Annotated in this window: 52 protein-coding genes (2 of these 52 running past the window's edge); 27 read left to right on the forward strand and 25 right to left on the reverse strand. The window is 71.7% G+C overall.

The features are described 5' to 3' along the window. Together AB0O48_RS20590 and AB0O48_RS20595 are read left to right on the forward strand one after the other, a co-directional pair. On the forward strand, nucleotides 1-250 hold the end of the coding sequence (locus AB0O48_RS20590) for a transglutaminaseTgpA domain-containing protein (protein ID WP_365067574.1). It extends 2,081 nt beyond the left edge of the window; the window shows 250 of its 2,331 coding nt (coding positions 2,082-2,331); its start codon lies off the left edge, out of view; its stop codon occupies nucleotides 248-250. A 116-nt stretch (nucleotides 251-366) separates the two neighbouring features. Next, on the forward strand, nucleotides 367-1,170 hold the full coding sequence (locus AB0O48_RS20595; RefSeq protein ID WP_357248420.1) for a class I SAM-dependent methyltransferase: 804 nt from the start codon (nucleotides 367-369) through the stop codon (nucleotides 1,168-1,170). On the opposite strand, the gene AB0O48_RS20600 is transcribed toward AB0O48_RS20595, so the two are convergent. After that, nucleotides 1,167-1,958 (reverse strand): SDR family oxidoreductase, encoded by a 792-nt coding sequence (locus AB0O48_RS20600; protein ID WP_357572249.1) that lies wholly within the window; start codon nucleotides 1,956-1,958, stop codon nucleotides 1,167-1,169. The two genes, AB0O48_RS20595 and AB0O48_RS20600, sit on opposite strands and share 4 nt — an antisense overlap. Then, entirely contained in the window at nucleotides 1,955-2,938 is a 984-nt protein-coding gene (locus AB0O48_RS20605; RefSeq protein WP_365067693.1) for an LLM class F420-dependent oxidoreductase, read from the reverse strand. Before AB0O48_RS20605 ends, AB0O48_RS20600 begins: the two co-directional genes overlap by 4 nt. A gap of 153 nt (nucleotides 2,939-3,091) precedes the next feature. Here AB0O48_RS20605 and AB0O48_RS20610 point away from each other — a divergent pair, with 153 nt between their 5' ends. Together AB0O48_RS20610 and AB0O48_RS20615 are read left to right on the forward strand one after the other, a co-directional pair. After that, the gene (locus tag AB0O48_RS20610) at nucleotides 3,092-4,306 is read left to right on the forward strand and encodes a low temperature requirement protein A (RefSeq protein WP_357248426.1); all 1,215 of its coding nucleotides are present in this window, start codon (nucleotides 3,092-3,094) and stop codon (nucleotides 4,304-4,306) included. 40 nt (nucleotides 4,307-4,346) lie between these two features. Continuing rightward, nucleotides 4,347-5,210, forward strand: a complete 864-nt coding sequence (locus AB0O48_RS20615) for a DUF1028 domain-containing protein (RefSeq protein WP_357572247.1) — start codon at nucleotides 4,347-4,349, stop codon at nucleotides 5,208-5,210. A gap of 89 nt (nucleotides 5,211-5,299) precedes the next feature. Here the strand turns inward: AB0O48_RS20615 and AB0O48_RS20620 are convergent, their stop codons facing one another. Together AB0O48_RS20620 and AB0O48_RS20625 are read right to left on the reverse strand one after the other, a co-directional pair. Continuing rightward, nucleotides 5,300-5,968, reverse strand: coding sequence for a maleylpyruvate isomerase N-terminal domain-containing protein (locus AB0O48_RS20620; RefSeq protein WP_357572246.1), 669 nt, complete (start codon nucleotides 5,966-5,968; stop codon nucleotides 5,300-5,302). An 8-nt stretch (nucleotides 5,969-5,976) separates the two neighbouring features. Then, on the reverse strand, nucleotides 5,977-6,864 hold the full coding sequence (locus AB0O48_RS20625; RefSeq protein ID WP_357572245.1) for a phosphatase PAP2 family protein: 888 nt from the start codon (nucleotides 6,862-6,864) through the stop codon (nucleotides 5,977-5,979). 82 nt (nucleotides 6,865-6,946) lie between these two features. On the opposite strand from AB0O48_RS20625, the gene AB0O48_RS20630 reads away from it, so the two are divergent. Then, a complete protein-coding gene (locus AB0O48_RS20630; RefSeq protein WP_365067581.1) occupies nucleotides 6,947-7,669 on the forward strand; it encodes a DUF3159 domain-containing protein in 723 nt (240 codons plus the stop codon). A gap of 315 nt (nucleotides 7,670-7,984) precedes the next feature. On the opposite strand, the gene AB0O48_RS20635 is transcribed toward AB0O48_RS20630, so the two are convergent. Then, complete coding sequence (locus AB0O48_RS20635) at nucleotides 7,985-10,891, reverse strand: glycoside hydrolase family 48 protein (RefSeq protein ID WP_357248439.1); 2,907 nt, start codon at nucleotides 10,889-10,891, stop codon at nucleotides 7,985-7,987. 842 nt (nucleotides 10,892-11,733) lie between these two features. Here AB0O48_RS20635 and AB0O48_RS20640 point away from each other — a divergent pair. Next, nucleotides 11,734-13,077: a GH1 family beta-glucosidase gene (locus tag AB0O48_RS20640; protein ID WP_365067585.1), complete on the forward strand. Its 1,344-nt coding sequence runs from the start codon at nucleotides 11,734-11,736 to the stop codon at nucleotides 13,075-13,077. An 80-nt stretch (nucleotides 13,078-13,157) separates the two neighbouring features. Here AB0O48_RS20640 and AB0O48_RS20645 read toward each other — a convergent pair whose 3' ends face one another. The 3 genes from AB0O48_RS20645 to AB0O48_RS20655 form a co-directional block, all read right to left on the reverse strand. After that, a complete protein-coding gene (locus AB0O48_RS20645) occupies nucleotides 13,158-13,571 on the reverse strand; it encodes a roadblock/LC7 domain-containing protein (RefSeq protein WP_357248782.1) in 414 nt (137 codons plus the stop codon). Between the two features lie 5 nt (nucleotides 13,572-13,576). After that, nucleotides 13,577-16,114 (reverse strand): nitrate- and nitrite sensing domain-containing protein, encoded by a 2,538-nt coding sequence (locus AB0O48_RS20650; protein ID WP_365067588.1) that lies wholly within the window; start codon nucleotides 16,112-16,114, stop codon nucleotides 13,577-13,579. 99 nt (nucleotides 16,115-16,213) lie between these two features. After that, complete coding sequence (locus AB0O48_RS20655; RefSeq protein WP_357248448.1) at nucleotides 16,214-17,626, reverse strand: FGGY family carbohydrate kinase; 1,413 nt, start codon at nucleotides 17,624-17,626, stop codon at nucleotides 16,214-16,216. A 209-nt stretch (nucleotides 17,627-17,835) separates the two neighbouring features. On the opposite strand from AB0O48_RS20655, the gene AB0O48_RS20660 reads away from it, so the two are divergent. Beyond that, entirely contained in the window at nucleotides 17,836-19,755 is a 1,920-nt protein-coding gene (locus AB0O48_RS20660; protein WP_365067591.1) for an anthranilate synthase family protein, read from the forward strand. Between the two features lie 87 nt (nucleotides 19,756-19,842). On the opposite strand, the gene wrbA is transcribed toward AB0O48_RS20660, so the two are convergent. From wrbA to AB0O48_RS20680, 4 genes are all read right to left on the reverse strand, one after another. Beyond that, nucleotides 19,843-20,460 carry an NAD(P)H:quinone oxidoreductase gene (wrbA, locus tag AB0O48_RS20665; RefSeq protein WP_357248453.1) on the reverse strand — a complete coding sequence of 206 codons (618 nt, stop codon included), beginning with the start codon at nucleotides 20,458-20,460 and terminating at the stop codon, nucleotides 19,843-19,845. Nucleotides 20,461-20,742: 282 nt separating this feature from the next. Continuing rightward, nucleotides 20,743-21,111 (reverse strand): DUF3037 domain-containing protein, encoded by a 369-nt coding sequence (locus AB0O48_RS20670; protein WP_357248456.1) that lies wholly within the window; start codon nucleotides 21,109-21,111, stop codon nucleotides 20,743-20,745. Beyond that, on the reverse strand, nucleotides 21,108-21,866 hold the full coding sequence (locus AB0O48_RS20675) for a HipA family kinase (RefSeq protein WP_357248459.1): 759 nt from the start codon (nucleotides 21,864-21,866) through the stop codon (nucleotides 21,108-21,110). The genes AB0O48_RS20670 and AB0O48_RS20675 overlap by 4 nt, the downstream gene beginning before the upstream one ends. 63 nt (nucleotides 21,867-21,929) lie before the next feature. After that, a complete protein-coding gene (locus AB0O48_RS20680; protein ID WP_365067596.1) occupies nucleotides 21,930-22,322 on the reverse strand; it encodes a hypothetical protein in 393 nt (130 codons plus the stop codon). Nucleotides 22,323-22,460: 138 nt separating this feature from the next. Here AB0O48_RS20680 and AB0O48_RS20685 point away from each other — a divergent pair, with 138 nt between their 5' ends. Further along, entirely contained in the window at nucleotides 22,461-23,570 is a 1,110-nt protein-coding gene (locus AB0O48_RS20685) for a winged helix DNA-binding domain-containing protein (protein WP_365067599.1), read from the forward strand. 67 nt (nucleotides 23,571-23,637) lie between these two features. Here the strand turns inward: AB0O48_RS20685 and malQ are convergent, their stop codons facing one another. From malQ to AB0O48_RS20710, 5 genes are all read right to left on the reverse strand, one after another. Then, the gene (malQ, locus tag AB0O48_RS20690) at nucleotides 23,638-25,770 is read right to left on the reverse strand and encodes a 4-alpha-glucanotransferase (RefSeq protein WP_365067602.1); all 2,133 of its coding nucleotides are present in this window, start codon (nucleotides 25,768-25,770) and stop codon (nucleotides 23,638-23,640) included. A gap of 262 nt (nucleotides 25,771-26,032) precedes the next feature. Then, nucleotides 26,033-27,241, reverse strand: coding sequence for a sn-glycerol-3-phosphate ABC transporter ATP-binding protein UgpC (ugpC, locus tag AB0O48_RS20695; RefSeq protein WP_357248469.1), 1,209 nt, complete (start codon nucleotides 27,239-27,241; stop codon nucleotides 26,033-26,035). 10 nt (nucleotides 27,242-27,251) lie between these two features. Then, a complete protein-coding gene (locus AB0O48_RS20700; protein ID WP_357248472.1) occupies nucleotides 27,252-28,088 on the reverse strand; it encodes a carbohydrate ABC transporter permease in 837 nt (278 codons plus the stop codon). Nucleotide 28,089: 1 nt separating this feature from the next. Further along, nucleotides 28,090-29,073: a sugar ABC transporter permease gene (locus tag AB0O48_RS20705; RefSeq protein ID WP_357248474.1), complete on the reverse strand. Its 984-nt coding sequence runs from the start codon at nucleotides 29,071-29,073 to the stop codon at nucleotides 28,090-28,092. 55 nt (nucleotides 29,074-29,128) lie between these two features. Continuing rightward, a complete protein-coding gene (locus tag AB0O48_RS20710) occupies nucleotides 29,129-30,415 on the reverse strand; it encodes an ABC transporter substrate-binding protein (RefSeq protein ID WP_365067606.1) in 1,287 nt (428 codons plus the stop codon). Nucleotides 30,416-30,629: 214 nt separating this feature from the next. Between AB0O48_RS20710 and AB0O48_RS20715 the strand changes: the two genes are divergently transcribed. Continuing rightward, nucleotides 30,630-31,007, forward strand: coding sequence for a PadR family transcriptional regulator (locus AB0O48_RS20715; protein ID WP_357248480.1), 378 nt, complete (start codon nucleotides 30,630-30,632; stop codon nucleotides 31,005-31,007). Between the two features lie 3 nt (nucleotides 31,008-31,010). Beyond that, nucleotides 31,011-31,706 (forward strand): hypothetical protein, encoded by a 696-nt coding sequence (locus AB0O48_RS20720; protein ID WP_365067610.1) that lies wholly within the window; start codon nucleotides 31,011-31,013, stop codon nucleotides 31,704-31,706. Nucleotides 31,707-31,770: 64 nt separating this feature from the next. Here AB0O48_RS20720 and AB0O48_RS20725 read toward each other — a convergent pair whose 3' ends face one another. Next, nucleotides 31,771-32,025 (reverse strand): flavin reductase, encoded by a 255-nt coding sequence (locus AB0O48_RS20725; RefSeq protein ID WP_357572294.1) that lies wholly within the window; start codon nucleotides 32,023-32,025, stop codon nucleotides 31,771-31,773. A 278-nt stretch (nucleotides 32,026-32,303) separates the two neighbouring features. Between AB0O48_RS20725 and AB0O48_RS20730 the strand changes: the two genes are divergently transcribed. The 5 genes from AB0O48_RS20730 (at nucleotide 32,304) to AB0O48_RS20750 (ending at nucleotide 35,046) form a co-directional block, all read left to right on the forward strand. Then, entirely contained in the window at nucleotides 32,304-33,104 is an 801-nt protein-coding gene (locus tag AB0O48_RS20730; RefSeq protein WP_357572238.1) for a helix-turn-helix transcriptional regulator, read from the forward strand. Then, entirely contained in the window at nucleotides 33,098-33,280 is a 183-nt protein-coding gene (locus AB0O48_RS20735) for a DUF397 domain-containing protein (protein ID WP_210782013.1), read from the forward strand. The genes AB0O48_RS20730 and AB0O48_RS20735 overlap by 7 nt, the downstream gene beginning before the upstream one ends. Before the next feature lie 121 nt (nucleotides 33,281-33,401). Beyond that, the gene (locus AB0O48_RS20740; protein ID WP_365067614.1) at nucleotides 33,402-34,106 is read left to right on the forward strand and encodes a VOC family protein; all 705 of its coding nucleotides are present in this window, start codon (nucleotides 33,402-33,404) and stop codon (nucleotides 34,104-34,106) included. 185 nt (nucleotides 34,107-34,291) lie between these two features. Beyond that, the gene (locus AB0O48_RS20745) at nucleotides 34,292-34,723 is read left to right on the forward strand and encodes a hypothetical protein (protein WP_357248491.1); all 432 of its coding nucleotides are present in this window, start codon (nucleotides 34,292-34,294) and stop codon (nucleotides 34,721-34,723) included. 47 nt (nucleotides 34,724-34,770) lie between these two features. Beyond that, the gene (locus tag AB0O48_RS20750; RefSeq protein ID WP_357248494.1) at nucleotides 34,771-35,046 is read left to right on the forward strand and encodes a hypothetical protein; all 276 of its coding nucleotides are present in this window, start codon (nucleotides 34,771-34,773) and stop codon (nucleotides 35,044-35,046) included. Between the two features lie 13 nt (nucleotides 35,047-35,059). On the opposite strand, the gene AB0O48_RS20755 is transcribed toward AB0O48_RS20750, so the two are convergent. Next, on the reverse strand, nucleotides 35,060-35,845 hold the full coding sequence (locus AB0O48_RS20755) for a L,D-transpeptidase family protein (protein WP_365067618.1): 786 nt from the start codon (nucleotides 35,843-35,845) through the stop codon (nucleotides 35,060-35,062). Nucleotides 35,846-36,194: 349 nt separating this feature from the next. Further along, nucleotides 36,195-36,905, reverse strand: coding sequence for an HAD family hydrolase (locus AB0O48_RS20760; protein ID WP_365067621.1), 711 nt, complete (start codon nucleotides 36,903-36,905; stop codon nucleotides 36,195-36,197). Between the two features lie 169 nt (nucleotides 36,906-37,074). Between AB0O48_RS20760 and AB0O48_RS20765 the strand changes: the two genes are divergently transcribed. Then, complete coding sequence (locus AB0O48_RS20765) at nucleotides 37,075-37,701, forward strand: hypothetical protein (protein ID WP_357248501.1); 627 nt, start codon at nucleotides 37,075-37,077, stop codon at nucleotides 37,699-37,701. A 12-nt stretch (nucleotides 37,702-37,713) separates the two neighbouring features. Here the strand turns inward: AB0O48_RS20765 and AB0O48_RS20770 are convergent, their stop codons facing one another. Together AB0O48_RS20770 and AB0O48_RS20775 are read right to left on the reverse strand one after the other, a co-directional pair. Next, nucleotides 37,714-38,292 carry a TetR/AcrR family transcriptional regulator gene (locus AB0O48_RS20770; protein ID WP_357248504.1) on the reverse strand — a complete coding sequence of 193 codons (579 nt, stop codon included), beginning with the start codon at nucleotides 38,290-38,292 and terminating at the stop codon, nucleotides 37,714-37,716. Nucleotides 38,293-38,360: 68 nt separating this feature from the next. After that, entirely contained in the window at nucleotides 38,361-38,978 is a 618-nt protein-coding gene (locus AB0O48_RS20775; protein ID WP_365067625.1) for a WHG domain-containing protein, read from the reverse strand. 141 nt (nucleotides 38,979-39,119) lie between these two features. Here AB0O48_RS20775 and AB0O48_RS20780 point away from each other — a divergent pair, with 141 nt between their 5' ends. Beyond that, complete coding sequence (locus AB0O48_RS20780) at nucleotides 39,120-40,322, forward strand: low temperature requirement protein A (RefSeq protein ID WP_365067628.1); 1,203 nt, start codon at nucleotides 39,120-39,122, stop codon at nucleotides 40,320-40,322. A gap of 181 nt (nucleotides 40,323-40,503) precedes the next feature. Here the strand turns inward: AB0O48_RS20780 and AB0O48_RS20785 are convergent, their stop codons facing one another. Then, a complete protein-coding gene (locus AB0O48_RS20785; RefSeq protein ID WP_365067631.1) occupies nucleotides 40,504-40,950 on the reverse strand; it encodes a hypothetical protein in 447 nt (148 codons plus the stop codon). Nucleotides 40,951-41,033: 83 nt separating this feature from the next. Beyond that, nucleotides 41,034-41,837, reverse strand: a complete 804-nt coding sequence (locus tag AB0O48_RS20790) for a hypothetical protein (RefSeq protein ID WP_357248514.1) — start codon at nucleotides 41,835-41,837, stop codon at nucleotides 41,034-41,036. Between the two features lie 86 nt (nucleotides 41,838-41,923). Here AB0O48_RS20790 and AB0O48_RS20795 point away from each other — a divergent pair, with 86 nt between their 5' ends. The 3 genes from AB0O48_RS20795 to AB0O48_RS20805 all read left to right on the forward strand — a co-directional run bounded on the left by AB0O48_RS20795 (nucleotide 41,924) and on the right by AB0O48_RS20805 (nucleotide 44,256). After that, complete coding sequence (locus AB0O48_RS20795; protein WP_357572231.1) at nucleotides 41,924-42,580, forward strand: HAD family hydrolase; 657 nt, start codon at nucleotides 41,924-41,926, stop codon at nucleotides 42,578-42,580. A 149-nt stretch (nucleotides 42,581-42,729) separates the two neighbouring features. Then, a complete protein-coding gene (locus AB0O48_RS20800; RefSeq protein ID WP_357248523.1) occupies nucleotides 42,730-43,185 on the forward strand; it encodes a MerR family transcriptional regulator in 456 nt (151 codons plus the stop codon). An 18-nt stretch (nucleotides 43,186-43,203) separates the two neighbouring features. Next, the gene (locus AB0O48_RS20805) at nucleotides 43,204-44,256 is read left to right on the forward strand and encodes an NAD-dependent epimerase/dehydratase family protein (protein ID WP_357248525.1); all 1,053 of its coding nucleotides are present in this window, start codon (nucleotides 43,204-43,206) and stop codon (nucleotides 44,254-44,256) included. A gap of 120 nt (nucleotides 44,257-44,376) precedes the next feature. Here the strand turns inward: AB0O48_RS20805 and AB0O48_RS20810 are convergent, their stop codons facing one another. Beyond that, nucleotides 44,377-47,043, reverse strand: a complete 2,667-nt coding sequence (locus AB0O48_RS20810) for a glucosidase (RefSeq protein WP_357572229.1) — start codon at nucleotides 47,041-47,043, stop codon at nucleotides 44,377-44,379. Between the two features lie 81 nt (nucleotides 47,044-47,124). Between AB0O48_RS20810 and AB0O48_RS20815 the strand changes: the two genes are divergently transcribed. From AB0O48_RS20815 to AB0O48_RS20845, 7 genes are all read left to right on the forward strand, one after another. Then, the gene (locus tag AB0O48_RS20815; RefSeq protein ID WP_357248531.1) at nucleotides 47,125-49,068 is read left to right on the forward strand and encodes an amylo-alpha-1,6-glucosidase; all 1,944 of its coding nucleotides are present in this window, start codon (nucleotides 47,125-47,127) and stop codon (nucleotides 49,066-49,068) included. 137 nt (nucleotides 49,069-49,205) lie between these two features. After that, nucleotides 49,206-50,540 (forward strand): glycosyltransferase family 4 protein, encoded by a 1,335-nt coding sequence (locus AB0O48_RS20820; protein ID WP_357248534.1) that lies wholly within the window; start codon nucleotides 49,206-49,208, stop codon nucleotides 50,538-50,540. 83 nt (nucleotides 50,541-50,623) lie between these two features. Further along, nucleotides 50,624-52,384, forward strand: a complete 1,761-nt coding sequence (locus tag AB0O48_RS20825; protein ID WP_357572227.1) for a serine/threonine-protein kinase — start codon at nucleotides 50,624-50,626, stop codon at nucleotides 52,382-52,384. Nucleotides 52,385-52,503: 119 nt separating this feature from the next. Then, on the forward strand, nucleotides 52,504-54,138 hold the full coding sequence (locus tag AB0O48_RS20830; protein WP_357248540.1) for a serine/threonine-protein kinase: 1,635 nt from the start codon (nucleotides 52,504-52,506) through the stop codon (nucleotides 54,136-54,138). Between the two features lie 103 nt (nucleotides 54,139-54,241). Beyond that, the gene (locus AB0O48_RS20835; RefSeq protein WP_357248543.1) at nucleotides 54,242-55,051 is read left to right on the forward strand and encodes a metal-dependent hydrolase; all 810 of its coding nucleotides are present in this window, start codon (nucleotides 54,242-54,244) and stop codon (nucleotides 55,049-55,051) included. A 379-nt stretch (nucleotides 55,052-55,430) separates the two neighbouring features. After that, complete coding sequence (locus AB0O48_RS20840) at nucleotides 55,431-56,462, forward strand: LacI family DNA-binding transcriptional regulator (protein ID WP_357248791.1); 1,032 nt, start codon at nucleotides 55,431-55,433, stop codon at nucleotides 56,460-56,462. 77 nt (nucleotides 56,463-56,539) lie between these two features. After that, nucleotides 56,540-56,703, forward strand: partial view of an extracellular solute-binding protein gene (locus AB0O48_RS20845; RefSeq protein WP_357572226.1) — the start only. 1,141 nt of this gene lie beyond the right edge of the window; 164 of the gene's 1,305 nt are visible here — the first part of the coding sequence; it begins with the start codon at nucleotides 56,540-56,542; its stop codon lies beyond the right edge, outside the window.

A 56,703-nucleotide genomic window follows, 5' to 3' on the forward strand; every position in this document is an offset into this window, starting at 1 on the left:
AGCGGAGACGACCGCCGACAGCACGACCCCCGACGGTACGACCGACGGCCCGGCCGTCGACGATCTGGCTGCCCTGCTCAACCAGGTGGGCTTCGCCCCGGGCGCCGCGACACCCGACCAGGCCGCCCGCGCCGCCGAGGTGGCGATGGCCTATGTGCACAGCCTGCGCTCCGCGCGTCCCTGGTGGCGGCGCCTCCTCTGGTCGGTGCACCCCACTCCCCTGCGCCGCGCCCGCCGGTCCCCGCGGTGATCACGAGCTTCGCGTCGACCGCGGCCCGCTCCGGACGCGAACCTCTTGATCACCGGCGCAGCTCCGGTGGCCGAAACACGGTGGCGGTCTGGTGCCGCAGCGATGACCATCAGAGGGTGGATCAGCACACGAGCGACATCGTCGACTACTACACGGTGCGCTACCGCGAGGACCAACGTCTGTCCGCCCGGCCGCAGGCCCGACTGGAGTGGATCCGCACGAGCGAGCTGCTGCGGGCTCTCCTGCCCGGCCCGGGCGCCCGGGTGCTGGACATCGGTGGGGGCACCGGCGAGTACGCGCGGATGCTTGTGGACGCCGGCTACGAGGTCCGCCTGGTCGACCTGGTGCCGAGTCACGTGGCGCAGGCCCGCGCCGGACAGCCTCCGGTCGAGGCGGAGGTCGGCGACGCTCGTGCGCTGCCCGATGCCGACGGGAGGTACGACGCCGCGCTGCTCCTGGGTCCCCTCTACCACCTGGTGCGCCGCGTCGATCGGATCCAGGCTCTGCGGGAGGCCGTGCGGGTCACGCGTCCCGGCGGTCACGTCGTGGCCGCTGTCATCTCACGCTTCGCCGGCCCGCTGGACTTCGCCGCCACCGGGCGACTGGACGGGAGGCTGCTCGACGAGGCCGGGGCGCTGCTCACCAACGGCGTCAACGACGCACGGATCGGTTTCACCCATGCCTACTTCCATCGGGTCGAGGAACTGACCGACGAGTGTTTCGCCGCCGGGCTGACCGACGTCGTCGTACACGGGGTGGAAGGCCCGGCCTGGACCGCGGCGGAGGCGGCGGCACACGGGCCGACACCGGACGCGGTCTTCGCCGCGGCGTTGGACCTCGCCCGGCTCTACAGCAGCGAACCGGCGCTGATCGGTTCGAGTGCCCATCTCCTGGCCGCCGGACGCGTCCCGCTGCCCTAACGGGTCAGGCGGCGGACGAGTTTGCGCATGCCGGCCTGCCAACCGTCCGGGTCCTCGGCGCGGCGACGGGCGTAGTCGGCGACCTCCGGGTGCGGCAGGATCAGGAACCGTTCCTCGGCCAGCCCGGCGACGGCTGCCTCGGCGACCTGGTCCGGGGTGAGCACCGCACCGGACGCGGCGACCACCCGCGCGCCGAGATGCCCCTCGGCGAGCCCTTCGGTGAGCATCGGGGTGTCCACCCCCTGCGGGCAGAGCGCGCTGACCCGGATGCCCCGGTCCCGGTAGGTGATGGCGAGCCACTCCGCGAACCCCACCGAGGCGTGCTTCGTCGCGGTGTACGCGGCGTCGCCCACCGCGGTCAGCACGCCCGCCGCCGAGCAGGTGTGCAGCAGGTGCCCGCCACCCCGGGCGAGCATGCCGGGCAGCACCGCGCGGGACGAGTAGACGTGAGCGAGCACGTTGACCCGCCACGCCCGGTCCCAGCCGGCGTCGTCGACCTCCACTCCCCCGCCGGTGGTCACTCCCGCGTTGGCGCAGAACAGGTCGATCCGGCCGTAGCGCTCCTCGGTGTCGGCGACCAGGTCGCGTACCTGCTCCTCGTCGGTGACGTCGAGGGCGATGGCGTGCGCGACCGGGCCGATCCCCTCGGCCACCGCGTCCGCCGCTTCGGGGTCCAGGTCGGCGACCACCACGGCGGCGGCACCCTCCGCGGCGAAGCGGCGGGACAGCGCGGCCCCGATGCCGCCGGCCCCGCCGGTGACCACCACGATCCGGTCGGTGAGGTTCACGCGGACGCTCCTACGGGGTCGGCGCCCAACTGGGCGATGAGGCTGAGCAACGCGGCCGCGCCGCCGGCGGTGACCTCCGGGGTGGGCAGCAGCGCCATGATCGGCACGTCGACACCGGCGTCGGCGTAGCGGCGCACCTCGGCGCGGCACCGCTGCGGTGCGCCGTGCAGCACCAACGCGTCGACCACGTCGTCGGGCACCGCCGCGCTGGCGCCGCGTCGGTCACCGGCGGCCCAGGCCGCCCACATGGGCGCGAGCGTCTCGTCCCGGCCGAGCCAGCGGTGGAACTCGGCGTACGCGGGAACCGTGAGGTAGCTGGTGATGAGCCGGCGGCCCAGTGCTCGGGCGTACGCGGCGTCCTCGGTGGGGCAGACGAAGATCCGGGCGGCGACCTCGAAGCCGGTACGCCGTTCGCCCAGCTCGGCGAGGGCACGTGGCACGTCGTCGGCGCTGAGCCAGTTGAGGATGACACCGTCGGCCTCGGCACCGGCCAGCCGGAGCATCCCCGGGCGCAGCGCGGCCAGCAGGATCGGTGGCGGCACCGCCGGTGGTTGTTCTAGCGTGAACCGGCGGATGGTGAACGTGTCGTAGGCCTGGTCGACGGTCTGGCCGCCCAGCGCGGCGCGCAGGAAGCGCAGCATGTCGCGGGTGCGGCGGAACGGCTCGTCGAACGGCACGGCGTTCCAGTCCCGGACGAGCACGGGTGAGGACGCGCCGATGCCGAGGGTGAACCGGCCCGGCGCGGCCTCGGCCATCGCCGCCGCGCTCATCGCCAACAGGCCGGGACCCCGGGTGAAGACCGGCGCGATCGCGGTGCCCAGCCGCAGCCCCGGTTCCCAGGCCGCGGCGAGCGCCAACGGGGTGAACGCGTCGGTCCCGGCGACCTCGGACGACCAGACGTCGGTGAACCCCGCCCGCTCGAGGGCCGCGTAGGCCGCGTCGTGGTGCGCCAGCGCGATCCCGCCCAACGGCACCGTCATGCCCCATCGATTCGTCACCGATCGATCGTGCCCGTTGACGGGGGTACGGGCAAGATCCCCGGGTTGGGCAGAATCGCCGGTTTCCGGCCGAGCGTACCGGCGCGGATGCTACGACTTCGAAGTGAACCGGACCAACGGCGCAGGCCGCTGACCATGGATTCCAGGGCAGCGGGGCACCTGGAGCCGGCCAAGCGCGACCCGGGCCGGGCGACCTTCCTGGAGCTTTTCTTCGACCTGGTGTTCGTCTTCGCGCTCACCCGGATCTCCGCGCGCGCGTTCGAGGACCTGACCGACGGGCCGGCTCGGGAGCATGGCTGGGCGGCGGTCACCGGGAGCGGCAAGACGTTGCTGCTGCTGCTCGCACTCTGGTCGGTCTGGCAGGGCACCGCGTGGACGACCAGCCGCTACGACCCGTACCGGGTGCCGCTGCAGACCGTGGTGATCACCGCGTTGGTGTGCAGCATGGTGCTCGGGGTGGCGATCCCCCGGGCGTTCAGCGACACCGCGCTGATGTTCGCGGTGGCGTACGTGGTCGCGCAGGTGACCCGACCGGTGATCCTGTCGCTCGCGCTGGGCGCCCACCCGTACCGCCGGCTGAAGGTACGCATGGCTGTGGTGTTCTCCGTCAGCGGGGTGTTCTGGATAACCGGGGCGCTGCTGAGCACCAACGCGCAGGTCACGCTCTGGACGGCGGCGCTGGCCATCGAGTACCTGGCTGCCCGGTGCGGCTGGCCGGTGCCGTGGCTGGGTCGCTCGACGGTCTCCAAGTGGGAGATCGCCGGGGAACACCTGGCGGAGCGCTACCAGCAGTTCTTCCTCGTCGCGCTGGGCGAGACGATCCTGGTGGCGGGTTTCGCGTACAGCGAGGGACCGTACGAGTCGGGGCACGTGTGGGCGTTCGCGCTCGCGTTGGCCACGTCGATCATGCTGTGGCGGATCTACGTCCAGCGGGCCGGGCGGATCCTGGGCGAGGCGGTGGTGAAGGCCCGGCACCCCGCCTCCATCGGCCGGTCGGCCGCCGACACCCACCTGGTGATGGTGGTCGGTCTCGCGGCCACCGCGATCGGTTACGAGCTGATCATCCATAATCCGCTGGAACAGATCCCGGGGGCGTGGCTGGCCATGGCGCTCGGTGGGCCGGCCCTGTTCCTGGCCGGGCGGGCCCGTCTGGAGTACGAGGTGTTCGCGCGGGTGTCGCCGTCCCGGTGGATCGCCCTGCTGGTGTTGGCGGCGTCGGCGGTGCCACTGCTGTTCCTGCCCGGTGTGGCCGCCAGCGCGGTCGGGGTGTTCGTGTTGGCCGCCGTCGCGGTCGTCGACGCCCGCCGGGCGCGCGGTGCCCCACCGGAGGCCGCCACGCCGCCCTTCTGAGCCGGCACGGTACGACGACGTCCGGCGCTAGTCTCGGCGGGTGACCTTCTCGCTCGTCGCCCGCTCCGCCGACGGTCGCCGGCACGGCGTCGTCGTCGCCAGCAAGTTCCTCGCCGCCGGGGCGCTGGTGCCGGCCGCCGCCGCCGAGGTCGGCGCGCTGGCCACCCAGGCGCACGTCAACCTCGCCTACCGTCCGCAGGGCCTCACCCTGCTGCGCACGGGGGTGGCCCCGGCCGACGTGGTGGCCGGGCTGATCGCCGCGGACCCCGAGCGGGAGCACCGCCAACTCGGCGTGGTGGGCGTCGACGGAACGGGTGCCACCTGGACCGGACCGGCCTGCCACCCGTGGGCGGGCGGACGGGCCGGCGACGGCTGGGCCGCGCAGGGCAACGTGCTCACCGGCCCGGAGGTCGTCGACGCGCTGGCCGGCGCCTGGCTGACCGGGTCGGCGCTGCCGTTCGCCGAGCGGTTGGTCGCCGCGTTGCGGGCCGGCGACGAGGCCGGCGGCGACCGGCGGGGTCGGCAGAGCGCCGGCCTGCTGGTGGTCGAGCGCGGCGGCGGGTACGGCGGCACCAGCGACGTGCTCGTCGACCTCCGGGTGGACGATCACCCGGACCCGGTCGCCGAGCTGGGCCGGCTGCTCGCCGTGCACACCATGCTGTTCAGCCGGCCCGACCCGACCACCCTGCTGGACCTGAGCGGCGCGGTCGCCGACGAGGTGGCGGCGTTGCTCGCCGCGCTGGGCCATCCGGTGGCCGACGGTGGCACGGAAGCGGCGTTGGTCTCCTGGGCGGGGCTGGAGAACCTCGAGGAGCGGCTGGTGCCGGGCCGGATCGACCCGGTGGTGCTGACGCACCTGCGCGGCGTCGCCCCGCACGTCCCCGCACCCCGCGCCGCGAGCTGACCTCGACCGTCCAGCAGCGTCCGAAGCCGGCGCGCGGGGCAGCCAGCAGCGTCCGAAGCCGGCGCGCGGGGCAGCCAGCAGCGCGCGGGTCAGCGGCCGAAGGCGAGCCAGCGGAAGCCGGCGGCGTCAATCGCGGCCCGTTCCGGGACGGTCAGCGCCGCCCGTCCGGTGGTCTTACGGATCAGGGTCAGCTGGTCCCAGCGCAATCCCGCCGGTGTCGGTCGGCCCCCGGTGAGCAGGTCGGCGATCACCTCGGCCGCCGGAGGAGTGAGCCAGGGCGGCCGGCCCAGCGCGGCGGCCAGGTCCAGACCGTGCACGCCCACCTCGACGACCCGGGTCCGCAGGAACTCGGTGACGCCCATCGCGTCGCCGTGCCGGGTCCGTACGACGCGATCGGGCGGCGCGGCGGCGACCGCGGCATCGGTGGCCCGCCAAGCGCGGTCCATCGCGGTCGCCAACGTCGCGCGGTCCACCCGCGACGCGTCGCGGCGGCCTCCGGCGATCCGGTCGGCGTCGACAGACGGGGTGAACTTCGCCCTGCCGAAGTAGCCGGCGGCGTCGACCTCGGCGCGGGGCGGGGCGGGCGCGGCGAGCATGTCGGTCAGCCGACCGACTCCGGTCCGCACGTGCGCGATCAACTCCCGGACCGTCCACGGTACGCAGTTGGTGGGCCGGTCCAGGTCGGCGTCGACCAGCTCGGCGAGGATCTCGGTGAGCTGCGCGCACTCCGCGGAGAACGCCACGCGGACCCGGTCCATCGGTCCGCTCAGCCCTTGACCCTGGGCACCAGCCGGTGCACGACGGTGAGCACCAACGCCATCACCACCGCCATCGTGCCGGCGATCCCGGCGGCGCTGCCCGAATACCCGACGAACAGGGGCTGGCGGCTCAGCTCGTCCGGGCCGGTGTCGCGCAGGCCGACCAGCCAGCTGAGGGACAGCCCGCAGGCGACCAGGCCGAGCACCCCGGCCGCCCCGAGCACCAGCACGGCCGTGCGGTGCGCGTCGCCGGGAGCGACCTCGGCCTGCTCCCGCTGGGTGATCAGCAGGACCAGCCCGGCCAGCGCCGCCCAGACACCCACCACCAGGTACGCGGCGATCGCGTCGCTGGGCCGGTGCCAGCCGGCGGAGAGGGTGGCGACGCCCGCGATGGCGGCATAGGCCGCGGCGAGGAAGGCGCCGACCGCCCGCACCTTGGCCGGCAACACGAGCACGAGCGCGACCGCCACCGCCGCGGCGACCGTGGTGTGCCCGCTGGGCAGGCTGTTGCCCACCGCCGAGCGCTCCGGGTCGACGCCGTAGTCGGGCCGGTTCAGCCCGTACTTCAACAGCTGGGTCGAGACGTTCGCCCCGGCGATCAGGAGGGTCGCGGTGATCGCCAGGGCGAACCGTCCCCGGATCAGCGCGATGAACCCGATCATCGCGGTGGCGGCCACGAGGGAGACCACCGACATCGCGTTGAGGATCCGGTCGACAGGACCTTCGATGGTGTCCTGCCCGATCCGGTTGCCGGTGAGAGCGACGGTGTCGACCCACTGGCCGATCTCGGTGTGCACGGCGACCCGCCACACGGCGAGGAAGGCAGCCGTCTGGACGAGGGCCAGTACGACCAACCAGACCGCGGTCCAACCCCGTGCCGTCGCGCGCATCCGCACACCGTAGCGGCAGGTGTCGGCCAGCCGACCGGTGGCCCGCCGCCCGCCGGTGGTTAGGTTGTGCCAGAGCGAGGAGGCGGCGATGGGCGGACCAGCGGAGCACGACAGTGGCCCGGCCGCACCCGACCCGGACCAGCGGTCGGGCTCCGGTGGGCGGGCGCGGGCCGAGTCGCTCGCGGACCTGCTGGGCGGGCGTGGCGGCGCCGTCGACGCCACCCTGCCACCGCTCGCATTCGCGGCGGGTTGGTTGCTGGGCGGCGAGTCGCTGTGGGGTGGGATCGGCGCGGCGCTGGCGGTGGGCGCGGTGGTGGCCGGCGTACGGCTGCGCCGGGGTGACCGGCCGCGCTCGGTGCTGATCGGCCTGCTGGCCGTCTGCGTCGCGGCGCTGATCGCGGTGCGCACCGGCCGGGCCGAGGACTTCTTTCTCATTCAGGTGCTGTCCAACGCCGCAAGCGCTCTCGCCTGGGCGGTCAGCATCGTGGTGCGCTGGCCGCTGCTCGGTGTGTTGGTCGGCGGTGTGCTGGGCCAGCGCACCCGGTGGCGGCGCGACCGGGCGCTGCTGCGCGGCTACGGCCGGGCGAGTTGGGTGTGGACGGCGACCTACCTGGTGCGGCTGGCGGTGTTCGTGCCGCTGTATCTGGGTGGGCAGGTCCTCGCACTGGTGGTGGCCCGGGTGGCTCTGACCTGGCCGCTGGTGGCCGCGGCGCTGGCACTGAGCTGGGTGGTGCTGCGGCGGTCGTTGCCGGCCGGGCACCCCGGTCTGCGTCATCCGGTGGGTGGAGAGCCGTCGGCACCGCCGAGCTGACCAGGGGCGGGCGGGGGCGGTACGGGCAAAAAAGTGGAGAGGCCGCCACGGGGGGAGCGGCCTCTCCGGTGACGTACGTTACTCCGTTGCGGACCTCGGCGTGATCCCGTGACGGCCCGAATTTCTGGGCTTTTTCGCGGTTGGCTCCAGTCCGGGCGGTGGGGTGGGCCAGCCGATCCGCTGCGTCGGCCAGATGGCTGGCCCACCCCGGCCTGACCGTGGGTGTCAGGCCGTCCGCCGGCCGGGGTCCGTCGTTCCTCGGACCCCGGCCGAATCCCGGGGTGGGCGGTCCACGCCACCCACCCCGGGTCGTCGTCAGCCGTTCGGGAACAGGCTGCCGTAGTCGGCGTACGCCATGGCGACGTCCGCCTGTGCCCAGAACCGGTGGTAGTTGAAGCTGGGCTCCGCGCCACCGTCCAGGTACGCCTGCACCTTCGGCCAGTCCGGGTCGTTCTTGTAGAAGGACCGGAGGTCCAGGAAGCTCTTGCCGGCGGCGATGGTGTCGCCGTTCGGCATCTTCCCGGTCCAGCCCGGCGGGACGTAGACGCCCTGCCCGGTGGAGGCGTTGTAGGTGTCGTCGAAGCGCCGGTAGTCGCCACGCTTCTCCGTGGTGGAGACACCCTTGGCGTCGGCGGCGGCGGACAGCCCGTCGAGCAGCCCCTTGGCGGTCGTCTTGGCCGCCGCGTCACCCGACTTGGCCGCGTACGCGATCAGGATCCGGGCGTAGGCGGCGGCGACGCCGACGTCCTGGCCCTTGCTGATCACCTCGACGTGCAGGCCGGTGTTGGGCTGCGGGTTGGACGGGTTCCAGGTGGTCGGCTGACCGGTCCACGCCATGTCCGACGGGATCGACCAGTTGGCGCCCAGGGTGGTGTTGGCGATCGCCCACGGCACCCACTTGTCCAGCAGCGCCTTGGCCTTCGCGTTGCCGGTCTGCAGGTACAGCTCGGCGATGCGCTGCATCGACCAGGCCTGCATGCCGAACCACTGGTTGGACGGCGGGTCGTTGTAGACCGGGTCGACGTCGTAGAACATGCCGTAGAAGGTGCTGGTGCCGGCCGGCGGCTGGGCGTAACTGCCGTCCCAGCTGTTGGTGGCGCCACCGGCGATGCCGCCCTCGGCGGACTGGAGCCAGGTGTAGAACTCCAGCTGCCGTTCGAAGCTCTTGGTCCAGTCGGCGACCGCGGTCGACGACTGCGGCTTGAGCTCCGGGGTGTTGGTCAGCGCCCAGGCCGCGAACGGGTTCTGGTAGCCGAAGTGGTTGTGGCTGGAGCCGATCCGCCAGGACCAGTTCTGGCTGGTGTCGTACGCGCCGCCCCAGGCGTAGTACCAGGACAGCAGGTAGTGCGCCGAATCCCTGCCGGTGCCGGCGGGGCAGGTGCTGGCCCCGACGCAGTTGCCGATCTTCTTGAAGTACTTGTCGAACATCGCGTACCGCAGGTAGTCGCCCATCTTGGCGGCCTTGGTGATGGTGGCCGCGACGTCGGCCTGCTTGTTCTGCGCCTTGGCCCAGGTCAGCGCCCAGTACGCGGCCTGCACCGCGCGGGCGTCGGCGTCCGGGGCGTTCGTGTACTTCCACTGCTTGGCGGGGGCACCGGTGTCCTTGACGAACAGGTCGAGGTAGCCGTACTGACCGCCGTGCTTGAAGGTGTCGCAGGACGGCTGCGGGATGGTCTCCCACACCGACTCCTGGGTGCCCCGCTGGAAGGTGTTGATGTACGCCGGCTTGGTGGTGCCGTCACCGCAGCGACCGAAGCCGTAGGTGTTGTCGACGTCCATCAGCCAGTGCATGCCGTAGATGTCGCCGGTGCCGTAGGTGGACTGCAGCTCCGCACGCAGCGGGTCCTGCCCGACCGGGATGTTCGCGTTCAACGCCGACGGGTACTGGCTGGGCAGGTTGTACTCCGCGGCGTACTGCGGCGTCCCGGCGGACCCAGCAGTTGGCTGGTCTGAATGATTCGGAATTATATATTTTTCCATCACCGTCCAGGCGTTGTTGAACGGCGCCCAGTTCTGGGTGACGCGTCCGTAGTTCGCCTCCAGCCACAGCCAGAAGCTGAACGCCTCCGAGGTCGTCTCGTGCCCGTGGTCGGGCGCCTCGACGATGAGCGTCTCCACGGAGTGGTACGGCACGCCCTCGGGGCTGAAGTAGCCCGAGTTCTTGATCTTGCCGTACTGCTCGAGGAACTTCGCGATGTAGGTGTTGTCGCCGCCGGGGGTGTCGTTGTCGATCTCGGTGGCGGTGACCGCCAGCGAGGCGAGACCGGTGGCGGAGGCGGTGATGGTGGCGGCGCCGCCGAGGGTGTCGGTGTCCTCCGCCGCGGCGACCGTGACGGTGACCCCGGTGTTCCAGTTGCTCGGGGTCAGCGTGGCGGTGCTCGGCGAGACCGTGACGTCGGTGTCGCCGGTGCGGGTGAGGGTGACCGGCACGTTGGCCGTCGGCGCGGCACTGAGCTTCAGGTTGAAGGTGGAGGTGCCACCCTCGCTGACGCTCACCGCGGACGGCGTGGCGACGAGTGTCGGGCCGTTGGCGGCACCGACGGTGAACGCCTTCTCGTCGACCCCGATGCCGTTGGCGTTGTCGTACGCCTTGGCCTGGACGGTGTAGCTGCCGGCCGGCAGGTCCTCCTGCGTGTAGGCGTACGGCGCGGAGGTGTCGGTGTTGATCAGCAGGCCGTTGCGGTAGAACTCGACCTTGCTGATCGTCCCGTCCGGGTCACTGGCGGTGGCGGTCAGCGGCACGTCGGCCGGCGCGGTGAACGGCCCGGTCGGCAGGCCGAGGGAGACCGTCGGCGGCAGGTTGGCCGGGGTGCCGTTGCACGGGGTGCCGTTGAGCGTGAACGAGGTGGGCTTCGGGTTGCTGCCCGAGTGGGCGCCGTTGAAGCCGATGGTGGTGGAGGCCCCGGCGGCGAGGTTGCCGTTGTACGACTCGTTCGTCGCGGTGACCTCGCTGCCGGTCTGGCTGTATTTGGCCGACCAACCCTGGACGACCCGTTGGCCGCTGTTCGGGAAGGTCCACTTGAGCGTCCAGTTGCTGATCGGATCGCCCAGGTTCTTGATCGTCACGTTCGCGGTGAAGCCGGTGTTCCAGTCGTTGGTCGCGTAGACCACGTCGCAGGCGGGCGCGGCCTGTGCGGCGCCGGCGGGCAGGGTCACCCCGCCGGCGGCGAGCGCGGCGGCAGCGATGATCGCCACTCGACGGCGTCTTGCCAGTTGTCTCATGTGCGCGGTGTCTCCTCGGACCAGGCCGGGACGGTCCCCGGCGAAGGCGCCTGCCCGCGAGGGTGGTGGTCCGCGGGAGATTCGAGGCGCCGGGAAGGTGGTCTCCCCCGGGCCCGGCCGGGGTAGGGCGGTGCGGCCCGCACGGGAGGGGGTCCCGCCGGCTGCGATCGGGTGACCGTGACCGGGATCGTGCTGCCGGCTGCCCTCGGTGAACCCGCGCTCACGCGATGTGGCTCCTGTCGCGTTGAATCGACAGTCTGCCATGGAAGCGCTCCCACAACAAGCGCACACGCCACTCGTTCAGCCCGTTGTTTCGATCTCGTTTTGGGTCTTTCACAAAGCGGTGACGGGCGTTACAGTCGCAACATCGGTCGATGGGAGCGCTTCCATCGACAAGGTTCCAACAAGAAGATCGCTGGGGTCGTTTCTGACGGGCCCGGCGAACCAACCCGAGGGCCGACGACGGGCCAGCCCGGACGCCGTCGTCAGCCATCGTCCCGCCTTACGGAGGGAGGTGGAACCAGAGCCACTCGCGTGGCCCGGCTCCCGCGCGACACGCACGGCAGGACCCAAATTCCGCCCGTGTGTGTGCAGTTACGGTGGGGACGGGGGTTGCCCTCCCCCGTCCCCACACTAAACCCCCGTACACGATGGGAAAAGAGGCCGACGGGACAGGCGCGCCGCGCCGCCCGGCGGCCTTGTTCGCTGTCTGGGGCCTCCAACCGCCTCGACCCGCCACCGCCGGCCGCCATGACGGCCAGCTGACCGGGCCGGCCGCCCCTGGCCTATTCTGGGAGCGCTCCCGAATCTCGGCGGTGGCCCCGTATCCACGAGGAGAATCCATGTCGATACCTACCGGGCCCGCCGGCCCACTGCGCTTCCCCGACAACTTCGGTTGGGGCGCGGCCACCTCGGCGTACCAGATCGAGGGCGCCGCGAAGGAGGACGGGCGCGGAGAGTCCGTCTGGGACACCTTCAGCCGCGTCCAGGGCAGCACCCGTAACGGCGACACCGGCGACGTGGCCGCCGACCACTACCACCGGTACGCCGAGGACCTCGACCTCATGCGCGACCTCGGGCTGCGCAGCTACCGCTTCTCCATCTCCTGGCCACGGATCCAGCCCGACGGCAGCGGCCTGCCCAACCAGCGCGGGCTCGACTTCTACCGCCGGCTCATCGACGGCCTGCACGAGCGGGGCATCGCCCCGATGGCCACCCTGTTCCACTGGGACCTCCCGCAGGCACTGCAGGACGCCGGCGGCTGGGAGTCACGCGACACCGCCCACCGCTTCGCCGACTACGCCGACGTGCTCTTCCGCGCCCTGGGCGACCGGGTGCCGGCGTGGCTCACCATCAACGAGCCCAAGACCGTGGTGCAGAACGGCTACCTCACCGGTCACCACGCCCCCGGCCGACAGGACCCGGACGCCGCCTACCTGGTCGCCCACCACCTGCAACTCGCGCACGGTCTCGCCGTCGGCACGCTGCGGGCCAGCGGCAGCGACAGCCGGATCGGCCCCGCGCTCAACCTGCACCCCTGCTACCCCGCCGACGACTCCCCGCAGGCAGCCGCCGCCGCCCACCTCTACGACGGCTACGAGAACCGCCTCTACCTCGACTCCCTGCTCAAGGGCAGCTACCCGGAGGACCTGCTGGCCGACCTGGGTCCGCAGAGCCGGATGGTCCAGGGCATCCGCGACGGCGACCTGAAGATCATCTCGGCGCCGATCGACCTGCTGGCCGTTCAGTACTACACGCCGATCTACGTCACCGGCGACGGCGGCACCGTACGACGCTGGTCGACCTCGGTGGCCGAGTGGCAGCAGATCTACCCCGACGGGATGTACGACCTGCTGACCCGGGTCACCCGTGACTACGGCCCGATTCCCCTCACCATCACCGAGAACGGCCTGCCCACGGCGGACACGCTGGGGGCGGACGACACCGTCCAGGACACCGGCCGGATCAGCTTCCTGCGCGACCACCTCACCGCCGTGCACCGGGCCATCGCCGCCGGGGTGCCACTGGAGAGCTTCCACGTCTGGTCGCTGCTCGACAACTTCGAGTGGGACGCCGGATACGACCAGCGCTGGGGGCTTGTCTACGTGGACTACCCGACCCAGCGGCGGGTGCTCAAGAGCAGCGCCACCTGGTACCGCTCCGTCATCACCGACGGCGGCTTCTGAGCGGGCCGCCACCCGGAGTGCCGGGCCCGGACGGCTCGGCTCGGGTGAGCCGGTGACCGTCCGGGTCCCGGACCGGCCGCTCAGCGGGGCAGCGCCTGCTGCAACTCCGCTCGCAGCGCCGGGGTGAGCATCTCCCCCGCCTGCTTGGCCAGCCGGGCCATCTCGTAACCCACCACACCGATGTCCGCGTCCCCGGCGGCCAGGGTGGCCAGGATCGAACCGTCGCGGATCTGCATCACCAGGAAGTAGCCGCGGCCCATCTCGACCACCGTCTGCTTGACGATATCGCCGTCGAACATCTGCGCCGCGCCCGCCGTGATGCTCATCAGCCCGGAGGTCACCGCCGCGAGCTTGTCCGCGTTGTCGCGCGGCAAATGATCGGAGATCGCCACCAGCAACCCGTCCGAGGAGACCACCACCGCGTGCGCCACGCCCGGCACCCGGTCCGCGAACGCGCTCACCAGCCAACTCAGGTCACGCGCCTCCTGGCTCAACGTCGTCACTGTCGTCGTCCCCCTTCGTCGTGCGCCCCGGACGGTGGCCCGGAAATCTCGGTGGTGGCCTCGGCCTCGGCGCGCCGCACCCCGCTGTAGAGCCGGGAGAGCATGCCACCGACCGCTTCCGGGTCCAGGTCGACGCGGTTCGGCGCCGAGGTCGGTTGTGCCGTACGGGTGACCGCGCTCAACTGCGCCATCGGCACCCGCACCGGAAGTCCGCGCTCGTTCGTGCCGGCGGTCACCGGGATGGCCGGCGGCACCGCCGCGGCGGGCACCGCCGGAGCGGACGGACCCTGTCGCGACCACCAGCCCGCCCCTGCGCCGGGATCGCCGGCCGGGGTCAGCACGTCCTCGGAACGCACCGGCACCGGACGGGCCTGACGCGGCACGGCCGCCCCCGGCCGCCGGCCGGCCACCGGCAGGTCCCGGGCACCGAAGCCCACTCCCGGGGCGTCTGCCTCCCGGGCGCCCCCGGGCGGTGCCACCATCTCCCGCGCGGCGCTCGTCGCCAGCATCCGCGCCGGCGCGGGTGGATCCAGCTCCGCCGGACCCTCCGGCGCCAACAGCACCGCGGGCAGCACGAGCCGGGCGACCAGGCCGTCCTGGCCCCCGTCGAGGCGCACGCTGACGCCCAGCCGGGCGGCCAAGTGGCTGACCACGAACAGACCCATCCGCTCCACCGCCGCGACATCCGCGGCCGGAGGGCTGGCCAGCACCGCGTTCGCCTCGGCCAGCGCGGCCGGGCTCATGCCGAGACCACTGTCGACTATCTCGATCAGCGCGGTCGCGGCCTCGACCCTGGCGGTCACCACCACGAGAGTGTCCGGGCGGGAGAAGGCGGTGGCGTTCTCCAGCAACTCGGCCAACATGTGCACCAGCTCGCCGACGGCGTGCCCGACCACATACCCGTCGGACACCGACTCGATGCGGACCCGCTGGTACTGCTCGATCTCCGCGGCGGCGGCCAGCAACATCGAACCGATCCCGACCGGCCGGTTCCACCGTCGGGTCGAGTCGGTGCCGGCGAGCACCAGCAGGCTCTCGTCGTTGCGGCGCATGCGCGCGGCCAGGTGATCGAGCTTGAACAGGTTCTCCAACTGGTCCGGGTCGCTCTCCTCACGCTCCAGGTCGTCCAGCAGCTCCAGTTGGCGTTCCACGAGCACCTGGCTGCGGCGGGCCAGGTTGACGAACATCGCGTTGACGTTGCGCCGCATGAGCGCCTGCTCGACGGCGACGGTGACGGCGCTGCGGTGCACCGCCACGAACGCCTCGGCCAGCTCGCCGATCTCGTCGAGCGAGCGGACCACCGCGGGCGCGACGTCGATGGCGGGCACCCCGCCGGTGACGGTCTTGAGGCGGTCCAGCGCGTCCGGCAGCTCGACCTGCGCGATCCGGAGCGCCTGACTCCGCAACAGCCGCATCGAACGGGCCACCGACCGTCCGATGAGCAACGAGATCAGCAGGGCGACCAGCAGGACCACGACGATGCCGCCGACGACCAGCAGGGTGGTCCGAAGCTGACCGCTGCTGGCGTCGTCGGCCTGCCGCACCGCGTCGTCCAGCACCCCCGCCTCGAGCTGGCGCAACAGGTCCTGGCGCTGCTGGCTGGCCGCCCACCACTGCTCCGACGGCAGCACCTTCGGCGGCGCGTCGCTGGCCGGCAGGCTGCGTTCCTCCAGCCGTGTGGCGACCTGGAACTCCGGGGTCACCGTGGTCTCGTCGTAGCGGCGGATCTGGTCGTCGGTCGCGGCCACCCGGAACGCGCCGAGCGCGGTCAACTGTTGGCCGCGCAGGTCCGCGAGGAGCACCCGGTCCTCGGTGCCGTACCCGCCGGCGCGGGAGGCGGCGTAGAGCTGGGCGCGCAGCCGGGAGGAGAGTTCCTTGACCCGGGCCAGCTGCACGTAGCGCAGGACCGCGTTGTTCAACGCGGGCTGGTCCTGACCAGGGGTCGGCTCGGCCAGCAGGTCGAGCATCGCGCTGATCGCCCGGTGGTAGTTGCTCAGGATCGTGTCGCTGCTGAGCACCGCCGGCGGGATCGCCGGCCGGATGTCGACAACCTGGTCGTACGCCTCCATCGCCTCGGAGTAGGCGACCCGCCAGGACGCGTCGGCGTCCGCGAGCGGCTCGGCGGCCCGACGCAGGTCCACGATCGCCCGGTCGGTCACCGTCTGCAACGGCTTCAGGTTGGACGCCGCGTTGTCCCGGTCGCCGCCCCCGCGCCGCTCACCCAGCTCCCCGGCCGAGCGGTCGCGCTCCTGCTGGAGCTGGTGCACCGCGGTGGTGATCTGCCGGCCGATCCCGACCTGGCGGGAGAAGTCGTTCAACGCCGTCGTCCGCCCGACCAGCGCGCTGGTCTGCACCCCGGCGAGCACCAGGAACGCCATCGACGGCACCATCAGCACGGTCGCGAGCTTCGTGCTCATCCGCCAGTCCCGCAGCCGGAACGGTGACCGACGCCGATGCGGCACGACTCGGACGTCGAAGCGGCGTCGGCGGTGGCTCGACACCGTGCCGCTCGCCGGGTCGGAACCCACCGCCACCCTGCCTCCTCGGTCCTACCGCGTCCACCGCGGTCCGGGGAGCGCAGTCCATCCAACCAGGCTCGGGAGCGCTGTCAACGGCCCGGGCGACGCGGAGGTTCAGGAAGGATACTGCGGGTGGGAACGTCCTGCCGTGGTCGGTAAGACCAGCTCGTCCGTCCGGCCGATGTCGGCGAGCCCGATCGCGTCTCCGAACCGGCCCAGCGCCACAAGTGCCGCCCCGGTGGCACCGATCTCCGGGTTCCGCTGGTGCGACACCGGTCGCGGTGCCAGCGCGGCGGCGAAGGCCTGCCGCCACCACACCGAGGCGGCCACCGCGCCGCCGCCCAGCACCACGCCCACCGGTTTGTCGATGGTGGATTCCAGCACCGCGAGATCCTCCGCGACCAGGTCACACAGGCCCTGCATCAACCCGGCCAGGATGTCCACCGAGGTGGTGCTGAAGCTGAGGTCGCGGAGCTGCCCGCTGCCCGCCGGCAGCAGACCGGGCGGCCGGTCGCCACCGAAGCGCGGGTCGGCCGGTCGGCCACCGCCCACCGGCACCAGCGCCAGCGCCGCGTCCAGCTCAGCGCCCTGGGGCAACCGCAGCTCCCGGTTCGCCCAGGCGAACAGGTTGCCGCCGCAGGCGTACGCCGCGCCGGTGACCACGTGGTCGTGGTCGACCCGGTAGCGCCACAGACGCTCGGGGAGACGGGGCATCGGCTCGCCGGCCGGGATGCGCTGCATCAGCCGTACGGCCGCCGAGGTGCCCACGGTGACCGCGGCCCGGCTCGGGTCGACGCAGCCCGAGCCGACGTTCGACGCCCCACCGTCGCCCACCGGCGGTGACCACCGGGCCTGCGCCAGCTGCGGCCACCGGCGGGCCCTCTCGGCCCGGAGCCGGCCGTGCCAGTCCAACCCGCCGAGGACCGGCAGGTCCCCCGACCGCGCCCCGGCCAGCGTCAGCGCCTCCTCGTCCCAGCGCAGGGTGCGCAGGTCGAGCAGACCGGTCCCGGAGGCCTGGGACACCGACATGGGCGCGTCGTCGAGCAGCTCGCCCAGCACGTACTCGGGCAGGCCGACGAACCGGGCGATCGGGCTGCCGGACTGCTCGCGCAGCCAGGGCAGGCGCATCGACCAGTACGAGCGGTGCCACCAGCAGCCGGTGCGCTGATGGAAGCCGTCCGGGTCGGAAGGTCCCGCCGTACCGCCGACCGGCGCGGGCCGGGTGTCCAGCCAGGTGACCACCGGACCCATCGGGGTGCCGTCGCGGTCCAGCGGCAGCACCGAGTGCCACTGGGCGGAGACCGCCACCAGGTCCACGTCGTGCAGGTGCCCCGCGTCGGCCAACTCGTCGAGGCACTCGATCAGGCAGGCGAGGTAGCCGGGGCCGGACAGCGTGCCGGTGCCGTCGTCGCCGATGGCGAGGTCGACCTTGCGCCGGGCCAGGGCACCGGGCAGCGGACGGCTGTCGGGGTCCAGCACGAGCCCGCGTACCGAGGAGGTACCCAGGTCGAGCGCGAGAATGTTCATCGCCGGTCAAGTTACCCGGTGCCGGGCGGGCGCCGGGCGCGTAGGGTGGATCACATGCTCGCGCATCCGACCTGCTGGTGGCCCGCCGACCCGGCGGCCACCCTCCGCGCGTAGCTCCATCCACGCGGCCGCCATCGAGGCGGCCGCCGGATCTCCCCGGCCCGGATGGCCGCCTCGACCGGCGGCGCCCGGCCCCACGGAGACACTCGATGACCCACCTGACCGACCTGCTCACCGCCGTGACCAGCGGCGCCGACCCGGGACCCTTCGCGTTGCTGCGTCGCGAGGGCGCGGACGAGTTGGAGTTGTTCACCGGCCCGGTCGACACCGTCGAGCGCCTGGCCGACATCCCGCTGCCGCCGGGCACGCCCGGAGCGCGGACGCTGGCCCTGGTGCCGTACCGCCAGATCACCGAACGCGGCTTCGCCTGCGTCGACGACGGCGCTCCGCTGGAGTGCCTCCAGGTCCGCGAGCATCGGCGGATCGCGCTGGCCGACGCCCTGGCCACGCTGCCCGACGAACCGGTCCGCACCAGCGACGCCGCCTTCGACGTCACCGACGAGGAGTACGCCCGGACCGTGCAACGGGTGCTCGCCGAGGAGATCGGCCGCGGCGAGGGCGCGAACTTCGTCATCCACCGCACCCTGCACGCCACCGTGCAGGGCCGACCGCTGGTGGCCGCGCTGGCCGCGCTACGCCGGTTGCTGGTGGCCGAACGTGGCGCGTACTGGACGTTCGTCGTGCACACCGGCACCCGGACGCTTGTCGGTGCCAGCCCGGAGCGGCACGTGAGCGTCGACGACGGGCTGGTCATGATGAACCCGATCAGCGGCACCTTCCGGTCCGGCGGCGGCACCGCGGACCGGGCGGCGCTGCTGCGCTTCCTCGCCGACCCGAAGGAGGTCGAGGAGCTGTACATGGTGCTCGACGAGGAACTGAAGATGATGGCCACCGTCGCCGAGGACGGCGGCCAGGTGATCGGCCCGTACCTGAAGGAGATGTCGCACCTGGCGCACACCGAGTACCTGCTGGCCGGACGGGGTACCCGCGACGTCCGGGAGGTACTTCGGGAGACGATGTTCGCCCCGACCGTGACCGGCAGCCCGATGGAGAACGCCTGCCGGGTGATCGCCCGGCACGAGGGCCGCGGCCGGAGCTACTACGCCGGGGTGCTGGCGCTGCTCGGTCACGACGAGGCCGGTCGGCAGACGCTGGACGCACCGATCCTGATCCGTACCGCCGAGATCTCCCCCACCGGCCACCTGCGGGTGCCGGTGGGCGCCACCCTGGTCCGACACTCGACGGCGGCGGGTGAGGTGGCGGAGACGCACGCCAAGGCCGCCGGTGTGCTGGCCGCGCTCGGCCTCGGGCCGGCGGCGTCCGCCGGCGGCGGCGCGGTCGCCCGGCTGGCCGACGACCCGGAGGTACGCGACGCGCTGGCCGCGCGCAACGCGCCGCTGGCACGGTTCTGGCTGGACCAGCGGGCGCCGGACGCGTCCGGGTTGCCCGGACTGGTCGGCCGCCGAGTGTTGATCGTGGACGCCGAGGACACCTTCACCGGGATGCTGGCCCACCAACTGGGCGCGCTGGGCCTCGCGGTGAGCCTGCGGCCGTGGCACGCGGGTGGGCCCGTCGACGGCTACGACCTGGTGGTGGTCGGCCCCGGGCCGGGTGACCCGGGCAGCCTGGACGAGCCGAAGATGGTGGCGCTGCGGGAGTTGCTGACCGAGTTGCTGGCGACCGGGCGGCCCACCCTCGCGGTCTGCCTCGGCCACCAGGTGCTGGCCGGGCTGCTGGGGCTGGCTCTGCATCGCCGGGAGGCGCCCTACCAGGGGACGCAGCGGGAGGTGTCGCTGTTCGGGCGGGACCGCCGGGTGGGGTTCTACTCCACGTTCACGGCGCGCGCGGACGAGGACCGGGTGGCCAGCGCGTACGGGCCGGTGGACCTCGCCCGGGACGCGGGCGACGGCGCCGTGCACGCCCTGCGGGGGCGTGGCTTCGCCGGGGTGCAGTTCCACCCGGAGTCGGTGCTCAGCCCGGACGGGCTCGCGGTGCTCAGCGAGCTGTTGACTGATCTGCTGCCGGCACCGAGCGCCGACGAGCTGTCCGCCACGGGCGGGCGCGCATAGCCGTCCCGCCGCCGGGTAGTGCGGGATGCGACCGGTGGCGTGGACGGGCCGAGAGCCCCCGCCCGCGCCACCGGTCGCCTGCCGTCGTCAGCCGGCCATGCCCGCCTTCAGCGCGGTGCCCAGCAGCACCGCACGTCGGGCGGTCAGCGCGCAGGCCCCGAGTGCCACGGCGTCCGGGGCGATCTCCCCGTTGTTGCTCGTGTGCGAGGCACCGTACGGGTTGCCGGCGATGAACTGGCTGGTGTCGGTGTAGCCGGGGGCGACCACGACGCCACCCCAGTGGTAGAAGACGTTGAAGAGCGAGGTCAGCGTGGTCTCCTGCCCGCCGTGCGAGGTCGCCGTCGAGGTGAAGGCGGCGTAGACCTTGTTGGCCAGCGCACCCTGTGCCCACAGCGGACCGGTGGTGTCGATGAACTGCTTCAACTGGGCCGCGATCATGCCGTACCGGGTCGGAGCACCCATGATCACCACATCGGCCCAGGCCAGGTCGTCGACCATCGCCTCGGGAACGTCCTGGGTCTCCAGGTGATGCGCCTGCCAGCCGGAGTTGGAGCGGATCGCCTCGTCCGGCGCCAGCTCGCGGACCTTACGCAGGCGTACGTCGGCGCCGGCATCTCCGGCAGCCTCGCAGACAGCCTGCGCCATCTGGTACGTGATGCTGGTGGCGCTGTAGTAGATCACCGCTACCTTGGTCTGGGCAGCCATCGGATGTCCCCTTCTCGTCTCGGGTCAGCTCCCGCGACTACCCGCTGGGCGCGACCTCTAACGGCAGGGCACGCGGACCCCTGTTCCGGTCCGCCGGCTCAAGTTTTCCGCAACTTCCCGACTGTTTCGACCCCGCGCCCCGTACGGACCGCGATCCTGATGTCACCGGTGCCGGCGGGAACCAACCGCCGCCCCGCACCGAGCACCTGAACGGGGGATCGCGCTTCGCCAGCAACGGAGCTGGCGCAGCGCGATCAGGGGCCGAGCCCGGGCCGCCTCCGCTCAGTGGACCAGGGCCGCCATCAACCGTTCCAGCTCGGCCGCCGGATCGGCGGTGAGCCCGGTGTGCACCGGCCCGGTCTGGATCATCGTGCTGCGCGGAGCGGCCAGCCAGTGGAACCGCTCACCGAGCCGCATCCGGGTCGCCGGCCCGTCGCCGGAGCAGGTCCGGTCGAGGGACGAGAGCACGGCGGCCACCGCCGGCAGGTCGACGTCCGGCGCCAGCGCGCGGACCCGGTCGGCGTCCAGGTGCGTACGCGCGGCCAGGAAGTCGCGCTGTTGGCAGTAGAGCAGCACCCCGACGTTGATCTGTTCGCCGCGCTCGATGCGGGGCACCAGCCGGATCAGCGCGTACTCGAAGGGGTGCCTCATGCCGCGCTCCCCTGCGGCAGCCAGTCGGCGGTGCGGGCGACCCGGCGGGACAGATGTGCCAGGTACGCGGCGCGAGCGGCGTCGGCCGTCTCGAAGTCGGCGGCGGTCAGCCACTCCCCCGGCACCAGCGCCAGCACCTCGGTGAGCAACTCCGGGGTGACCCGGGGCGCCAACTCGGCGTCGGCGTCGGCCAGCCGGGAGGCGTACGGCGCGAGCACGTGGTCGTCGGCCCGGTAGGCACGGTGCACGGCCGCCTCGGCCCGCGGCCAGTTGTGGTGGAAGTACAGCGAGGCCCCGTGGTCGATCAGCCACAACTCCCGGTGCCAGACCAGCAGGTTGGGGTTGCGCCAACTCCGGTCGACGTTCTCCACGTAGGCGTCGAACCAGAGCACCCGGGAGGCCAGCACCGGGTCGACGGGGTGCGCCAGCGGGTCGAAGCCCAGCGCCCCGGGCAGGAAGTCCATCCCCAGGTTGGCCCCGCCGCTGTTGCGCAGCAACTCCTGCACCTCCTGGTCGGGCTCGGCTCGCCCGATGACCGGGTCGATGTCGAGCACGACCAGCGGGGGCACCCGCAGCTCCAGACGGCGGGCCAACTCGCCGCAGATCACCTCGGCGATCAGCGCCTTGGGTCCCTGACCGGCGCCGCGGAACTTCGCCACGTACGTGCCCAGGTCGTCGGCCTCCACCACGCCCGGCAGCGACCCACCCTCGCGCAGCGGGGTGACGTAGCGGATGGCGGTGACCTGGCGGAGCACGCCGCCCACCCTACTGGGACCGGCCGGGACGGGTGGCGGGCCGCCCCAGACCGGGACGCGCGGTCAGTCGATCTTGTCGCGCAGCTTGTCGACCTGGGTCTGCAGGCGGTCCACCGCGTTCTCGTTGTTGACGAAGGTGGTGATGCCCGCAGCGAGGCCCAGGCCGATCAGCACCGCCAGGATGCTGAGCACCAGACCGCCGATCGACACGCCACGGCCGGTCACCCCAGGTCGGCGTGCCATCTTGAGGCCGACGATGCCGAGGATGATCCCGATGATGCCGAGCACCAGCCCCAGCCAGGCAAGGATCGCGGTCCACACACTGAACAGGCCGGCCACCCCGAAGACCAGTGCGAAGGTGGCGGCCGCGCTGGTCTTGGCGTCGGTGGACGCCCGGCGTGCCCGGGACCCGGCCGATACGCCGGCACCCCGTGCCGGTTCGCTTGCGGCAGTCATGAGACTCCCCTTTCGTACGCGCGGCTCGCGTACTTCCGGTCGGCCGCCTTCCCTCTGGACCTGCGGTTATGCCACCCGAGGTGGTGCTGTCGGTGGGGTGGCCTACCCTGACGCGGCAACCTCCGGGGAAGGAGCCCGATGACCGGGGAGCTCACCGCATCCGAGGCGCTCGGTCTGCGGATGACAAGCCTGCTGCTGCGCCCGCATCCGAGCACCCGACCCGCTGGTGTCGCCGACGTCGTCGAGTGGTTCGGCGCGATGCAGGCACAGGACCTGGCCAGTGGGCTGTGGTCACTGGGCGCGCGGCTGGCTGGCCGGACCGTCGCGGACGTGCAGGCGGCCCTGGAGCGGCGCGAGGCGCTGCGCACCTGGCCGATGCGGGGCACCGTGCACCTCGTCCCACCCGCCGACGCCCGCTGGATGCTGGAGCTGACCGGCGTTCGTTCGCTGGCCGGCGCGGCGACCCGCCGGGCACAGCTCGGGCTCACCGAGGCCGACGCGGATCGGGCGGTGGACGTCCTCGGCACCGCGTTGACCGGCGGCGGCCGGCTCACCCGCGCACAGTGCCTGGCGACCCTGCGCGAAGCCGGCCTGGGCACCGACGGACAACGCGGCTACCACCTGCTCTGGTACGCGAGTGTGCGCGGAGTGACCTGTGTGGCACCGAACGTCGGCACCGACCAGACCTTCGCCCTGCTCGACGAGTGGGCGCCGGAGCAACGTCGGCTGGAGCGGGACGAGGCGCTGGCCCTGCTCGCCCACCGCTACGTCCGGGGGCACGGGCCGGTCACCGACCGCGAGTTCGCCGGCTGGACCGGCCTCACCCTGACCGACGCCCGGCGCGGCCTGGCCGCGGCCGGCGACCTGCTGAGCACGGTACGAATCGACGGCGCACCGATGCACATCGACGCGGCGCTGGCCGGTGCGCCGCGCACCCCGCCCGATGACGTGCTGGCGCTGCCCGGCTTCGACGAGTACCTGCTCGGCTACCGGGATCGCACGCTGATGCTCGACCCGGCGCACCAGGCGGCCGTGGTGCCGGGCAACAACGGCATCTTCCAGGCGACCGTGGTCCGCGCCGGCCGGGTGGTGGGCGTGTGGAAGCGCAAGGTGGGCCGGGCCGCCGTCACCATCACGGTCCAGCCGCTGACCCCGATGGCGGCCGACGAGCAGGCAGGCGTCGAGCAGGCACTACAGCGGTACGCCGACTACCTCGGGCTGCCGCCCCGCTTCGACTGGCCGACCTGAGCACTGCTCACCCCGTTCTGTCCGGCCGGCTTGGCCTGGTCCGGCTTGGCCGGTCCGGTCGGGGGCGTCAGTCCTCGGCCGGGCGCGCCGACCGCTCGTCACCCGATGGTGGGCGTGCCGACCGCGCGTCACCCGATCGTGGACGTGCCGCATTGAGCAGGTCGACGACCCGGGCCACCCGGGGGTCCGCGCGGATCTGCGCCACACTGGAGGGCAGCGGCAACCGCCAGTTCGGATATTCGTCGACCGTGCCCGGCAGGTTGGGCTGGCGTACCTCGCCCAGCACGTCGTAGAGGGAGACGCCGAGCAGCCGGGACGGGCTTGCCGCGAGCGCGGCGTGCATCGCCACCACCACCTCGCCGTCGTGGGCTGTCGGGGCCGGCCGGTCCAGCGCCGGATCGGAGGTCGCGGCGAGCTGGCCCAACGCCGGATCGGGCGTCGCGGCCGGGTCGGGCGTCGCGGCCGGGTCGGGTGCCGTGGCTGGGTCGGGTGCCGTGGCTGGGTCGGGCAGGAGGCGCTCTTTCCGCAGCATCGTGAGCAGGCGCTCCCGGTCGGCGACGGCGCGAGCCCGCTCCACCGCCACGTCGGTGTCGAGCAGCTTCAAGTCGTCGCGTATCCGCACGTGCTCGCCGGTGAGGAAGCCCGGCGCGGTCGGCAGGTCGTGGGTGGAGATCGTGGCGAGAGCGTTGCGCGGCCACCGGGCCGGTGGGACGAAGTCACCCTGGTCGTCGCGGGCGAACCACAGCACCGTCGAGCCGAGCATGTTGCGCCCGCGCAGGCCACGGGTCACCGCCGGTTGGACCGTACCCAGATCCTCGCCGACCACCACGGCGCCGGCACGGTGCGCCTCCAGGGCGAGGATGCCGAGCATGGCCTCGGCGTCGTAGCGCACGTAGGTGCCCTCGGCGGCCCCGCCGCCCGGCGGCACCCACCACAGCCGCCACAGGCCGGCGACATGGTCGACCCGCAGGCCGCCCGCGTGTCGCAGGGTCCGGCGCAACATGTCCCGGTACGCGGCGTACCCGGTCGCGGCCAGCCGGTCCGGGCGCCACGCGGCGAGCCCCCAGTCCTGGCCGAGCTGGTTGAAGTCGTCCGGCGGCGCGCCGACCCGGACGCCCTGGGCCAGCACATCGGCGAGCTGCCAGCCGTCCGCGCCGCCCGGGTCGATGCCGACGGCCAGGTCGTGCACCACGCCGACCGGCATCCCGGCGGCGCGAGCCGCCGCCGTGACGGCGTCGAGCTGCTCGTCGCACAGGTGTTGCAGCCAGGCGTGGAAGGCCACCCGGTCGGCGAGCTGGCGGCGCTGCTCGGCGACCGCCGGGGCGTTCGGGTGGTGCAGCTCCGCCGGCCAGGCCCGCCAGTCGTTGCCGTGCCGCTCGGCCAGGGCGCACCAGGTGGCGAAGCTCGCCAGCGCCGGGTCCGCGTCGAGGTCGACCGGCTGGGCGTACGGGTGCAGCAGCTCCAGGGCGTGCCGCTTGGCCGTCCACACCTGGTCGTAGTCGATCAGGTCCCCACGGTCGGGGCGCAGGGCGTCGACCACGGCCCGGGTCGCCGGGTCCGCCGTGGTGTACGCGGCGGTGTCGCTGACGCGCAGGTAGAGCGGGTTGACGAAGCGGCGGCTGGCCGGCGAGTAGGGGGATGCGGCGACCGGGTGCGCCGGCCCGACCGCGTGCAGGGGGTTGAGCAGCACCAGCCCGGCGCCGGTGGCCCCGGCCCAGCCGGTGAAGTCGGCGAGGTCGCCGAGGTCGCCCATGCCCCAGGAGCGTTCCGAGCTGAGCGCGTAGAGCTGGAGCATCCAACCCCAGGTGTGCGGCGGTACGGGCAGCCGACGGGGCACCACGACAAGCGTCACCTCCCGGCCGGCGCAGCTCAACCGGTGCCAGCCCAGCGGCAGGTCCCCCGGCAGCTCACTGTCGACGGCACGCCGGCCGCCGTCCTCCAGGGTCACCACACCCGGGCCGGGCAGCGCCCGGGTCGCGCCGTGGGTGAGCACCACGGTCGCCGGCAGCGCGCTCCGGTCGACCGCGCGGGCGGCGGCGAGCGCGTCGGCCACCGCGGTCGGGCTGGTGGCGTCCACGCCGAGCAGTCCGAGCACGCCCACGACGGTTTCCGGTGCGATCTCGACGCGACGGTGTCGCCAGTCCTCGTACCAGGTGGACACGCCGTGCGCCTTGGCCAGCGCGGTCAATCGTCGGTCCATTCCGCCCCCCGCCTCACAAAGCGACCCAAACACCTTCCCACGACCGGCGGCGCGGCGCAGGGCGGGCGGGACCACCCCCGCCGCCAGCCGCGCCGCCTCGCCTCGCCTAGCCTCGCCTAGCCTCGCCTCGCCTCGCCTCGCCGATCAAGGAGTTGTGGTGGGTAACAAAACGCCCGTAAGCCCCCGGACCCGGCACCACAACTCCATGATCGACACGTCCGGCCTGCCCCGGGCCGGACGGGCCTACACGCAGAGGACCTTGTCAGTCGGCCAGCGCGCCGGCTGCTCGGCCCTCGTGGAGGGTCAGGTTGCGGCCGGTCGCCGGGTCGAACAGGTGGATCTTCTCCAGGTTGAACCAGACCCGGCGAGACTGTCCCTCGGCCACCGGTGACTCCGCGGACAGCCGGGTCACCAGGTTGCCACCCGCACCGGCGAAGTCGGCGGCACCCGCGTCGGCGGCCAACTCCTCCAGCTCGGCGGCGCTGGCCTTCTCGCCCTCCACAGTGAAGTAGACGTACTTGTCCGAGCCCATCGACTCGACGATGTCGACAGGCGCCTCGAACTCCATGCCCCGGCGGCGGGTGTCGTCGTCGACAAGTTCGGCGTCCTCGAAGTGCTCGGGGCGGATGCCGAGGATCAGCTCCCGAGGTGCGTCGGCCGCCTCCAGCTCGCGGCGGACCCGGTCGCCGAGCGGCACGTCACCCAGGGCCGTGTGCAGGCTGCCGTCCTGTACGGCGGCGTGCAGGAAGTTCATCGACGGAGAGCCGATGAAGCCGGCCACGAAGAGGTTGCGCGGGTGGTCGTACAGCTCCTGGGGAGGGCCGACCTGCTGCACCGCGCCGCCGCGCATGATCACCACGCGGTCGCCGAGGGTCATCGCCTCGGTCTGGTCGTGCGTCACGTAGACGGTGGTCGTGCCGAGCTGCTTCTGCAACCGGGACACCACCGTGCGCATCTGCACCCGCAGCTTGGCGTCGAGGTTGGACAGCGGCTCGTCCATCAGGAACGCCTTCGGCTGGCGGACGATCGCCCGGCCCATCGCCACCCGCTGCCGCTGCCCGCCGGAGAGGTTGGCCGGTTTGCGGTCCAGCAGGGTGGTCAGCTCCAGCACCTTGGCCGCCTCGTCGACCTTCTGGTTGATGGTCTCCTTGTCCAGCTTCGCCAGCCGCAGCGGGAACGCCATGTTCTCCCGCACCGTCATGTTCGGGTACAGGGCGTACGACTGGAAGACCATGGCGATGTCCCGGTCCCGGGGAGCCTTGTCGTTGACCCGCTGGCCGCCGATGCGCAGCTCGCCGGAGCTGATGTCCTCCAGGCCGGCGATCATGTTGAGGGTGGTGGACTTGCCGCAGCCCGAGGGGCCGACCAGGATCACGAACTCGCCGTCGGCGATCTCCAGATCGACGTCCTGCACGGCGACGGTCCCGTCCGGGAAACTCTTGCTCACCTTGTCGAGCACGATGTCAGCCATGACTACTCACCTATCCCTTGACTGCGCCGGAGGTCAGGCCGGACACGATGCGGCGCTGGAAGAAGAGGACGAACAGGATGATCGGAACGGTGATGACGACGGCGGCGGCGCAGATCGCCCCGGTGGGGTCCTCGAACTGCGAAGCGCCGGTGAAGAACGACAGCGCGGCCGGCACCGTGCGGGACCGCTCGGTGGAGGTCAGCGAGATGGCGAACAGGAAGTCGTTCCAGCAGAAGATGAACACCAGGATCGCCGTGGTGAACAACCCGGGCGCGGCCAGCGGGGCGATCACCCGACGGAACGCCTGGGCCTGCGTGGCGCCGTCCATCTTCGCCGCCTTCTCCAGGTCCCACGGGATCTGCTTGAAGAACGCCGACAGCGTGTAGATCGCCAGCGGCAGCGCGAACGTGATGTACGGCGTGATCAGCCCGAGCCAGGTGTCGAAGATGCCGATCGTCCGCTCGATCTCGAACAGCGGTGACACCAGCGACACCTGCGGGAACATCGCGATCAGCAGGGAGACGCCGACCAGCACCTTCTTGCCGGGGAAGTCCAGCCGACTGATCGCGTACGCGGCCATCGCGCCGAGCACCACCGCGATCAGCGTGGCGATCAGGGCGATGCCGATCGAGTTGACGAGTGCCCGGACGAACTGGTCGGTGTCGAAGATCGTCTTGTAGTTGTCGAGCGTCCACTCCCGAGGGATGAAGTTCCCGTCGGTGAGGGTGGCCGGCGTCTTGAACGACAGCGACGCGATCCACAGCACCGGGACGAGCGCGAAGACGACCACGACGACGTCCAGCAGACCCCAGCGCAGCTTCGCTCGGGTGGTGGTTTCGACGGCCATGTCAGCGCCTCTCCCCGTCGTCGCTGCCGGGGGCAGCGGTGCCGAACAGCTTCACGAAGACGAACGCGATGATCGCCACGGCGATGAAGATCAGCACCGACATCGTCGAGCCGATGCCGAGGTTCAGGCCCCGGATCAGGTTGTTGTAGGCGAGCATCGACACCGACGAGGTCTCGTTGCCCCCGGCGGTCAACACGAAGATGTTGTCGAAGACGCGGAACGCGTCCAGGGTGCGGAACAGCAGCGCGACCAGGATCGCCGGCTTCATCACCGGCAGCATCACCTTGGTGAACTTCTGCCAGGCGGTGGCACCGTCGGTGGAGGCCGCCTTGAGCAGGTCCTCCGGCACCAGCGCCAGCCCGGCCATCAGCAGCAGCGCCATGAACGGGGTGGTCTTCCAGATCTCCGCGAGCATGATGATCGCCAGCGAGCTGGCCCGCTCGGTGAGGGGTGCGCCGTCACTGAACACGTCGGCCAGGTAGCCGGTGCCGGGCGTCCAGGCGTACCGCCAGGAGAACGCCGCGACCACCGTGACGATCCCGTACGGGATGAGCGCGGAGGTGCGGACGATGCCCCGCCCGACAAGCGTGCGGTGCATGATGATCGCCAGACCCATGCCGAGCACCAGCTCGACGGCCACGGTGACCACCGTGATCAGCGCGGTCACCCCGAACGCGGTCCACCAGAACTCGTTGGTGAGCACCGTGACGTAGTTCTCCAGGCCGATGAACTCACGCTGGTCGGGGAAGCGCAGGTCGTAGCGCTGCAACGACAGCCAGACCGAGTAGAGGATCGGGTACGCGGTCACCAGGATCATGACCAGGGCGGCGGGGGCGCAGAGCAACCAGCCCAGCCTGCGCTCGGATTTCTTGTTCGCGCTCAACGGCGGCTTACGGCCACCGCCGCGTTGGGTGGGCACGGCGGCGGGCGCACGGGTCTCCTCCGCGGCGACGTCCGCGCCGGTCGGCGTGGCGTTGATGCTCACGGTGCCACCTTCTTTCGCGACTGCGGGGCTCGCAGGAACGGCTCACTCCTCGCGCTCACGGCAGGACCCCCTTGGATTGGAGGGCGTCGGCGATGGCACCGCGCAACTCGTCGGCGGTCTGCTGTGGACGGATCGCCGACGGCGGCGACAGGATCGCCGACATCACGGTGGAGATGCTCTGGTAGGCCGGCGTCAGGGGACGGGTCGCCGGTTCCTTCAGCTCTTCCAGGATGGTGTCCTTCATCGGGTACGCCTCGGTCATCTCCGGGTCGTCGAAGACCGCCTCGATGGTGGGTGGCACGCCGTCGTTGATGGCGGAGAACTTCTGGTGCTCGGCGCTGCGGATGCACCGGGCCGCCTCGAAGGACAGCTCCGGGTGCTTGGAGTAGGAGCTGACGGCCAGGTTGACCCCGCCGATGGTGACCTTGCTGGGGGTGCCCTCGTCGACGCCGGGGATCCGGGCCCAGCCGACCTGCTTGGCCAGGTCCGGGTTGGCCTCCTGAAGGGCCGGGTAGACGAACGGCCAGTTCACCTGGAACGCGCCCGAGCCGGACTGGAACTCCAGCCGGACCGGGTCCTCGGTGGCGTTGCTGAACGACGGCGAGGTCACGCCCGAGGTGGCGAACTTCTTCAGCTGCTCCAGCGCCCGGACCGTGCCGTCGTCCATCACGGCCTGGGTGCCGTCGTCGTTGAGGATCTTGCCTCCGGCGCTCTCGGCCAGGGTGTTGTAGAGGACGACCAGGCCCTCGTACTGGGCGCCCATGGTGAGCACCTGGTACGGCTTTCCCTGGTCCTTGAGCTGCTGGGCCGCGCTGATCATCTGGTCCCAGGTGGTCGGCGGCTGCGGCACCAGGTCCTTGCGGTACCAGAGCAACTGGACGTTCGTGTTCTTCGGCGCCGCGTACAGCTTGTCCTCGTAGCGGGCGGTGGACAGCGGCCCGGCGAGGGTGCCCTGCTCGACCTCGGCCTTGTCCTGGCCGGTCCACTCGCGGATCCAGTCGGCGCTGGCGAATTCCTGGGTCCAGGTCACGTCCAGCCCGAGCAGGTCCATTCCGCTGTCCTGGGCGGCCAGCCGGCGCACCATCTGCACCCGCTGGTCGTCGGCCTGCCGGGGCAGCACCTGGTAGGCGATCTCGTACCGTCCCTGCGCCTGCGCGTTGCAGTCGTCGACGACCTTTTGCAGGTTCTGCTCGGGCGGGTAGTACAGGTTGAGCGTCGGTGGGCCGCCATCGTCGTCCGCGCCGCACGCGGCGAGCGGTGCGACAAGCGCCAACGCGGCCGCCGCCGCGCCCAGCCGCACAATCGGCCGGCGTCGGTGTCGAGCCGTTTCGGGGTCCGTCATCGCCCTCCCCCTCTCCTCGGCGAAAGACCGGGGAGGGCATCCGTGCCCCGGCGCACGGCGAGTCGTGTCCAGGTCTGACGAGCTGCGAAAACGCCCGGCCCGGATGCTCTGTGCGGCTACTCTGCCCCACCCGCGAAGTCGTGAAACCTGGCCGTCACAGCGGAAGTTCGTTTCGGTATATCGCGAGACCAACTAGCAAGGTAGTATGTGTCGCATGGTAGCGCCGGAGAGCCAGTCCGCTGACGACAACGACCGGCAGACCCAACTCCTGCGAGGCGCGCTGGACATGTGCCTGCTGGCGCTGCTGGCACGCGAGCCGGCGCACGGCTACGAGCTGGTGCGGCGGATGGAGACGGCCGGCTTCGGTGCCATCAGCTACGGCACCATCTATCCGCTGCTGACGCGGATGCGCCGACTCGGCCTCGTCGCCGACGAGCAGCAGTTCAGCCCAAGCGGCCCGCCCCGAAAGGTCTACGCGCTGACCGGGTCCGGTCGGACCCACCTGGACGCCTGGCAGAAACAGTGGGACCGCTTCACCGACACCGTCGACGCCGTTCTCAGCCCGCTCGACCAGCACCCCACGAGGAGTTGACCCATGGACACCATCGACCGCCTTCTGGGCGAAGCCGACCAGGCGTGGCGCGGGTACGGGGTCGGCACCGCCGATCGGGCGACACTCGCCGCTGACCTGCGCCTCGACCTGCGGGCCGCGGCCTCCGACGGGGGCGACCCCGCGCAGTTGCTCGGCGGAGACGTGGCCGGCTTCGCACGGCGGCTCGCCGACGAGGCCGGCGTCCGACGGGTGCGCGAAGACTACGGCCGGGTGGTCAACACCGCACTGGTCGGAGCGGTGCTCGGTGCCGTGGTCGGCTACGCCATCCTGATGGCTGTCTATCCGGTGTTCGTCCACCTGCTCGACATCCGCCGCTCGATCGACGTACCGATCCAGCTCGCCGTCGCCGTCGCCTACGGCGTACCGGCCGCGGTGGTCGCGGCGGGAGCGGTCATCGCGGTGCGGATCCGGCTCCGCCACCTCCCCGAGATCCGGCGGACGGCTCGGCTGATGAGTGTCCTCGTGCCGGCGGCCGGCATCGTCGTCACGCCGATCACCGTCGGCTTCGCCTGGGCCACCGACTACAGCACCGCACCGACAGTGGTGATCATGGAGATCGTCATGGTCCTGGCCGCGCTCGCGGGCGCCACGATGGTGGCCCGTCGCCTGTCGCTACGCGGGCGCCGGCCCGCCTCCGACACCTCGCGCCCGGACGCCACCACGGTCAAACCCGCCTGACGGTACGAGCACACCCGCCCAAACACTCGCCCACTCGGGGAGGCCGCCTCGCGGTATTAAGCGGTCAGCCCCGGGCTCTCGCCCAGGAGAGGAAGCGCTCGGTCATCCGAGCCGGCGGGTGGTCCGGGTGGAGTTGGGTGAGCTGGCCCGTCGCCTCGTTCATGAGGGTGCCGAGGTAGATGAGCAGCGCGACCCTGTTGGTCCGGTACTCCGACAGCAGGGCGAGCTTGGCCGGCTGGCAGGGCCAGTTCCGGCCACAGTTGCGGCACCGCCACAGGGGACGCATGGCGACGTGCGGGACGGGCGGCCGGACCACCATCACCGCCACCGCGTTTCGTCGTGGTGCTCTGTCGGGCTCAGCACAGTGACCTCCTCGGGGCGGGGAAGGGGGCCGCTCCCGCAAGGGGGGAGACGGGAGCGACCCCGGGGCAGGGCCCGCCGCCGCCATTCCGGCCACCAGCGAGCCCGCCACTGGTGACAGTTTGCGAGGACCCGACTACGGTCGATACGTGCTCGCGCCATCCGTGCAGCTCAGCGGCCTGGTCGAGCAGCTGCGAAGGACACGCCGGTGCAGGTTGGGCAGGGATTGGGGATTCGATGGGCAACGTCACCGACTACGTGTTGGAGGAGCTGCGCCTGTTCCGTACGGGGCTCGGGCTCAGTCAGGACGACTTCGGCCGGGGCATCGGCTATTCGGGCTCACACGTCAGCTCGGTGGAGACCGGCGGACGGGCGCCCACCAAGGAGTACATGCGGGCCATCGACACCCATCACCCGACCGCTGGACGCTTCCAGCGGATGTTGGAGAGGCTGGCCCGGCTCGACGCCGAGCCGGCCTGGCTGCGCGAGTGGATCGAGTTCGAGCGGGAGGCGACCACGCTGCGCTGGTTCGAGTTGGCGTACGTGCCGGGTCTGCTCCAGACCGAGCGGTACGCGCGGGCCACACTGGCTGGTGGTCGGTTCGACGCCGAGGACGTGGACCGGATCGTCGCCTCCCGACTGGAGCGGCAGGCGATCCTGCAACGCCCGCGCCCGCCGCAGCTCATCGCCGTCCTGGACGAGGCGGTGCTGCGCCGGCCGGTGCTCGACCAGCCAGGGCTCATGGTCGAGCAGTGCGAGCACCTGGTGCAGTTGGCGACAGCGGAGCACATCCAGGTGCACGTCGTGCCGGTGGACGCGGGGATGTATCTGGGGTTGGCCGGGCAGTTCATCATCGCCGAGATGCCCGACGGTGAGCGGGTCGCTCACGCCGACAACCAGCTCACCGCGCAGTTCGTCGATGCGCCGACCGACGTCGCTAAGCTGGCAAAGACGTGGGAGATCGTGCGAAACGAGGCGCTCCCCCGCCGGCAGTCAACCGAGCTGATCAAGGAAGTGGCGAAGTCATGGACATGCTGACCCCACAGTGGCGCAAGTCGACCAGGTCCGGCGGCAACGGCGGTTCCTGCGTGGAGGTCGCCGACAACCTGCCGAGCGTGGTGCTGGTGCGCGACACCAAGGACCGCGACGGCGGCACCCTGCACGTCGACCCGACGGCCTGGAAGACCTTCGTCGCGTACGCCAAGCAACACTGAACCAGACCTCCTGGAGATCTTGGACAGTTACCGTCCGCGCAGAACGGAAACTGTCCAAGATCTACCCGGGCCGGCGGCAACGCGGCGGACACATCCGCCCGGAATCAGGCATGCTGGCACCGTGATCGCACGCTTCAAGGATCTCTGTCTCGACGCTGCGGACCCGCTCGCACTCGGTGCCTTCTGGGCACGGATGCTCGACGGTGACGTGGCCGATGCCGGCGACGACGACACCCGAGTGGACCCCCGCTCCGCGCGCTCGAACGCCGAGTCGATCTGGGTGAACAAGGTTCCCGAACCGCGGGTGGGCAAGACCCGCGTACACCTGGATCTGCGGTTGGCCGACGCCGACCCGGCGGCGCTGCTCGCGGCCGGCGCACGGCTGGTCCGCGAGCCGGCCGGCGAGGCCACCTGGTGGGTCCTCGTCGACCCGGAGGGCAACGAGTTCTGCGCCTTCCCGGCTCGCGAGGGCGCCCGGCCGGGACCGTTCGAGCTGGTCGTCGACTCGACCGACCCGCTCGCGCAGGCGACCTGGTGGGCCGGTGTGGTCGGCGGCACCGTCGAGGACGAGTCGACCCACGCGGGCATCGCCGGCGTGGCCGGGTTCCCCTGGGACCACTGGGTCTTCGCCGGGGTGCCCGAGCCCAAGACGGTCAAGAACCGGCTGCACTGGGACGTCGACCTGGTCGACCCGGAGCCGATGGCGCTGATCGCGGCCGGCGCGACGCTTGTGCGGGAGCCGCTCGACGCGGCGCACTGGTGGTGGGTGCTGGCCGACCCGGAGGGCAACGAGTTCTGCGCCTTTCCGCCGCGCCCCATCGGGTGACTGGCCGACTACCGGGGGCGGGCGGCGTCGGCTAGCGTTTTCCTAGCGCCGCCGCCGGCGCGTTCGCCGCCGCCGTCGACACGCCTCCGGCCGCCCCCTGCCTGCCCGATCGGTTGGTAATCGCGGGAACGTCCCACCGCCGCTCCCCCGGTTCGGCAGGATCGTCCCAACGAGGAGGTGCCGTCGTGCAGGACACCCGCGCTCTCGCCCTGACGTTCGAGGTGAGCGGCCTGCCACCGGTCAAGACCGAAGCGTTGTCCATCTTCGCGGCCGGGCACCGGCAGGCGACGAGGGTCCGCACCCTGCTCCAGGCCGCCCTCGCGGCGGCTCAGCGCACCGGCTGGACGCCGTTGGCCGGACCCATCGAGGTGGAGCTGGTCCTGCGGTGTCCGCCCGGGCACCGCACAGGCGACGCCAGCACCCTGCTCGGCGGCGTCTGCGCCGTGTTGCAGGACAAGAAGCGGGTGTCATCCATCGGCCTCACCCACCTCGGTGTGCTTGTGGACGTCGCGCTCTACCACGACGACCGACAGATTCGCCGATTGTCGTACCAGGAGAAGCCGGCCGAGGAATTCTCGTACGAGGTGCGGGTCGCCGCCGTGCCGGACGGGGTTTGACGGACGACCGCGGTGGGGTATCGCGGACGCCGACGAAGGGAGCACCGATGTCGGAGCCACATGTCACGCTCGACCCACGCGGGCTCGACCCTGTGCAGCAGAAGCTGCGCGGCCCGCTGGAGGAGCAACTGACCTCGGCGCTTCAGGCTGCCACCGACCGGGTCCGCTCGCACTACGGTGGCGAGCCGGTCGAGCAGGTCTGCCAGCGACTGTTGGAGGAGACCCGCTCCGGGTTGCATCCCGACATCGCGGCCGGGTTCAACCCGGACATGGACGAGTTCTGCCGGGTGGCGGTGTCGATCGTCCGGGGCGGGGCCTCCTGAGCGGCAGTGTTTCTCAGTACCTGTCGAGCTGGGCGTACGGGCTGAGCACGATGCGCGGTGAGAGCGCCGGGTCCAGCCAGTTGAGTACGCGGACCAGGTGGTCGTGGGCGAGCGAGACGCAGCCGGCCGTGGCGTTGCCGCCGCTGACCCTGAACTGGTGCAGGAAGATGCCGCTGCCCGCGTTGGGGATCGGGGTCGCCACGTTCGGTGGCATGTTGTAGGTGATCACCGCGAAGTGCGTGTACGAGGGGGTCTCCTGCCACAGCGCCTCGCTGGCCCCACCCGGGTTGGTCGCGCTCTGCTGGAAGGTGTTGTAGCGCGAAGACGACGGATTCTCGTTCCACCAGTCGCCGCTGACCAACCGGTGGTAGGGGTATCGCACTCCCGGGTTGGCGGCGATGCCGTACATGGTGGGGCCGATGGAGTAGACACCGGTGGGTGTGGTCGGCACGCCCTCCACGTGGTTGTCGCTGAATCCCTTGGAGCCGAGTCGGGCGGGCAACGCCGCCGAGGCCGGCTGCCAGCGGCCCCTGATCCGCACGTACGCCTCAAGCGTGGCGTAGGTGGTCGTGTAGCTGGCGGCGCCGACGACGAGCACCTGCCGGGTCTGCGTCGGCAGGGTGGTCAACCGGGCGGCCAGGTTGCGGCGGGGGGTGCTCGATCCGGGGCGGCGGGGCCGCGGTGTGGTGCCCCAGGGCGGTGCCGGACGGGTCGCGCCGAGCGCGGGTGCCGTCGGGGCCAGCAGCGCCGGTGCCGCCAGACCCGCGGCAGCGCCGAACAGGAGGGCTCTGCGGTTCATCCCGTCATCCTGACAGTCCAACCGGCGTACGGTCTGCCCCGTTCGCCGGTGCGATCGATCGATCCGTGGTCGGGTCAGGGCCGGGTCCGCAACTACCCGGCCCTGACGCTCGGCCGTCCGGATGGGAGCGGACAGCTCCGGCACTCAGCTCCACGGTGCCAGCCGCCGAACGCCGACGCGCTCCCGGCCGACACCCCGAAGACCGTGAGCGCCGGGCCAGGTTAGGCCGGCCCGGACGGGGCGGACAAGCCGCGTCGGACGACCGACGGCGTGACTGATCTCAGGGTGAAAATCAGACAATGTGGCGTAACGCGACCATGATCGCGGACGCTGTTCGCTTTCGGCGCGCTCAGAAGTGCCGCAGCAGATCGGGGAACGCGGCGAGCCGCAGCACCCCCGAGTCGGTGGGGTCCAGTTCGTCGTGCTCCAGCACCCACGTGTTCTCGTTCGGGATGAAGACCGCGTTCAGTCCGGCCGCGCGGGCCGGCAGGATGTCCGACTTCGGGGAGTTGCCGATCATCCAGGCGCGGGCCGGATCGAAGCGGTGTTGCCGAACCAACCACCGGTACGTCTCGACGTCCTTCTCCGCCACGATGTGCGCGGCCCCGAAGTGGTGCAGCAGACCACAGGCGTCCAGCTTGCGCTGCTGATCCGCCTGGTCGCCCTTGGTGAGCAGCAGAAGCTCGTGTCGGCCGGCCAGCTCGTCGAGCGCGTCGGCCACCCCGGGCATCAGCTCCACCTGGTGCTCGACGAGGGCGACCGCCAGGCGCTCGATCTCCTGGCGCTCGGAGTCGGTGGCCGGCCGTTCGCGCAGCCGCTCCAGGCACTCCGCCAGGCTGCGCAGGAAGACCTTGCTGCCGTACCCGTGCGCCACCGTGTTGGCCCGCTCGATGTCGTCGAGGATCGTCCGGATCTCGGTGCGGTCCATCGTGGGATGGTCGAGCCACTCGAGAAAGTCGTCGATCACCTGCTCGAAGACGACGTTGTTCTCCCACAACGTGTCGTCCGCATCGAAGATCAGCACCTGCGCCTGCCGCCGTGCCGCCGCCCCGTCCGTCATCCCGTCCCCTCCCCATGCCTTCGCCGCCCCCGTCGAAGGGACAGGATAGGCGGGAGATCCGCTCTGATTTTCGGACTTTTCCGTGAACCGTCTCGGCCTGGCGTTCGTCTGGGGGGGTGGGAGAATTCCCGGCGGCCGAGAGGTCGGGACAGCTCATGAGGAGTACGACGTGATCACGATGAAGTGGGTTGCCGGCGCGGCACTGCTGGCGTGCACCGGCGCGCTTGTGGCGTGCGGGAGCGACGCCGACAAGGCGCCGACGCCCAAGGCGGGCACGCCGACGCCGTCGGGCGAAGTGGCGGCCCCGGCGGGAACGCCGTCACCGGGACTCGCGGCCGACCCCCTGCTGTCCGGCAAGCGCGAGGTCACGATTGCGCGGGTGCAGGGACCAGGGAACGCACTGGAACTCAGCGGTCGTCTCGAGGAGGGCGGCGACACCGGCGGACGCGTCCTGTTCGTTCCGACGCCGATCGGCGGCGACCAGTACGTGATCAAGGCTTTCGGCACGAAGGACGATCACCCCGCCAACGACGATCCGTCCTGCTGGCAGGTGAACGGTCTGGACATCGAGCCCGAGCTGACCGTCGAGGCCGCCGTCTGCGACGTGGACAACCCGATCCAGCGGTTCAGCATCACCGCCATGGGCCCCGACACGTACGCGATCGGCAGTGAGACCCGGTTCCTTCTGCACGCCGTCGGCAACGGCCTGATCCTCAAGGAGTTGAGCGACGCGCCGCTGGACAGCACGTTCCGGTTCGTCGACAAGGGGCCGTTCGACCGCGAGCCCCTCAACTGACCACGCCGCCTGTCACGGCCACCGGAGCAACCGCTGGGCGATCAACACCTCGCGTTCCTCCTGCCCCTCGGGTCGGAGCCGTCCGCCCCGGGTGAGCATCACCACGCCGTGCAGCAGGCTCCACCCCACCTCGGCGAGGGTGTCCGGGTCGCGCCCCTCGGCCAACGGGGTCAGGGCCGCGCGCAGTTCGGCGAACACCGCGCGCGGCGCGTCCGGGACGCCATCGACGCCGAGGGCCAGGTCGGGGGTCAGCGCGAGCATCGCGTCATAGACCTCCGGATTCGTGTACGCGAAGTCGAGGTACGCGCTGGCGACCGCCGGCCAGGCCCCCTCGGGGCTGCTGGTCGCCTCCGCGTGCGCCTCGGCCAGATCGGCGGCCAGGTCGGCGAAGGCGCAGACGGCCACGGCAGCGAGGAGTGCGTCCAGATCCGCGAAATGCCGGTAGAGGTCACCGACGTCGATCTCGGTCCGCTCGGCGAGCCGTCGGGTGCTCACCCCCGCCCAGCCCTCCGCCTCGGCCAGCTCGCGCGCGACCGTGACGATGAGGTCACGCCGGTCCTGTTCGGTGGCCTTCTCGGCAGGTCCGGGCACGCCGTTGAGCGTACGGGCGGACACCGACCGCAGTCGTCCGGTGACGGATTGGCGACTGTCTGGGCCGGTCAGACCAGCAGCGCCAGCCGGCCGATGAGGGCCTCCCGCAGGTGAGGTGGCCAGGGAAAGAGTGGCGTCGCCACCCGGAGCTGGGCCAACCCGTGTAGCCCGACCCAGAGCGCCGTCGCGTCGGCGAAGGGATCCGCGCTGGTCGAGAGCCCCTTCGCGGCACACTCGGCGACGGTGCGATGGATGACCTCGAAGGCTCCCATGCCGAGCACGGCGAGATCGTCCGCCAGCGCCGGCGTCCGATCGCGGGCCCGGCTGGCATCCCAGACCGACCCGAACATCAACCGGTACCGGTGGGGCTGACGCTCGGCGAAGGTCAGGTAGGCCACACTGATCGCCCGCAGCCGCTCGGCCGGATCCGGGTCGTCCGGCCCGGCCAACTCCTGCTCCAGGGCGGCGAACGCGCGCTGGGCGACCACCAGCAGAATCGAGTCCAGGTCCGGAAAGTGCGCGTAGATCGACGGTGCCGAGATGCCGGCCTCCCGCGCCACCGCCCGCAGCGTCACGCTCTGCGGGTCGCCACCGTCCAGCAGCGTGCCGGCGGCACGGACGATCTCCTCGCGCAACTGGGCACCTTCGCCGCGCTTGTTGCGAGCCCGCGCTCTCGGTGTGGTCACCTCATGACCTTACAGCCGTAAGGCGAACAAGTCCGTTCCTGCGTCCCCGCGTGCCACCGCCGACCGTCCGTCGTTAGGTGAGGGGATCACCACGACGGGAGGGCACGTGGTCGTTCGACGGCACCGGCCCGTGGCGGACGGATGAGCGAGCAGCGGCACGAAGGGCTGGTGCGCGACGCCGACAGTCGGCAACGAGCCACGTTTCTGGAACTCTTCCTCGACCTGGTCTTCGTCTTCGCCCTCACCCGGATCTCGGCACGGGTGATCAGTGACTTCACCGACGGTGGCCGCGGCGTGGTCGCGGGCCTCGGTCAGGCCCTCCTGCTGTTCCTGGCGCTCTGGGCGGTCTGGTCGTTGACCGTCTGGTCGACAAGTTGGCTGGATCCGGAGGCACCGATCGTCCAGATCGTCATCGTGATGACGGCGGTCGGCGCGATGACAATGGCGGTCGCGGTACCCGACGGGTTCGGCGCGCGGGCACCCCTGTTCGCCATCACCTACGTGAGCCTGCAGATCGGCCGGGTGGTCTACTTCCACGTCGCGGGGCACGGCCGGCCCGATCCCCGGCAAACCCTCCGGGTCCTGGTCTGGTTCGGTCTGAGCGCACCGCTCTGGGTCATCGGTGGTCTGGCCGACGACGGCGCGATCAGAGGACCACTCTGGATCATCGCCGCGCTGATCGACTACACCGGGCTCTACCTCGGGTGGCCGACCCCCCGCATCGGCGCGCAACGCATCGGCGGCCGGGCAATCGCGGCCGGGCACCTGGCCGAGCGGTACCAACAGTTCCTCCTCATCGCCATCGGTGAGGCGATCTTCGTCATCGGGTTGGCGTTCAGCGGCAGCGACTTCCGGGCCGACCAGACGGCCGGCTTCGTCCTGGCACTGGCGACCACGGTCCTGCTCTGGCGGATCTACTTCCACCTCGCGGGGAAGGTGCTGGACGCCGCCGTCAGCCGCTCGCGCCACGCCGATCGGCTCGCGACCGAGATGGCGTTCGCCCACCTGGTCATGATCGCCGGGATCGTCCTCACCGGCGTCGGTTTCGAACTGCTCATCACCGAGCCGCTCGGGCACCTGCCAGCGGCGTGGCTCATCGCCATCCTCGGCGGCCCCGTCGTCTTCCTCGCCGGACGATCGGCCCTCGAATACCAGGTTTTCGCCCGGGTCTCCCGCTCCCGGCTGGCTGGCCTACTGGCCCTCGGCCTCCTGGTGCCGGCGACGATGCGCCTCGATCCGCTCACCGCCGGTGCCGCCGCCGCCGTGGTGCTGCTCGCGGTGGCTGTCGCGGACTCCCGACGCTCACGTCGGCGCGGGCCGGAAATGCCCGCCCCGCCCTACTAGCGTGCGGCGCGGAGGTGTCGGCGGCCGGCGGTGACTGTCGGTCACCTCCGTGGGGGTGGATGCGGTAGCGGGCGGCAGTTGAGGGCCAGCGAGGACGGGGAGTCCATCTACCGGGCGGTGGGCTTCGCACCCACCGCCGCTCGGACGCTGCGACTGACCGTGGTCGACGATCTTGAGCGGATCAGGGCTCGCTCAGCGCCTTGATGCCGTGTGTCTGAAGCAGCGCCGGCATCGGGTCGGCGAGGTGCGCGCGTCTCGGTTGCGAGATGCGTGCCACGGTGACCGACGCGTTGGGTCCTGGTACGTCGTAGGGGCCGCCGCGGGGATAGACCACGAGGGAATTCCCCTGCCAACCCATCCGCTCGATCTCCGACCACGCGTACGAGCGCCGCAAGCCGCCACGGTCGCGTACCAGCAGCCCGGTGTCGTCAGCCAACACCGCGTTCCGCCAGCGGACGAACGCGAGGACTATCGACGCGGCGCCGAGCAGCAACCCGAACCAGCTCACCCAGTCGAGCAGCACCGCGGTGACGATCAGGCCGACCACGATCGCGACCGGCACCGCGACGGCGGGCCAGACCCGCGACTGCCCGAGCACGAGCACCTCACCCACCGGATCCGCCCCCATGGACGATCAGGATAGTGAAGGATCGACACGTTAGCCGCCGTCGACGGAGCGCCGGGAGCCTGGGCAGCACACGCGTCAGTGGGCTACCGGCGATTCGAGGGCGAGGGTAGACAGAGGCCCGGTTCGCCGCCCTGCGGGACGTAGGACGGCATCGACGGCCCCAGGGCGCGGCCGCAGATCCCGCACCATTCGTCGCGCTCGCCGATCTCACTGAGCTGGTCGAGCACGCCGGACAACCCGGGTCTCGTTCGGGAGAAGCACCGCAACACCCAGCGGTCCCTCCCGGCGGGCCAGCCACGAAGCGAGAGGCACGCCGCCACCGCGCCGTCGTACCACCAACGATCGGCCGGGCCGGTGGCTTCGCGCACCTCCGGGACACCGCTCAGGGTGACCGTCGGCGACACCAGGGTCGCGGTCTCGTAGGTGAGCGTGACGTGCGGCCAGCGCTGCACCTCCGCCAGGAGCGCGTGTTTCTCGAGCCGCTGCTCGACGGTGCGGTCGATCAGCCGGTACGGCCAGTCGCCCGGGGCCATGGCGGTGCGCCCGTCGAGCAGGACATCGACGCCCCACGTCCAGGCCCCGTCGAGGGCTGCCGGGAACATCCACCCGAGGTCGGAGGTCCAGCGAAAGTACGCCGGGCCCTCCAGTCCGTACTCCATGTGGTTGCCGTCTGTCTTGAGCCGGTAGGCGAGCCCGCCGTAGCGCTCCTCGAACGCGACGGCGACCGCGACCAGCTCGTCGGGCACCACGGCCAGCGGCCCGTCGGGTCCGTCCGCACTCGCCGACCGCCGGATCCGCTCGGCCGACGTGCGCGGCCAGCGCTCCCCGTGCGTGCCAAGGAAACGAGCCACCCGGGCGGACACCGTCGGATCGTCAAGGACATGCACCCGCACACGGTACGCCGTCGCCCGTGTCCACAAGCGACGCCCGCGTCTATGCTCCACCGACAGCACGACCGTGACCGGGGGGCACAGTGATCAACGCGGTTTTCTTCGATGTCGGTGGGACGATTCTCGACGAGTCCCGTGAGTTCGCGACCTGGGCCGACTGGTTCGGCGTGCCACGGCACACGCTCTCGGCGGTTCTGGGTTCGGTGATCGCCAGGGGCCTGGACTACCAGGAGACGTTCCGGGCCTTCCGGCCCGACTTCGACCTCGACACCGAACTGAAGCGCCGGGCCGCCGCGGGCAGGGCGGAGTCGTTCGGCGAGGAGGATCTCTACCCCGACGCGCGGGCCTGCCTGACCTCCCTGAAGGAACAGGGCCTGCTCGTGGGCCTGGCCGGCAACCAACCGGCGCATGCCGAGGCGACCCTGCACGCCCTCGACCTCCCCGTGGACGTGATCGGCACCTCGCACGGGTGGGGCGTGGCGAAGCCGTCACCGGCCTTCTTCGAGCGGGTCGTCGAGGCGGGTGGCGGCGACGCGTCGTCGATCCTGTACGTCGGTGACCGGCCCGACAACGACGTACGCCCGGCCCAGGAGGTCGGGATGCCGACGTGCCTGATCCGGCGCGGCCCGTGGGGTCACATCCTCGACCTGCCCGACGTGGCCGCGCAGTGCCTGTTCCGCATCGACTCGCTGGACGAACTGCCGAGCCTGGTCGCGAAGCACAACGCGGCGGGCGGTTAGCCCCCCCGACCGCTCGGTCCCGGACGCCGAGTGCGGCAGTTCGGCTCGTTAGGGACATTCTGTCGCGTCCGTAACAGCGATCCGTTCTACCCCGTGCCCCGCGTCACATCACTTGACTTGAAGCGCTTGAGGTTGGGGACGCTTCGGTCATGGCAGCGAAGAAGCCGGGTCAGGAACAGGCGCCCCTGACCATCCAGGAGATGGCCCAGCGGTCGGGCTTCAGCGAGCCCACGCTGCGGTACTACGAGAAGGTCGGCCTGCTCGGCGTGGTGGCGCGCGACGACAGCAGCGGCCACCGCAGGTACGACGCCGCGCTGGCCGAGCGGATCGACGCCCTGGCCTGCCTGCGATCGTCCGGGATGAGCGTCGCGGAGATGCGCCGATACCTGACGCTGCTCGACGAGGGCGACCGGGCAGCCGCCGCCGAGCAGCACGCCCTCTTCGCCCGGCACGCCGACCGGCTGTCCGGGGAGATCGAGCGCCTACGGGTACGCCAGGCGTACATGTGCGGCAAGGCAGACATGTGGGCCGCCCGGTACCGAGGCGACGCCGCTGCCGAGGCCCGCGCGGTCGAGCAGGTCGAGCGCGCTCTTCAGGATTTCTGAGCAACGATGGGAAAGATCATGCAGAACGACATCCCCCTGGGGGCGACCGACGACAGCCTCGTCCTCGTGACCGGCGCCACCGGGCACGTCGGCGGGTACTCCGTCGCGCGACTGCTGGACGAGGGTTACCGGGTGCGGGTCTCCGTGCGCGAGCCGGGCCAGGGCAACGACGTGCTCGACCGGATTCGGCAGGCCGGCACGAACCCGGACGGCCGGGTCGAGTTCCGGACCGCGGCCCTGTCCGCCGACGAGGGCTGGGCCGAGGCCGTCGACGGGGCGCGGTACGTGCTGCACCACGCATCACCGTTCCCGTTCACCCCGCCCAAGAACGACGACGAGGTGATCCGGCCGGCCCGCGACGGGGCGCTGCGCGTCCTACGGGCCGCCCGCGATTCCGGGGTGCGCAGGGTGGTGCTGACCTCGTCGTACGCGGCGGTGGGTTACACGGTCAAGCCCGACGGGCGGTACAGCGAGGCGGACTGGACGAACGTCGACGACGACATCCCGGCGTACCACCGCTCGAAGACGCTCGCCGAGCGTGCGGCCTGGGACTACGTCCGGGAAAACGGTGGAGTCGAGCTGAGCGTCGTCAATCCGACCGGCATCTTCGGGCCGCTGCTGGGGCCGCGGGTGTCCGCGTCGACCGGGCTGGTGCAGGCGTTCCTCCAGGGGGCGATGCCGGTCGTACCCCGGATGTACTTCGGGGTGGTCGACGTCCGGGACGTGGTCGACCTGCACCTACGCGCGATGCTGCACCCGGCCGCCGCCGGCGGGCGGTTCATCGGTGTCGGCGGCCCGTCGATCAGCTTCTTCGACATGGCGAAGATGTTGGCTCGGCACCTGCCCAGCCTGGCCGACCGCGTGCCGGCCCGGGAGTTGACCGACGAGGAGGTCCGGGAGGCCGCGAAGACCGAGCCCGCCCTACGCGACGCTGCCGCCCTGCGCGGACAGATTCCGGTGATCAGCAACGACAAGGCCCGCAACGTCCTCGGCTGGCGGCCTCGCCCGGTGGAGACGACCATCACCGACACCGCCGACAGCCTGATCAAGTTCGGCCTCGTCACCGGCTGAGGGCCCTGCCGGCCGCATGATCGTGCTCGATCCAGGATCGAGTGGCCTCCCAGTGCCAGGGATACCACTACGACATGGATCGAGCGCGATCATGCCGGAGGCGCCCCCGCGGGGAGGACGTCAGCGGCGCAGCGTGAGGATCAGATCGGCCACCAGGGCCGTCCAGCCGGTCTGGTGCCAGGCGCCCAGGCCGGCACCGTTGTCGCCGTGGAAGTACTCGGGGAAGGCCACCAGGTCTCGCCAGTCGGGGTGGGTCTGGAAGAGCTGACACGCGCCGTAGATGGGCCGCCGGCCCCAGTCGTCCTGGGTGAAGAGTGAGATCAGCCGAGCGGACAGATCGTCGGCGATCTCGTCGAGGCTGCGTTTCACCCCGGAGCGGGTCGGATATTCCACCTGGAGGTCGTCGCCGAAGAACGCGGCGTAGTCCCGCAGGGCGCTGATCAGGAGGAAGTTCGTCGGCATCCAGATCGGTCCGCGCCAGTTCGAGTTGCCGCCGAACAGGCCGCTCGTCGACTCGGCCGGCTCGTAGCCGACGGAGAACTCCAGCCCGCCGAGGGTGACCGAGAACGGCTTGTCCAGGTGCGCGCGGGACAGCGTCCGCAGGCCGAAGTCGGAGAGGAACTCGTCGGGGTCGAGCATCCGGGCGAGCAGCCGGACCACCTGCTCCTGGCCGACCATGGACAGCAGCCGCTGCTGCCGGCCGTCCGGGCCGAGGCGGCGGGTGCCGATCACCTGCGCGTACTCCGGGCGGTTGGTGAGGAACCAGCGCAACCGCGCGCCCAACTCCGGTAGGTGGTGCAGGGTCTTCGCGGTGAGCCGGGTGGTCGCGGCCAACGGCAGCAGCCCGACCACGGAACGGACCTTCAGCGGCACCTTCGTGCCGTCGGCGAGGCGCAGCACGTCGTAGAAGAACGCGTCCTCGTCGTCCCACAACCCCTGCTCGTACGCGGCGGCGGCGATGTAGAGGAAGTGTTCGAAGAACTTGGTGGCGGTGTCCACCCAGGTCCGGTCGTGCTCGGCGAGGACGACCGCCATGTCCAGCAGGTTGAGCGCGTACATGGCCATCCAGCCGGTGCCGTCGGACTGCTCCAGCACGCCCGCCACCGGCAGCGCCGCCGACCTGTCGAACGGTCCGACGTTGTCCAGCCCGAGGAAGCCGCCCTCGAAGACGTTGTTGCCGCCGGTGTCCTTGCGGTTGACCCACCAGGTGAAGTTGAGCAGCAGCTTGTGCATCACCCGGGCCAGGAACTCGTAGTCCCGCCCTCCGTCGATCTCGAACACCTTCAGCGCCGCCCAGGCGTGCACCGGCGGGTTCACGTCACCGAACGCCCACTCGTACGCCGGGATCTGCCCGTTGGGGTGCAGGTACCACTCGCGGAGCAGGAGCAGGATCTGCTCCTTGGCGAAACCCGGGTCGACCCGGGCGATGCTCACGCAGTGGAAGGCCAGGTCCCAGGCCGCGTACCAGGGATATTCCCAGGGGTCGGGCATGGAGATGACGTCGAAGCTGGTCATGTGCCACCAGGCGCTGTTGCGCCCGTGTCGACGCCCGGCCGGCGGCGTCGAGCCCGGGTCGCCTTCGAGCCAGCGTTTGACGTCGAAGTGGTAGAACTGCTTGCCCCACATCAGCCCGGCGATCGCCTGCCGGGCCACCAGCGCCTCGTCGGCGGTGGCGGCCGGTGGGATCACCCCGGCGAAGAACCGGTTCGCCTCGGCCCGCCGTGCCCACACCACGGCCTCGAAGCCCTCGCTGAGGTCGGCCGGGGGTGGCGGCGCGGCGGCCGGCGGCGACGCGGTACGGGTCAGCCGCAGCCGGATCTGGCGCTGCCCACCGGCCGGCACGTCGAGTACGTAGTGCAGCGCGCCCTTGGTGCCCTCCCGCGCGGGGTTGACGGTGGCCGCGCCGTTGACCACGTGGTCGTTGATGCCGTCCTTCGGGTACGGCGAACGGCCGGGCAGGCCCCAGAGCCGCTCGGCGTTCGTGTCGTTGTCGCAGAGCAGCGGCACCGGGCCGCCGTCACCCTCCAGCAGTAGTTGGCCGAGCACGCGGTGCTCGCCGACGAGCCGGGTGCCCTGCCCGGTCAGGGTCGGGATGCGGTCACCACCGGGGAGGCCCCAGGCCCACGTGTTGCGGAACCACAGGGTGGGCAGCACGTGCAGGGTCGCCGCCCGGTCGCCCCGGTTGGCCACGGTGATCACCATGCACAGGTCGGTCGGGGACGCCTTGGCGTAGTCGACGGTCACCGCCCAGTACCTGTCGTCGTCGAAGATCCCGGTGTCGACCAGCTCGTACTCGGTGTCGTCGCGGCCGCGCAACGCGTTCACCGCGACGAGTTCGTCGTACGGGAAGGCGGCCTGCGGGTAGTGGTAGCGCCAGCGCATCCAGGAGTGGGTGGGCGTGGAGTCCTCGTACCACCAATATTCTTTGACGTCCTCGCCGTGGTTGCCGGTGTCGCCGCCGAGGCCGAACATCCGTTCCTTGAGGATCGGGTCCTTGCCGTTCCACAGCGCGAGAGCGAACGCGAACGTCTGTCGTTCGTCGCAGACGCCCGCCATCCCGTCTTCGTTCCACCGGTAAGCTCTGGACCGCGCGTGGTCATGTGGGAAGTAGTCCCAGGCCGTTCCGTGCTCGCTGTAGTCCTCCCGTACCGTCCCCCACGCCCGTTCGGACAGATAGGGACCCCATGCGCGCCAGTCCTGCTCCCCCGAGTCCGCCTGGGCGAGCCGGAGCCGCTCGGCGTCGGGTGGCGAGGCGTCGGAGGACGATCGGTCAGTGATCACGTGCATATCTTTGACGTCGCCGCGGTACTTGACCACAGCGGCCATTCTCGTCGTGGCGTGTTACACCTTGCCGCCGGTGGAGGAAAGTTGATTGACATTCACTTCGGCCCGCAGGTCTGCGGCGATCTGACCAGCGCGGCCAGCCGGGAGTGGCTGGTTCCGGACGGTCTCGGCGGCTATGCGATGGGCACCGTCGCCGGGCTGCGGACCCGCCGCTACCACGGTCTGCTGGTGGTTCCCGGCGAAACCCCGGCGTCTCGTCAGGTGGGACTGGTGAGTCTCGATCCGGCGGTCACCCTGCCGTCCGGGGCGCGGGTCCGGCTCGGCGCGCACGAGTGGTCCTCCGGCGACGTGGACCCGCGTGGCTTCGAGCTGTTGGAACGCTTCGACCTGGTCGACGGGCTGCCCCGGTGGCGGTGGCGGATCGGGTCGGTGGTGATCGAGCGGGAGGTGGCCATGCTGCCCGGCCGCTCCTGCGTCGCGGTGGTGCACCGGCTGGTCGCCGGCGGTCCCGTCCGGCTGGAGTTGTCCGCCGCCTGCACCTGGCGCGACGCGCACGGCGAGCGGCGGGCGGACGGCCCGATCCCGCAGGTCGAGTCGGTGGCCGGCGGCGCGGTGGTCGAGGGCGCGTACCGGCTGGCCGGGCCGGGCTGGACGCCCGAGGGGCAGTGGTGGCTGGGCGTGCACCACCGCGAGGAGGCCAACCGGGGTCTGCACCCGGACGAGGATCTCTGGTACGCGGGGCGTTTCGTCGGCGAGTTGACGAGCCCCGGCGACACGGTGTCGGTGCGGGCCTGGGCCGATCCGCTCGACCTGGAGCCCATGGCGGCGGAGGACATCGTGGCGACGGCCCGGCGGCGCAACCGACACGTGGTGGCGGCGGCGAAGCCGGCCGACGACGTGGAGGCCACCCTGGTGCTGGCCGCCGACGCGTTCGTGGTGCGCACCAACGACGCGGCAGCGGACGTGGTCGCCGGCTACCCGTGGTTCGGGGCCTGGTCCCGGGACACGATGATCTCGTACGAGGGGTTGTTCCTCTGCACGGGCCGGGCCGCTGAGGGGCGCGAGCTGCTGCGGTCGTACGCGGCGACGCTGTCCGAGGGGATGCTGGCCAACACGGCCGACACCGGTCGGGTGGAGTACAACACCGTCGATGGCACGCTGTGGTTCCTGCACGCGGTGAGCCGGCACGTCACGGTCACCGGTGACACCGATCTCGGCGACGAGTTGCTGCCCGCGCTGCGCGGGGTGATCGACGCCCACGTGGCGGGCACCCGGTACGGGATCGCCGTCGACCCGGCCGACGGCCTGCTCAGCCAGGGCGCCGCCGGCACCGCCCTGACCTGGATGGACGCCCGGGTGTACGGGGTGCCGGTCACCCCACGTACCGGCAAGCCGGTCGAGGTCAACGCGTTGTGGATCAACGGGCTGGCTGGGCTCGCGGAGCTGACCGAGCTGGCCGGGCAGGACGCGGACGAGCTGTGGCGACGGCACGGGCAGGCGACCGCCTCGTTCCGGGAGCGTTTCCCGTCGCCGACCGGCTGGTTGCACGACGTGCTGGACGCGCCCGCGCCGGCGTACCCGCTGGGTGGGGCCGCCCTGCACGACGACGACGCGCTGCGTCCCAACCAGTTGCTGGCCTGGTCGCTGCCGTTCGCGCCGTTGGAACCGGACGAGGCGACGTTGCGCCGCGTCGCGGACGGGCTACTCACCCCGCTCGGGCCGCGCAGCCTCGCCCCGGATTCGCCGGAGTTCGTGGGCCGGCACCGGGGTGGCCCCGCCGAGCGCGACGGGGGCTACCACCAGGGCACGGTGTGGCCGTGGCTGCTCGGCCCGTACGTCGACGCCGCCCGCCGGGGCAAGATGTCAGTCGATGACACGTTCGTTGGGATTGAGTCTCATCTGACCGAATATGGATTAGGCTCGGTAAGCGAGACGGCCGACGGCCTCGCGCCGCACGCCGCGACCGGCTGCCCATTCCAGGCGTGGTCGGTGGCCGAGCTGCTGCGGGTGCGCCGAAAGGGCCAGTAGCGCTTTACACGACCGCAACGGTGGTGTCGCCGCCGGTTATCTCGATCCCGGCAGGATTGGCCCCGATCCAGACGCGACGGCGACATCACTTCCGGTGTCGGTCGGCGCGCGCCCGGGGACAACTCAAAGGGGGCCGCATGTCACCCGACGCCCACGTGATCGACATTCACGCCGCCCGGCAACTCCGGGTGCTGATGCTGTCCTGGGAATACCCGCCGGTGCTCGTCGGCGGCCTCGGCCGCCACGTGCACGCCCTCTCCGTCGCCCTTGCCGCCGCCGGCCACGAGGTCACCGTCGTCACCCGCCACACCGACGGCGCACCCATGGAGGAGTACGCCGACGGCGTCCGCATCCTGCGCGCCCCCGAGGACCCGGTCGCCTTCCCCCTGGCCACCAGCTCCCTGCTGGCCTGGACCATGGCCTTCAACCACACCCTCACCCGCACCGCACTACGCGCCACCCAGGCCGGTTCGTACGACGTCATCCACGCCCACGACTGGCTCGTCGCCCACACCGCCGTCTCCCTGGCCGAGCACCTGGACCTGCCCCTGGTCACCACCATGCACGCCACCGAGGCCGGACGGCACCAGGGCTGGCTGCCGGAGGAGATGAACCGCACCATCCACGGCGTCGAGCAGTGGCTCAGCAACGAGTCCGGCCGGGTGATCGTCTGCTCCGGGTACATGCGTGAGCAGGTGAAGGCCCTGTTCGACGTCCCGGCCACCCAGGTCGACGTGGTGCCCAACGGGGTCGACGGCCGGGCCTGGCGGGCCCGCCCACGCGCGGTCGCGTCGGCCCGGGCACGGTTCGCCGGGGACGGCCCGTTGATCGGGTACGCCGGACGGCTGGTCTACGAGAAGGGCGTCCAGCATCTGGTGCACGCGGTGCCCCGGCTGCGCGAGCGGCACCCGGGTCTGCGCGTGGTGATCGCCGGTGACGGCCCGTACCGGCCCGAGCTGGAAGCCCAGGCTCGACGGCTGGCGCTCGGCTCGACCGTCCGGTTCACCGGTTTCCTCGACTCCACCCAACTGCCGGCGATGCTCGGCGCCACCGACGCGACAGTGGTGCCCAGCCTCTACGAGCCGTTCGGCATGGTGGCGCTGGAGGCGGCAGCCGCCGGGGCGCCACTGGCGGTGGCCCGTACCGGCGGCCTCGCCGAGATCGTGGAGTCCGGCGTGACCGGGGTGACGTTCCCGCACAGCGACCCCGATGCGCTCGCCGGCGCGGTCGGTCAACTGCTCGACGACGAGGTCTTCGCCCGGCGGGTGGCGCGCCGGGCCCGCACCATGGTCGGCGAACAGTACGGGTGGGCCACGATCGCCGCCCGCACGGCCGCCAGCTACGCCGCGGCCCGCCGCGAGCACGATCCGCTCCAGGCCCGGCGTGCCTCCGCCCGACTGGCTGGCGGACGTGCCCGGATCGCCATCCCGGAGGGCAATCTGCTGGCGCGCGTCGACCACGCCGCCTGCTGAGCCCAGTCGGACTACCGATAGGTGACTTCCGATCCGCTGGTTAGGGTGTAGCCCGGACAGCGGCTGAGGAGGAGCGTGCGCAGGTGCTGATCGCCGGTCGGTACCGGCTGCTCGACCTGGTGGGTCGCGGGGGCATGGGCCGGGTGTGGCTGGCCCGCGACGAGATGCTGCACCGCGAGGTCGCCGTCAAGGAGATCGTGCCGCCCACGTGGCTGGCCGACCACGAACGGGCCGAGGTGCGCTCGCGCACCCTGCGGGAGGCGCGCGCCGCAGCCCGGCTCAACCACCCCGCTGTGGTCCGGCTCTACGACGTCATCCCGGTCGACGACAACCCGTGGATCGTGATGGAGTACGTCCCGTCCCGCACACTCCAGGACGTGGTCGACGCCGAAGGGCCACTGGAGCCCTCCCGCGCCGCCCGGATCGGCCTCGCCGTCCTCGACGCGCTGCACGCCGCGCACACCGCCGGGGTGCTGCACCGCGACATCAAGCCCCAGAACGTGCTGGTGGCGCACGACGGACGGGTGATGCTCACCGACTTCGGGCTGGCCACCTTCGACGGCGGCGACGGCGTGACGACCCGCCCCGGCATGGTCCTCGGCTCCCCGCAGTACGTCGCCCCGGAGCGAGCCGCCGAGGGGGCGTCCACGGTCGCCGCCGACCTGTGGTCCCTCGGAGCGACCCTGCACGCCGCGGTTGAGGGCCGCTCCCCGTACGCCCGCAGCACCGCGATGGCGACCCTGAGCGCGCTGGCCGCCGGACCGCCGGACCCGGCCCCGCACGCCGGGGCGCTCGCGCCGGTACTCGCGGGGTTGTTGCGCCGCGACCCGCGCGATCGCCTCGACCACCAGGCGGCCCGCCGGTTGCTGGTCCGGGCGACGACCGGCAACCCCGATCCGCCGCCGGTGTCGGCCTCGGGGTCAAGGTCGGGGCTGGGTTCAGGGCCGGGGTCGGGGTCGGCGGCGGGGCCGGGGTCGGCGGGCCGGCTCGGGTCGCCGACGGGAGACCCGACCGCCGGGGCCGACGGGTCGGCCGATCAGGAGTCGACCAGCGCGCCACCCCAGCCCGGCCGGGCCGCGGATGATGCGGTTGCGGTGCCCGGCGGATCGAAGGGGCGCCGCACGTCACGGCGGGTCGCGCTGGTCGCCGTGTCACTCCTGGTGGCCGTGGCCGCCGGTGTCGGCACCGCGCTGGCCGTCACCGCTGACCAGCCCACCGACACCGTCGCCCGGCCCTCCGACCCACCGCCGTACGCCCCGCCGAACGGCGGCGGCCGGGACGGCCCGTACGGTCCCGGCCCCGACCGGCACCGACCGCCACCCGGCGGGCGCGACGTGGCCCCACCACCGTTCGCCTGCGTGCGCCCGGACATCGGCGGTGCGCCGGTGACGGCCCGCGCGCCGGCTCCCGGCGAACGGTTCCGCCCGCCGCCCGGCTGGGTCTGGCACGCCGACACCACCGGCTTCCGGGTCTTCGTGCCGGCGACCTGGCACTACTCCCGCGACGGTGAGGTGGCCTGCTTCCAGGACCCGGCGACCGGCCGGACGTTCAGCGTCGCCGCGGATGGTGCCGCCGATCCGCTGGCCGCGCTGCGGGCGGCCCGGGACGCGGCGGCCGGGGGCGGGGCACTACCGGAGTACGACGAGATCCTTCTCGCCCCGCGCGACGGTGGCGCCGAGTGGGAGTGCCGCTGGCGGGCACCTGACGGCCCACTGCTGCACGCCCGACAACTCGTCGTCGGCGCCGCCCCCTGGACGCTGGGCTGGATCACCGCCGACGAGGACTGGGCGGCGGGCGACACCGACTGGCCAGTGGTGCGAAAGAGTTTCCGACCACCCCGCTGACCTGCACCGTACGGCCATGATCCGGACCACCGTCCGGCGTGGATCGAGGCCGCTCAGCGGATGAGAATGCCGGCACCTGTGGCTATCGTGTAACCCGGGGTGACCAAGGGGGAGCGACCGTGCATCAGTTGCTGATCGCGGGTCGGTACCGGCTGCTCGACCTGGTCGGCACCGGCGGGATGGGTCGGGTGTGGCTTGCTCGCGACGAGATGCTGCACCGCGACGTCGCCGTGAAGGAGGTCGTGCCGCCGTCCTGGCTGGCCGAGGCCGAACGCGAGGAGTCGCGGCTGCGGACGCTGCGCGAGGCCCGCACCGCTGCCCGGCTCAATCACCCCAATGTGGTCCGGATCTACGACGTGGTGCACGACCGGGAGAGCCCCTGGATCGTGATGGAGTACGTGCCGTCCCGGTCGGTGCAGCAGATCATCAGCGACGAGGGACCCCTGAGCCCGCAACGCACCGCCCAGATCGGGTTGGCGGTGCTCGCCGCGCTGCGGGCCGCACACGCCGCCGGGGTGCTGCACCGCGACGTGAAACCCCACAACGTGCTGGTCGCCGACGACGGGCGGGTGGTGCTCACCGACTTCGGGCTGGCCACCTTCGACGGTGGCGAGGGCGCGATGACCGGGCCGGGCACGGTGCTCGGCTCACCGCAGTTCGTCGCGCCGGAGCGGGCCCGCGAAGGGGTGTCGGATCCGCGTACCGACCTGTGGTCGTTGGGCGCGACGCTCTACGCGACGGTCGAGGGGCAGTCGCCGTACGCCCGGTCCAGCGCGATGGCGACCCTCAGCGCGCTGGCCACCGACCCACCGGACCCGATGCGCCGCGCCGGCCCGCTGCGTCCCGCGCTCAACGGCCTGCTGCAACGTGACCCCTGGCGGCGGTTGACCGCCACCGAGGTGGAGCCGCTGCTCCGCAGCGCCGCGGCGGCCCACGACCGGCCGGTCGGGCCAACGCCGTCCTCGGCGGTGACCGCGGTACGCAGCGCGGGCCGGGCCGTCCTGCCCGACCGGGTCGACCCGGACTCCGCACCCGACGATGCGCCGACACCGACCCGCACGACGGGCACCCGCCCCGGGCGGCGGCGTCTGCTCGTCCTGGGCGGAGCGGCCACCGCCCTGCTCGTCGCCGCGGGTGTGACGCTGGCACTTGTCGACCACAACACCGAGCGCACACCACCGTCGGGGTCCGGAGGCGGCGCGCCGACCGCCCCGCCGACCCCCCGGCCGACCGCGTTCGCCTGCGCGACGCCACCGCCGACGGCCACTCCGGTGGCCTCGAAGTCACGCCCGGCGGACGCGCCGTACCAACTGCGCGTGGGCTGGACCTGGCACGACGACCCGGCCGGGTTTCGGATTGCCGTGCCGGTGGGCTGGACACGCTGGACCGAGGGGGCGGTGACCTGCTTCCGGGAGCACGACGGCGCCCGGGTGCTCAGCGTCGAGGCAGGGCCGGCGCGGGCCGACCCGGTGGCGTACTGGAAGGCCGAGGAGGCGCGACTCACCACCGGCGACGCGCTGCTGAACGGCTACGTCCGGGTGGACATCTCCGCGATGGACATCTTCGAGGGCGGGGCGGCCTGGGAGTGCGGCTGGAGGAACGCCGCAGGTGAACAGCTGCACAGTTTCCGGTTACTGGCCAACACCTCGGCCGACCGCTCCTACACCGTCTCGTGGATGACAAAAGAGTTCGACTGGCAGGTCAACGCGGCATACTTGCCGATGATCCGGCAGAGCTTCACCCCAGCTCTCTGACGTCGTCCGATGTGGACCCTCCGGGTGATGCCCCTGCGACGCCGACGCTGACTACAGTGGCGTAGTTTTGGGCGCTCAAGATCCCTGGGGAGGGTGAGCCGACATGATGGGACCACAGCACGCGTTGTCCGGCGCGGCGGCGTGGTTGGCGGGGTCCTGGGCACTGGACCAGTTCGCCGACTATCACCAGTCGCCGCTCGCGTTGGCGGTGGGCACCGCGGTGTGTGCCGGCGGCGCGCTCTTTCCCGACCTCGACATGTCCGGCAAGGTGACCAAGAACCAGGGTGGTGCCACAGTGGCTCGCACCTTCGGCGTCTTCTCGCTCTTCGCCGCCGAGGTGATGGAGAAGATCTCGCTCGGGGTCTACTACGCCACGAAGCTCAGCAGGGACCCCCGCCGCAACAACGGGCACCGGACGCTGACCCATACGCTGCCGTTCACCCTGCTGGTCGGCTGGGGCACCACCGCGCTCTGCGCCGCGTACGGCAAGTGGGCCGTCATCACCATCCTGTTCTTCATGTTCGGCCTGGCGCTACGTGGACTGTTCGACGAGTGGGCCGAACGCGCCGGATGGGTGATCATCACGCTCGCATCGGCCGGGGCCGCCTGGTTCACCTTCGCCAACCTGCCGGGAGGTCGCGGCTATCCGCTGATCGGCACGGCCCTGGGCGTGGGCTGCTTCGTGCACATCCTCGGTGACATGATCACCAGGGCGGGCGTGCCGATCCTCTGGCCGATCCCGATCAAGCGGCGGATGTGGATGATGGTCGGCCTACCGAACAGCATCGCCCTGCGGGTCGGCAGCAAGGCCGAGGTGGTCGGGATGCGCATCGCACTGACCGTCGTCTCGGCGCTCGCCACCGTCGGCCTGATCGCGCCCTCGGTGCTGAGCCGGTTCGACATCGATCTCTGACCAACCCGGCCCCGCACACTGCGCGGCGGTGATGCCGCGCCCTTGCCCTTGCCCTTGCCCTTGCCCTTGCCCTTGCCCTTGCCCTTGCAAGATCGTGCTCGATCCTTGTTGTAGTGGCCTCGGTGCGGGCTGAGGGGACTACAACCAGGATCGAGTGCGATCTTGAGGAGCGCGCCCTCCGGGACCCACCAGCGGGGCGTGCGGCGCGGTGGAGGGACGGGCGCGGGGACTCGCGTGACCGCTGAAGTCTTTTCGACATCCGCTATTGACGTCGCCGTAACAGGTGGCCTAGCGTCCTGTCGAACCGCTTCGTCGAACCGCTTCGACGCGCAGGTGGGAGCGATCCCAACCCCCGGCTGAGGAGGTACGCGTGGCCACCATGCACGACGTCGCCCGCCTCGCGCAGGTCTCGGTCAGCACCGTCTCGTACGTGCTCACCGGCGCCCGGCCGATCTCCCAGGCCACCCGGGACAGGGTGCTCGCCGCGATGGCGGAACTCGACTACCAGCCCAACGCGATGGCCCGTGGTCTGGCCAGCCGGCGCAGCCGGATCCTCGGCCTGCTGATGCCGATGGACGAGCGTGGCCTCGGCGCCACCGAAACCGCCTTCGTCACCGGCGCCGCCTCGGCGGCCAGCGCGGCCGGCTACCACCTCGTACTCTCGCCGGTCGGCGGTGGCGACCTCGACGACCTGCGGCGGCTGGCCACCCAGCGGATGCTCGACGGCGTCGTGCTGATGGAGGTCCAGCTCGCCGACGAGCGGGTCACCGTGCTTCAGGAGGCCGGCGTGCCGCTGGTGTTGATCGGTCGGACCGGCGACACCAGCGCGCTCTCCTACGTCGACATCGACTTCGACCAGACCGTCCGGGAGGCCGTCGCGCACCTGGTGGGTCTGGGGCACCGGCGGATCGTCTACGTCAACCACTCGGCCGCGACGCTGGCCAGCGGATACGGCCCCGCGCTGCGTACCCGGGATGCTTTTGTCGCGGCGATGACCGGACACGGTCTCGACCCGCTGATGATCACGGCCGAGGACAGCGCCGCCGGCGGTCGTGCGGCCCTGGCCGACGCGTTCGCGCAGGCCCCGGAGCTGACCGCCGTGCTCGCCATGAACGAGACCGCGATCTTCGGCATTCTCGGCGAGTTGACCGGTCGTGGGTTGTCGGTGCCCGACGACGTCTCCGTCGTCTCGATGGTCACCTCGCCGCAGGTGGCCGAACTGGCGACGCCGGCGCTGACCGCGATGACGTCGCCCGGTTCGGCGCTGGGCCGGATGGCGATCGAGGCGCTGGTGCGCCACCTGGACGGCGCTGGCAATCGGCTCCACCAACAACTGCTGCCGTGCTCGCTGGAGATCCGGGGTTCGACAGCCGCACCACGAAGCCGTCAACTCATGGGGGCTGACCAGTAGAAACGGCCCGCCGCCGCGCGGCAACGCGACGACGGGCCCGATGCAGTACCGCTAGATACTCAACGAGGAGGATAGTAATGCAGCGATTCCGCCGGATCGTCGCCGCGCTCGCCCTGGCGGCGACCGCGACGACCACCGTGGCCGCCTGCGGCGGTGGCGACAACGGGGACGACAGCGACGCCAAGGTTCTCAAGCTCTGGCACTACGAGAGCGAGAACAGCGCCATGGGCGTCGGTTGGAA

Origin of the sequence: Micromonospora sp. NPDC085948 (assembly GCF_040686315.1) — a bacterium.
In the GTDB taxonomy this organism is placed as follows: Bacteria; Actinomycetota; Actinomycetes; order Mycobacteriales; family Micromonosporaceae; genus Micromonospora.

Bases quoted from the DNA above. Each gene is read 5' to 3' on its own strand.
- AB0O48_RS20605 (WP_365067693.1), bottom strand. From the start codon at position 2,938: ATGACGGTGCCGTTGGGCGGGATCGCGCTGGCGCACCACGACGCGGCC.
- AB0O48_RS20610 (WP_357248426.1), top strand. From the start codon at position 3,092: ATGGATTCCAGGGCAGCGGGGCACCTGGAGCCGGCCAAGCGCGACCCG.
- AB0O48_RS20620 (WP_357572246.1), bottom strand. From the start codon at position 5,968: ATGGACCGGGTCCGCGTGGCGTTCTCCGCGGAGTGCGCGCAGCTCACC.
- AB0O48_RS20630 (WP_365067581.1), top strand. From the start codon at position 6,947: ATGGGCGGACCAGCGGAGCACGACAGTGGCCCGGCCGCACCCGACCCG.
- AB0O48_RS20635 (WP_357248439.1), bottom strand. From the start codon at position 10,891: ATGAGACAACTGGCAAGACGCCGTCGAGTGGCGATCATCGCTGCCGCC.
- AB0O48_RS20640 (WP_365067585.1), top strand. From the start codon at position 11,734: ATGTCGATACCTACCGGGCCCGCCGGCCCACTGCGCTTCCCCGACAAC.
- AB0O48_RS20655 (WP_357248448.1), bottom strand. From the start codon at position 17,626: ATGAACATTCTCGCGCTCGACCTGGGTACCTCCTCGGTACGCGGGCTC.
- AB0O48_RS20660 (WP_365067591.1), top strand. From the start codon at position 17,836: ATGACCCACCTGACCGACCTGCTCACCGCCGTGACCAGCGGCGCCGAC.
- wrbA (WP_357248453.1), bottom strand. From the start codon at position 20,460: ATGGCTGCCCAGACCAAGGTAGCGGTGATCTACTACAGCGCCACCAGC.
- AB0O48_RS20670 (WP_357248456.1), bottom strand. From the start codon at position 21,111: ATGAGGCACCCCTTCGAGTACGCGCTGATCCGGCTGGTGCCCCGCATC.
- AB0O48_RS20680 (WP_365067596.1), bottom strand. From the start codon at position 22,322: ATGACTGCCGCAAGCGAACCGGCACGGGGTGCCGGCGTATCGGCCGGG.
- AB0O48_RS20685 (WP_365067599.1), top strand. From the start codon at position 22,461: ATGACCGGGGAGCTCACCGCATCCGAGGCGCTCGGTCTGCGGATGACA.
- malQ (WP_365067602.1), bottom strand. From the start codon at position 25,770: ATGGACCGACGATTGACCGCGCTGGCCAAGGCGCACGGCGTGTCCACC.
- ugpC (WP_357248469.1), bottom strand. From the start codon at position 27,241: ATGGCTGACATCGTGCTCGACAAGGTGAGCAAGAGTTTCCCGGACGGG.
- AB0O48_RS20700 (WP_357248472.1), bottom strand. From the start codon at position 28,088: ATGGCCGTCGAAACCACCACCCGAGCGAAGCTGCGCTGGGGTCTGCTG.
- AB0O48_RS20710 (WP_365067606.1), bottom strand. From the start codon at position 30,415: ATGACGGACCCCGAAACGGCTCGACACCGACGCCGGCCGATTGTGCGG.
- AB0O48_RS20715 (WP_357248480.1), top strand. From the start codon at position 30,630: ATGGTAGCGCCGGAGAGCCAGTCCGCTGACGACAACGACCGGCAGACC.
- AB0O48_RS20720 (WP_365067610.1), top strand. From the start codon at position 31,011: ATGGACACCATCGACCGCCTTCTGGGCGAAGCCGACCAGGCGTGGCGC.
- AB0O48_RS20725 (WP_357572294.1), bottom strand. From the start codon at position 32,025: ATGGTGGTCCGGCCGCCCGTCCCGCACGTCGCCATGCGTCCCCTGTGG.
- AB0O48_RS20730 (WP_357572238.1), top strand. From the start codon at position 32,304: ATGGGCAACGTCACCGACTACGTGTTGGAGGAGCTGCGCCTGTTCCGT.
- AB0O48_RS20735 (WP_210782013.1), top strand. From the start codon at position 33,098: ATGCTGACCCCACAGTGGCGCAAGTCGACCAGGTCCGGCGGCAACGGC.
- AB0O48_RS20750 (WP_357248494.1), top strand. From the start codon at position 34,771: ATGTCGGAGCCACATGTCACGCTCGACCCACGCGGGCTCGACCCTGTG.
- AB0O48_RS20755 (WP_365067618.1), bottom strand. From the start codon at position 35,845: ATGAACCGCAGAGCCCTCCTGTTCGGCGCTGCCGCGGGTCTGGCGGCA.
- AB0O48_RS20760 (WP_365067621.1), bottom strand. From the start codon at position 36,905: ATGACGGACGGGGCGGCGGCACGGCGGCAGGCGCAGGTGCTGATCTTC.
- AB0O48_RS20780 (WP_365067628.1), top strand. From the start codon at position 39,120: ATGAGCGAGCAGCGGCACGAAGGGCTGGTGCGCGACGCCGACAGTCGG.
- AB0O48_RS20785 (WP_365067631.1), bottom strand. From the start codon at position 40,950: ATGGGGGCGGATCCGGTGGGTGAGGTGCTCGTGCTCGGGCAGTCGCGG.
- AB0O48_RS20800 (WP_357248523.1), top strand. From the start codon at position 42,730: ATGGCAGCGAAGAAGCCGGGTCAGGAACAGGCGCCCCTGACCATCCAG.
- AB0O48_RS20805 (WP_357248525.1), top strand. From the start codon at position 43,204: ATGCAGAACGACATCCCCCTGGGGGCGACCGACGACAGCCTCGTCCTC.
- AB0O48_RS20810 (WP_357572229.1), bottom strand. From the start codon at position 47,043: ATGCACGTGATCACTGACCGATCGTCCTCCGACGCCTCGCCACCCGAC.
- AB0O48_RS20820 (WP_357248534.1), top strand. From the start codon at position 49,206: ATGTCACCCGACGCCCACGTGATCGACATTCACGCCGCCCGGCAACTC.
- AB0O48_RS20835 (WP_357248543.1), top strand. From the start codon at position 54,242: ATGATGGGACCACAGCACGCGTTGTCCGGCGCGGCGGCGTGGTTGGCG.
- AB0O48_RS20840 (WP_357248791.1), top strand. From the start codon at position 55,431: ATGCACGACGTCGCCCGCCTCGCGCAGGTCTCGGTCAGCACCGTCTCG.